A 55,197-nucleotide genomic window follows, 5' to 3' on the forward strand; every position below is an offset into this window, starting at 1 on the left:
CAACACCTGGGCCGACCTCGATGACCTCTCCGGCAACCTCGTGGCCCATTATCTGGGGCGGCTTGATCCTGCTCTGCGCCCACTCGTTCCACTCGTAGATGTGGAGGTCTGTCCCACATATGCTCGTCGCAAGAACCTTGATGAGAACCTCGCCCGGTCCAGGCTTTGGAACTTCTACCTCGACGAGCTCGGCACCGTAAGCGGGCTTTGTCTTCATAATGGCGGGCATCTTCTCAGCCATGGCAATCATCTCCTAAACCTTACAATGCCTATCTGAACGGGGGATGATATAAACCTTTTGCGGCCAAGGGTGGAAGGTGAGATGTTTTCCATGCCCATCGGAAACCTTATATCCTCTTTTGAGTATTTTCCCCTTGGAGAAGGGGGTTTAAAGATGGCACTGATAGTTGTCACGGGGAGAGGGGGCGCTGGAAAGACCACGATGACAGCAAACCTTAGCACTTATCTCGCCATGCGTGAGTATCGTGTATTGGCTATTGACGGTGATCTGTACCTCCCTAACCTTGGCTTTCACTTCTCCCTCGATACTGTCAAGTATACCCTTCACTCCCTTCTAAGAAACCCCGATATTGACCCGGAGTGGGCGATATATAAACACCCCCAGACGGGAGTTCACGTCATGCCGGGGAGTACCCAGCTCCAAGATGTCCTGGGAATCTCGCCGAGGAGGTTGGTGGAGATACTCGAAAAGGTCAAATACAAGTTTGGGGTTGTCTTTGTTGACTCCCCGACGGGAATACCCTTTGATACCCTTCCAACCTTTGAGGTCGCCAACTACCAGCTTATAGTTGTTGAGATAGAACGCTCACCAATATATTCCTTTGAGACAATGGTGAAGAACGAGATTGAGAAGCTCAAGGTTTTGGGCGAAAGGTACGGCCTCAACATCGGCGTCATCTTGAACAAGGTGAGGGAGTCCGCCGACGTCGTTGAGAAGATTGTTGAGGCCGTTGAGAACGATCTTGACGTTCCAGTCATTGGGTGGGTTCCCTTTGACTACAACGTTCCCGAGTCCATAAACGCGGGAATTCCCATAGTCAAGTATCTTCCCGAGAGCGACGCTGCCGTGGCCTTGAGGGAAACGGGGGAGATACTTGAGGAGTGGATATTCGGCTGATTTCTGGAGGTGTTGGTATGAAGGTGGAAGAGCTTGTGGATAAGGTAGCCAGTGGAGAGGTGAAGCTCCACCAGGTTGAGAAATACACGAAGGATAAGCGGCTCGCCACCGAGGTGAGGAGAAGAGCCCTGGAGAAGAAGCTCGGCGTTAGCCTCGAAAACATAGGGCACTACTCGATAGACCCCGAGAAGGTCATCGGAAAGAACATCGAGAACATGATAGGCGTCGTTCAGATACCGATGGGTGTTGCAGGACCTCTCAAAATCAACGGGGAATACGCGAAGGGTGAGTTCTACATTCCCCTGGCCACCACGGAGGGGGCCCTCGTCGCGAGCGTGAACCGCGGATGCTCCGCCCTCACCGCCGCGGGTGGCGTTAGGACGACCATCATAGACGATAAGATGACCCGTGCGCCGCTCCTCAAGTGCCCGGACGCGAGAAAAGCCAGGGAAGTTGCAGAGTGGGTCAAGGCCAACATCGACTACCTCCAGGAGAAAGCGGTCAGCAAGGTTACCCGCCACGGGAAGCTGCGCGACGTCAAGCCATTCATAGTCGGCAACAACCTCTATCTCCGCTTCGAGTTTGAAACGGGCGATGCGATGGGAATGAACATGGTGACAATCTCCAGCGAGGAGATAATGAAGGTCATTGAGGAGGAGTTCCCCGATGTTAAATACCTCGCCCTCTCCGGAAACCTCTGCGTGGACAAGAAGCCCAACGCAATGAACTTCATCAACGGGCGCGGGAAGACGGTGATAGCCGAGGCAGTAATCCCGCGCGAGATAGTCGAGAAGAAGCTGAAGACCACCCCGGAGCTCATTGCCGAGGTGAACTACCGCAAGAACCTCGTCGGCTCCGCCCAGGCAGGCTCCTACGGCTTCAACGCCCACTTCGCCAACATAGTCGGTGCCATCTTCCTCGCCACAGGCCAAGACGAGGCGCAGATTACCGAGGGCTCGCACGGCATAACCCTTGCGGAGGTAACGCCCGAGGGGGACCTTTACATAAGCATCACCATGCCGAGCCTTGAGATTGGAACGGTTGGCGGGGGAACACGCGTTCCGACCCAGAGGGAGGCGCTGAGCATAATGGGCGTTGCCGGCGGCGGAGAACCAGCGGGAACTAACGCCAAGAAGTTCGCCGAGATAATAGCCGGCGCCGTCTTGGCCGGAGAGCTCTCGCTCCTCGCGGCTATAGCTGCCAAGCACCTTGCCAAGGCCCACAAGGAGCTTGGGCGTTAGTTTTTAGTTTTCCCTCTTTTCCCACATCCTATCCCTGAGAACAAAGACCTTCATCGAAGTTTCTTTATTCGATACAACCTCGACGCCCTTGAAATACAAGACGGGAAATGGATAGTCTAATATCAGGAACAGGAGGACTGTTAGAGTCAGCGTTATTATGAGCTGGACCCAATAACTCTTGAAGTTCATCATTGTAGATAGGAACAGGCTTCCAAAGAAACTGGTAAGAAAGTTGATCATGGAACGGTGTTTATGCCTTGCTCCTCCAATCTTTCCCTCGTATATGGCCATTATAAGGGCCATCAGCCCCTCTTTTTTCTTCACTCTAAAGGCTATGGTAAACTCCACCCCGGGAAGCTCTCCAAAATTTACCGGGATATCAGATTCTATTAGGTAGAACGCACGGCTCAACTCATCTCTCAGCTCAATTATACCTAAAAATTTTTCCTGTTCATAAAACGGCTCTGACATTGCGGTTATCATGTGCGGATCGGGATCGATCAGCCGTGAGTAGCGTGCCCCTCTGGAGTTAAGGAATTCCTCAGTCTGTCGTGTGCATTCTGACAAGATTTCACACCTGGCCCGGGCATACTTCAGGAGCTTCTTTGACCCCATCCACTCTCTCATGTATGACCTATATCTCTCCATGATTCCCATGGGACTAAATACTCCTATGAGTTTAAAAGTTTTAATTTTAATTCAGTAATCCGGGTGGAATTTCGTTTAATGAGCCGCCAATGTAACCCTTTTTAGATTTTAAATTTTTAGTTGTTCATTTTGTTAGTTCTTCTGCCTATTTTCCAACATTAGGTCAAAGAAAGGTTAATTTAGGGGGATTTTCCCAATAAATATTGGGGAATCTCCAATGATCCCCGTGGATATAGATGGTCACAAGTGCAAGTCATTGGTACTGAGTTCTACTTCAAGGTTATTTGAACTGCTATTCGAGGACGTGGCCATTCAGTTCCCGCGCTACAAAAGCTTCCTTCTTGATAGGGGCCTTTACATCGTTGATTCCAATGGAACAAAGCTTCTACGAATGGAGTGTCCAAGAGGAAAAGGGGCCCTGTTGGATGAGCTTTATTATTTGGATATAACTCCTGAAGCCGTCATTGAGACGTATCTGTCCGCCCTGTTTAATCTTCTTGAGGTGGTAAAAATCCGCGAAAAGCTGTTTCCAGAGTACTACGTTCTCGACAAAGTTGTCCAGCCTACCAAGATTGAGATTAAGGATCACCCTGCAGGATTCGGAAGGGGAACTTTCACACTAATCGATGAACTAATCACCAGAAACTACAGACGAATTAAGATGGGTTCTCCACGAAAACTCACGCGGGTACGTTATGACCCGCTGGACGCTTTTGGAGCCAGGGTACTCGGCAATACGATCCTTTTGTTCGATAAGAGTGACTTTCGAGAGCTGGCATTTCTCCACTTTAAGGATTATAGGATCGCGAGAACACTCTTTACTCATTCAACAGACTCCTATCTCAACAGCGCGTTTTTTGGTTATCTCAAGTTTAAAGTCCGGAAGTTCCTGGGGGTTTAATAGAAAAGTTAGGGGGGCCTATGAGATGGCCTCCTGAATCTTCTTCCTCACGAGCGAGCTGACGAGCTTTCCGTCGGCCCTTCCGCGGAGCCTCGCCATCGCTCTGCCCATTACCATTCCCATTGCACCCATTCCCTTGGCCCTGATGACCTCGATGTTCTGCTGGATTACCTCGTCGATTATTCCCTCGACCTCCTCCTCGCTGAGGAGCGTCAGACCCCTCTCCTCGGCAACCTGGGCGGCGCTCTTCTCCGGATTCTTCGCAAGCTCCTTGAAAATTTCCTCGAAGGCCTCCTTGGCTATCTTCCCGTTGAGGTATAGCTCGAAGGCCTCCCTGATGTGCTCGTCGGTTATGTTCTCGATTGGAACTTCCTTTTTGAGCCCTTTGAGAACCACCACGAGTATCGAAGCCGCCAGCGAGGGCTTGACGCCCTTCCCGACAAGCTCCTCAAACAGTTCATCGCGCTCGTCGTTGACCAGCGTTTCGGCCAGGCTCCTGTCAATTCCGTACTCCTTAACGTAACGTTCAACGCGCTCCTGCGGAAGTTCGGGCAGGTTTGCGAGTATCTCCTCCTTCATCTCGTCCGTTATCAGTATCGGCGGTATATCCGTCTCAGGATACATCCTGGCCTTACCGGGTAGCGGGCGCATGTACTGGGTGTTGCCGTCCGGCAAAGCCCTCCTCGTCTCCTCGGGGACGCCCTCAATGGCCTCCCTGGCGCGCTGGAGAACCTCGCGCAGGGCCTTCTTGGCCATTTCTTCCTCTGCAGCAACGAGAACGAACGCGTCTTCCTCACCGAGGCCAAGTTTTTCAACAACCGCATTAACCTCTAATTCTGTAATTCCATAGTTCGGCAATTCATCGATGTGGAAGATGCCCCTGACGTACTTCTTGGCCCTGTCGGCCATCTCGGTGCCGAGCCTTCTTCCCGGCTGTATTTCCCTTCCAATGAGCCCGCGGAACTTCGGAAGCTTTACCGCGAGGACTTTGCCCCCCTTCTTTATTGCCCTTGCTATTATCTTCGAACTGGTGTTCTGGAAAATCTCTGTAACGTCGTGGAACTCCTCCTTGATGTCCTCCGGCTTTGCTCCCCTCTCGCGAAGCTCGTCCCTGATTTTGAGCAGGCTGAGCTGCCTCTCCACCTCGCGCTCGATAATGACCGGTATCATGTCCAGCTCCTGGACACCCTTAATCTCGACCCTGGCCCCACCCTTGATGGAGACGTTGAGGTCCTGCCTTATCGTCCCGAGGCCGCGCTTCACCTTCCTCGTTGCCCTGAGCGCGTCGCCTATGTACTTGGCCACGACCTTCGCCTGCTCGGGGTGGTGTATGTCGGGCGTTGTTGCTATCTCGACGAGCGGTATTCCGAGACGATCGAGGCGGTAGATTACCTCCTTGTCCTTCCTCTCGACGATGCGGCACGCGTCCTCCTCAAGGCATATCGTTGGAATGCCAACGCTCCCCCACGGCGTATCGACCCTTCCGTTCATGGCTATTATCGCGGTCCTCTGGAAGCCGGAGACGTTGGAGCCGTCTATGACTATCTTGCGCATGAAGTGAACCTCATCAACGGGAGTGGCATTTAGGAGGTAACTTATCTGGAGGGAGACCTTGAGTGCCTCCTCGTCGGGCATATGGGGCGGTTCTTCGTCCATGTAGACGAGGTCGGTGAGTTCGTAGTTGCCCTCGTAGATGTACGTCCTCCCCTTCTTGAACTCTTCAAGTGCCGCAGGGTCTATCTCGCCCAGCTCGCTTATCGTGGGCCTGAGCCTCCGCCTGAACGTGAAGTCCACCTCGTCGCTGAACTCGCTCGGTACGGGTGAGAACAGCTTCTTGGTGTCGAGCTGCCTGTGGATTTCAAGACCAACCTTGAGGCCGAGCTCCTGGTAGTTGAACCTGTCCGCCATCGTCATCACCTCAGGAAGGTATCGAACCTCGTGTAGGGAGTTATCTCGCCGGCGTAGTTCGTCAGCATCATCTCGCGCACTTCCCTCGGGTCGTCGGTGTGGCCGAGGACCCACATCAGCTTGACGTAGGCCGTCTCCGGTAGCATGTCCTCGCACGGAATGACTCCAGCCTTGAGAAGCCTCCTTCCTGTGGAATAGACGTTCAGGTTCACCCTGCCGTAGAGACACTGGCTCGTCATGCAGACGGTTACTCCCTCCTCAGTGGCGCGCCTTATGGACTCTATGAGGTACGTCGGCACGTGTCCGAGGCCAGTCCCCTCAATGACGAGTCCTTTGTATCCCCTGTCAACGAAGAAGTCTATAACCTCTGGCTGGATTCCCGGGAACGCTTTGACGAGGGCCACGCGTTCCTCCATTTCGTCGTCCACCCAGACCTCACTCTCGGTTCTCTTTCTGTAGTCTTTTCTGAGGAACTCGATCCTGCCATCCGGCCATATCCTTGCGATCGGGATGTCGTTTATGCTCCTGAAGGCGTCCCTCCTGCTCGTGTGCATCTTCCTTGCTTTGGTTCCGCGGTGGGCGAGGCAGTAGGTATCACCCGTCTCACCGTGCATAACGATGGAGACCTCCCCGAAGTCTGCGGTGGCCATTCTGACCGAGCATATGAGGTTCATCGCCGCGTCGCTGCTTGGCCTGTCGGAGCTCCTCTGGGAACCGACGAGGATGACAGGCTTTCCGAGGTCACGGAGCATGAAGCTGAGCGCCGAAGCGGTGTATGCCATCGTGTCGGTTCCGTGGGCTATCACAACGCCGTCTTCACCGTTGTTCAGCATCCGGGCAACCTCGTGGGCTATTCTAATCCAGTACTCCGGGCGCATGTCCTCGCTCATTATGTTGAAGAGAAGCTTCGGTGTTATGTTGGCTATGTCAAATATCTCGGGGACGGCCTTGGCGAGCTCCTCGGCGGTGAAGGCCGCGTGAACGGCGCCGGTTTTGTAGTCAATCCTGCTGGCTATTGTTCCGCCGGTTCCTATTATTGCGACGCTTGGAAGGCCCGGTTTCTTGGGGAATACTTCCTCAAACTTCAGCTCTTCCCTTGGGGCGGCTTTCTCGATGATTTCAACCGACACTATCTGGTCAACCAGTATTCCGATGTTGTACCCGTTGTCGAGCTTCAGCGTGAGGGTTTCGCCGCTGGAGAGCTCGTAGGGGTTCATGACGATGCCCTCATAGACGCTCGTGTTTCCATTTTCCTTTTCAATTATCCGGACGTAATCTCCGACTTCCAGGTTTTTATCCCTCATAAACCTCTCAACTTTGCGCATACCTCTCCCTCCGGGGGATAGTGGGTTCAATCCAATATAAACCTTCGGGCTGGACGGATGACAAAAATCGGCTGTAATTACCGACAAATTCTGTCAGAGTGACAACTACCTGGCTTCAATCTTAAACCTCGGCTCCTCTATCCACTCGGATTTGCACCTGGGACAGCGCGAGGGAACGTGGATTTCCGGCCTGAAGACGAAGCCGCACTTCCTGCACTCGGCGGGTTTTATGAGGAGCACTTTTCCCTCCCGCTTGAGCGTCTTTTGGATGGCCTTCAGATCCTCGATGATGACCTTCCTTGCACCCCTGCCCCTGAGCTCCAGTGCCAGGGCAAGCTCACCCGGCGAGTAGTCCCGCTCCTCCAAAAGCTTTATTATGCGCTGCCTACGAGTCATCATCGCCTGAGGCTTTGCGTGGCGGGATATAAACCTTAGGGTGGGAGCATGATAATCGAGAGGGCGGAGAGGGTTCTGGAGTCCCGGAGGTTATGCGATCACTGCCTTGGGAGGCTCTTCGCGAAGCTCGGAAAGGGCACCAACGAGGAGAGAGGAAGGGCGATAAGGTTCGTTCTCAACATGGAGCGTTGCAGGCGGGGCCTTCCACCGCTTGATGAACCTGAAACGTGCGAGCTGTGCGGCAACGTCTTTGAGAGAATCCCGGAACTCATTGAGAAAATGAAAGAAGTGGCCGGGGATATAGAATTTGAGACGTTCCTCATAGGCTCACGCTTCCCCAAGGAGGTGCGCGAAAAGGAAGAGGCCCTCCGGGAGGAATTTGGAATCGAGACTGCCGAGCCCATCAACAGGGAGTTCAACCGCGAACTTGGAAAGGCCTTTGGCATGGCAACCGGAAAGGACACCGCCAAGAATCCAGACGTGGTTTTTATCGTCGAGCCCTATTCCGGCAGGGTGGAGCTTCAGATAAACCCGCTCTACATCTACGGCCGTTACAGGAAGCTTGTGAGGGGAATTCCCCAGACACCACTCCCGGACTTTGAGGACAGCGTTGCGTCGATAATCTGCCGCCCGTTTTCGAGGACATCCGGCGGAAAGTGCGTTTTCAAAGGCGCCGGCAGGGAGGACGTTGACGTCCGCATGCTGGGCAACGGCAGGCCATTTATCGTGGAAATAAAGCGACCGAAAAAGCGCAAGCTCAACCTTGACGCTATAGCCGCTGAGATAAACGAAAGCGGGAAGGTTGAGGTGCTTGACCTGCGCTTCGTTTCACCGAAGGAAGCGGAGCAGGTACTCACTCAAAATCACCGTAAAGAATATCTGGCCCTCGTCCGTGTCGACGATGGGGTAACTCCTGAAGAGGCAAAGTATGTCGCGGAAAGGCTCGCGGGGCTTAAAATCCATCAGAGGACTCCCTGGCGCGTAAGGAATGCAAGGGCAGACAGGGTCAGGGTCAGAAAGGTTCATGAGGCAGAGGCGAGGTGGCTCGATGAAAAGCACTTCGAGCTCCGTCTCGTCACAGATGGAGGCCTTTACATCAAGGAGCTGGTTTCAGGTGATAGAGGGCGCACGAGGCCCTCTGTGAGTGACCTGCTCGGAAAACCCGCCTGGTGTGAGAGACTCGATGTGCTGAACATCTTTGATGACTGAAAACTTTATAAACGGTTCTCGCCGATTGGATAGCGAAGCCATAACAGGCTTAGTCCATATGCCGAAAAGGCCGGAACTTCCTGAAAACCGGATACGCCTTTGCGTCCGTTGCGTGATGGATAAAAATCCGTGAGGTGATAGGAATGGTCAAAAAGGCCCACAGCTTTAGGAGGAAGACCCGCGGGAAGCTCAGCAAGAGCCCCAGGAGAAGGGGGCTTCCGCCTCTCACGAGGTTCCTTCAGGAGTTTGAGACCGGGCAGAAGGTCCACATAGTTATCGAGCCGAGCTACCACAGGGGCATGCCCGACCCGAGGTTCCACGGAAGAACCGGAACAGTCGTTGGAAAGCGCGGCGATGCCTACGTCGTCCAGATTAAGGACGGCGGGAAGGTTAAGACCTTCTTCATCCACCCGGTTCACCTCAGGGCCCAGAAGGGATGAGCATGATAGGGAGAAAGAAGCTCGAGGAGCGGTACCTCACGATAGCCGAAACCAAGGAGCTCCTCGAGAGGCGCAAGGCAGAGGGGATGGAGGACAACCCGGAGGAGCCGATGTTCTACGAGGCCAGGGTTAGCCTCGAACATGCCGAGCGCTTTGCGAAACTCAAGCCCGAGCAGGCGGTTGAGCTGAAGGAAAAGCTTATGGAGCTCTTTGATTGGATAGACGAAAGGCTCGCCGCGAAGCTCGTTGACCTGATGCCCGAGGATTACTTTGATATACGGGTAATCTTCAGCAAGGAGGACTACATGCCCACCAAAGAGGAGGCCGAGGAGATAGTAAGGCTCCTCGACGACTACAGGGAGTGACCTCTTCTTTTCCTTTTCCTAGACAAAGTATAAAAACTCCGGGAGGGTATAACTTCTGGGGGAGAGACAATGGATAGGTACCGGAGACATTCTTACAGGGAAAGCCTCGAAAAGAAGAGGCGGAACGTTGAGTATGAGGAATACGCCTATGTGCTGGACTATCTTCCCGAGGGCTACACCGATTTGAGGACGGGTAGGCGAACCGGGAAGCCCGTGGCGCAGGTTATAGGTGAAAAGGCATTCACGCTCCTTGAGGTCGCCCCCAAGGAAGACCTCATGCTATACGAGAGGGTTTTCATAGGCAAGGGACAGAGGGATAAGATACTCATGATAAATAAGAAGATTCACTACGATGAGCTGACGGCCACTGCCAAGGCCGAGCTTCCCTACGTTGTGGAGGAGATAGTCAAGAACAACGAGGAGCGCTTCGTGCAGTTCTTCAACATGGCCCCTCCGATAACCAACAGGCTCCACAGCCTGGAGCTCCTGCCGGGAATAGGTAAGAAGCACATGTGGGAGATACTGGACGAGCGCAAGAAGGAGCCCTTCAAAAGCTTCGATGACCTCCGCCACCGCGTCAAGGGTCTCCCCGATCCGGCGAAGATGATAGCCAAGCGCGTCGTTGATGAGCTTGAGGGCAAGGACCGCTACAGGCTCTTCGTTGGCTCCAGGAGGATATTCCGCGTATGAGGGAGCGTCTCTTTTCTATCATTTCCAAATACGGCCTCAAGGCAAATTCTGACCTGGGACAGAACTTTCTGATAGTGCCTGATATAATAGAGAGGAACGTCGAAAGGGCGGAGCTGGATGAAAAAGACGTCGTCCTTGAGGTCGGACCCGGCCTCGGCGTTCTGACGGACGCATTGAGCAGGAGTGCCGGGAAGGTGTACGCCATCGAGAAGGACAGGCGCCTCGTCGAGATACTTAGGAGGGAGTACGACTGGCCCAACGTTGAGATAATCGAGGGCGATGCCCTCAGGGTCGAATTCCCCGAGTTCAACAAGATAGTCTCCAACCTCCCGTATCAAATCTCATCCCCCATAACCTTCCGCTTTTTGAAGTATGAGTTTGAGAAAGCCGTTCTAATCTACCAGCTGGAGTTCGCCCAGAGGATGGTGGCAAAGCCGGGGGATAGAAACTACTCCCGTCTTTCCCTGATGGTTCAGGCTAAGGCCTACGCCGAACTCGTGGAGCGCATCGGCAGGGGAGCCTTCTGGCCGAGGCCGAAGGTTGACTCGGCCGTCGTGGTACTCGAACCCAAGCCGAGGGGGGAGAGAATAGAGCTCGACGAAAACCTCGTGAGAGCGCTCTTCCAGCACAGGAGGAGTACAGTTCTGGCGGCCCTGAGGAAGTCCCACCACATGCTCGGTCTTGACAGAGAGGGATTCAAGAGAGTTAGAAAGAGCCTCTCCGATATGCCTCACGCCGAGAAAAGGGTCTTTCAGCTCACCCCTGTGGAAGTGAAGGACATCGAGGAGTTCCTCGTTGCTGAGGGTATTCTGGACTGATCACTCCCCTGGCTCACTTCCAAACAGGGAAACGTACAGGTTCCTTAATTTCTGGTAGTGGCCGTTTTCTATGTTGGCCAGCCATATCAAGGTTGCCTTGGAGTTTTCATCCTCGGTTCTCTCGGCCAGATACTTGTAAACGTCGTGGGCCAGCTTCTCGGTTCCCATCAGGTACTCGAGGATATCCTTGAGGTGCCCGTGGTAGACCATGTCCCTTAATCTTTCCTCGGAGAGCTCCACCTCCAGGGCGGGTAGGGTGACCTCCGGTGGACTCTCGTTTGGAAACATTTCTTTGAACATCCTAAGCAGGGCTTCGGCATGTCCCAGGCTCTCCTTATAGAGCTGGAAGAACAGCTTGGATACGCGCTCGTCCCAGTTCACATCCTTGCTGAGCTGGTGGAGTTTGTGGTACATCTCAGCCTCTTTAACTTTCTTGATCCATCCAATAGGCCAGTAGTTCCTTGTGGTTCAGTTTGGAGATGGCCTCCAGTATCTCCCTAAATCTGGCCCTTTCCTCTTCTGTCTTGTACCGTGATGCCTTCATATTATCCCCAGCTATGGTACGGGGTTCTTGTGTTTATACTTTTCGCCTCCGATTGATTTTTAAAAGACCCTCACGAACTCCAGACCATGATAATCGCCATCATTGACGGCTATACCGATGAACCCGCCGGGCTGGGTGTTCCGCCCTATCTGGGAATATACCCCCGCTACGCCTACGGGGCCATAAAGAAGGCGAGGAAAGACACCGCGGTTTTCTACCTGACCATAGACGACCTCCGGGCCACTTTTGATGGTGAGAGGGGAATAGCCACCAAGAACAAAACCCCCAACTTCCCGAAAACCCGGGAAATACTCAAGAAGGCGGACGTTATCGTCTACATCGGCGGTCTTCATACGCCGGGCAAGTATCTCTCGGCGGTGCCCTCCCAGGTGGAGGAAGTGGCCAGGTTTCTGAAGCCCCTTAATGGAATCAAAATCCTTGGAGGTCCGGCCTTCATGGGGTCGGCCCATGCGGGGGGCACAAAGATAAGCTCCCGCGAGCTGATGATGGCGGAGGCGGTTTTTGACCACATAGTTTACGGTGACCTTGAGGCGTTTCTCCACGATTTCCTGATAAGTCCCAGGGATGCCGACCCTTTCCGCTTCAGAACCTATGATGAGCTAAGGGATTACTCCCTCCTCGGGGCGGAAGTGGTAAGGCAGTTCCCCGATTATCCGGATTTCGTTATAGTTGAGATTGAGACCCAGAGGGGCTGTCCAAAGGCCATGGGGATTGGGGGTTGCTCCTTCTGCACCGAGCCCGTGCGCTATAAGGTTGTGGAAAACCGGCCTGTGGAAGACATAATCCGGGAAGTTGAGGTGCTCTACAGGCTCGGCGTCAGGCACTTTCGCGTTGGAAGGCAGAGCTGTATCTTCTCCTACATGGCAGAACCGAACGCTCGCGTTCCCGTTCCAAATCCGGAGGCGATAGAGAAGCTCTTCGCCGGAATTCGGTCGGTCGCGCCCGACGTGAAGACGCTTCACGTTGATAACGCCAACCCCGCGGTAATCGCCAACTATCCGGAGGAGAGCATCAGAATCGCGAAGGCACTCATAAAATACGGGACCTCCGGAAACGTCGTGGCCTTTGGGCTTGAAAGTGCCGACCCCAAAGTTGCCAAGCTGAACAATCTGAACGCGACTGCGGAGGAAACCTACGAAGCCGTCAGGCTCTTGAACGAGGTTGGGGGAAAGCGGGGCCCAAACGGCATGCCCTGGCTTCTCCCGGGAATCAACATCATCTTTGGCCTGCCCGGGGAGACCAAAAAGAGCTACGAACTCACGTTCCAGTTCCTTAAGCGGCTTCTCGACGATGGGCTAATGGTTCGCAGGATAAACATCCGTCAGGTTGTCGTGTTCCCCGGAACGCCTCTTTGGCGCATGAGGGACCGGGTCAAGACCGAGAAGCACAAGAGGCTCATCCAGCATTACAAGTACAAGATACGGCACGAGATTGACCTTCCAATGCTGAAGCGTCTCGTCCCAGTGGGAACTGTTCTCAGGGACGTTCGTGCCGAGGTCTTTGAGAACGGCCTCACCTATGGGAGGCAGATAGGCAGCTATCCCCTCATCGTGGGGATTCCAAAGGAGGTCAAACTTAACAGGTTCTACAGCGTCCTCATCGTCGGGCATGGCTTTAGGAGCATTACGGGCGTTCCGGTTCCGATAAACGTGAACACCGAGACGCCCAGGGTTCTTCAGCATCTGCCGGGGATTGGGAGGAAGAACGTTGTGAGAATTCTGGCAAAGCGTCCATTCAGGGATGAGAAAGAGTTCTTCCTGACGGTTGGAGAGGATAAAAGGAAAATCCTGGATGGGCTTATCACCGTGTAGCCGTGCTGTTCTCCGGCCAGGAGAACCCTATGATGTTCTCTATGAGCACAATCTCTGCTCTCAGAGTCTCGTCGGTGGTTCCCTCTATTACCAGAGTGCCCTTACGGGGGGCAAATATTCTGTTCTCCGTTGCCCCCTCAGCTGGTCCCAAGAGGATTATGGCCAGATGATTCTCGTTTCCAAGCTTACCGCGTCCTATGTCAACCTTTGTCCAGAAGTTCAGGTAGACCTTTCTGTATCTGAGCCACGTCTGATTGAAGGCGTACTGTTTGGCGGTGGCGTTATCGTAACCCATCTGGAGCCCCTTTATGTAGTAGTTGGTCGTGAATATGTTGGACACAACGCCCGATATCTCCGAGACGGCCAGCGTCCGATACTTGCAGTCTCCAACGTACAGCTGGGGTGCATCCTTGCAGTTGGTGACCGAGGGATCGCCCATCACTATGGTGAAGTACTCGTAGAAGCTCCTTATCGTTAGGTTTAGATCAACCTCTGGGCTTCCCGTTATGTAGCTGTTTATCGTGATGTTAAAGAGCTTTGAGCCGGAGGGAGGCCTTGTACCCTCTTCAATCAGCTCTTGGTATTGGTCTGCGGTAAGGGCGTAGAACTGTCCCGAAGGTGTGTAAATCATTACGTACTGGGTGGATGCTTTGGGATTCCCCGGATTTATCACGTTGCCAAAGCCATGGTACGAGTAGAGCACGTAGCCGATTGGAGCAACAACCACTAGGAGAACTACAAGAATCACTGCAAGCCTCTTTTGATCCAATGTCAAAACCCCCAGAAAAGGGAATTAAAAGAGAATGAAAGGCCTTCAGAGGCCAGCGAGGTACTCCATAAGGGCCTCAGCGGCAACCTTGGTCTCGTCCCTGGTGGCACCGGCGACGATGACGACGTCGTAGCCGCCAAGGGCGTCCTGGATGTACTCGATGTCGCCTGGGCTGTTGTACCAGTCAACCTTGCTGATGTTCTGCTCGACGAGCCACTTGGTGAGGCTGTTGGCAACCGGACCGCCGATGAGGATGAGGTTCGCTCCGGGGTCTTCCATGCTGACCTCGTAGTCCATGACGGTTATCGGAGCGGTGAGCGGCTTGAGCATGGTGACGTCGCCGTAGATGCCCTCAACCTTGTAGTCAGTGTCGAGGACGTCGTCGCCGACCTTGAGCTCCTTCTCGACGACCTTGCCCTCCTTCTCCTTGAGGCAGATGTAGGCGTAGGCGACGTAGAAGTCCTTGTCCTCGATGGTACCATCGTTGTCAATGTCAGCGTTGGTTGAGTTGTAGCCCTGGTCCTCAAGCCACTTCTCGTTGAGCTTCTTCATCTCGAACTTGTAGAACAGGTTGTAGGTGCCGAAGATGTCAACCGGGTTACCCTGGAGGGTGTCTTTGTTTATGAGGGTTATGTTCTTTATGTATGTGCCGTCGGTCTTAATGGTCATCTCCCACTCCTTGCCGTCGTAGGTTATGGTCTTACCGCTGGACCAGTCAACGACATCGACCCTGGCGGCAATGCTGGCTATGAGGTGGCCGTCGATACCGACGAAGGTGTCCAGCAGGGTGAGGACGACCTTTCCGTCTCCGAAGATGTCAACGTCCTGGCCCTCCTCAAGGATCTTCTGGTCGCTCTCCTGGCCGGTAACGGCGTTCTTCACGACGACGAGGGCCCTCTGGTCGATGATGCTTATGTCGAGGACGGTGACTATCCAGTCAGTACCCTCGATGGCCTGTGGCTGGCCGACCTGGTACCAGGCCTCACCCTTGTCGAGACCGGCAGTGAATGTGTCGTTTCCAACGTTCAGTACGTAGAACGTCTGGCCAAAGACCGTGAAGGTGTCGCCCTCTTTAACACCTGGGCTGTAGACCTCACTGCTGAGGAGGTTCGCGGGGGCATCATCAGCATCGCCGATGACCCACTTGGTAGTGTTCTCGTACTCCTCACCAACGCCCCACTCGGGGTAGGCGTCCCTGACCTTTGAGACCTCCCAGTAGGTGTAGTTGTAGAGGACGTAGTCAACGAAGACTGTGACGTTGCCCGGGGTTATCTTAATCTCAGCGTCCTTGGGCGGGTGGCTCTTGTCCCAGTCGCTCGGGTCCTTGGATACGAGCTCGATGTTCTGGATGGTTATGTACCAGTCGATGAGCTGCTCATCACCGGTCTTGTCCATGTCAGGTATCTCGACTGGGAAGCTGAAGCTGTCGCTCCATCCGCTGTAGGTGGCTGAGTACTCGGCGCCGTTCCACCAGTAGTCGCCCGGCAGGCTGTCGTAGCTGGTGGCCCATGCGGTTATGTTCCTGATCGTGTCGTAGTTGTACTTGTAGATGGTCCACTTCTCAACGGTCTCCGGCGGGTACTCGGCCTTGACCTTCACGTAGCCGTTCTGAATCTCGGCCTGCTCTGTGGTGTAGAGCATGCTGCCAAGGGCAACGGCAATGTCAGCGGCGCTGGCAACGTCCATAGCAGCAGCGGTACTTCCAACGACGATTTTAACGTTCGGGGTTCCATCGGCGTTAACGAAGAAGTCCTTCGGTATGTTCGGAACGGTCGGCTGAGCGCTGGCAAAGCCCATGGTGGCTCCAACCATTGCGGCACCAATTGCAAGGGCCGCGATCTTCTTCACTTTCATTTTCCCAACACCTCCTTAAGCTTGGGCTTACGCCCTGGGATGGTCTAATATGTATTGTCAATGACTTTCTACCCGGTTAGGGTATATATACTTTTCGCTTTCAGACCCTTTCTCCGCTTAAAAGAAGCTCGCTCATTGCCGTAAAAATGAAAGGAAGCTTAATTAAATGCCTATAGGCTTTTCGCCTTTTGCCGATAATATCAAGGGTTTAATTTGAACTCCGTGTTCTTCTTCTCCATGAGTTGCCTCTTCACAGGCCTTGTAACCAGCTCGTTAACGAAGCCTCCGATGTCGGTCAGAGTATTCTGGAGTTCATTGGCGGTTACGTCTATTATCTCCGGTTCCAGGATTGAGATGGCCACTGGGGCATATTTGGCAGTAAGCTGGACCAGAGTCTCGAACGGGGAGAGTAGTTCCGCCGCAAGGAGGCCTTTGAAACTCTCGCCTTCCATTTCCCCCTGGACGACAAGCTTATTTATTCTGCATCCCTCAATGCTGAGAGCCTTCCCCATGGTAGTTTTAATGGCCTCTTCGCTCTCCCCGAAAACCTCTATGACAAAGCGGTACAGGATGTTTCTGTCCTCGACGATAAGCTCCTCTATCTCATCCCTGGAGTAGCCAATCCTGGGCTCGGGAATGTCATCGAGCTTTGGATACACAGCCAGGCCACCAAACTGCTTCATGAGCTTCCCCATAAAGAGAGATACTTCCCCGAGCGTTTTCATAAGGTCCTTGGCCGCTATTTCCAGTTTCCCCGGTTTGAGAACCTCGACCACCGCGGGAGAATACCTGAGGGTCAGGCGAACGATGTCACCAAAACTTCCGGCCACCTGGGCCTCTATGACCCCTGAGTACTTGAGAAGCTCATCTTCCGGACTCTCTATAACATCTTCCAGTTTTACGTACTTGATCTTGACACCCTTCTCATTCCGTAGGTTCTTAGCTGTCTCCTCCAAGGCCCTTTCTAAAACTTTCTTGTCGTTCCCGACACCTTCGATGTAAAAGATAACCTCGATTTCGGCCAATTTCACCACCACATCCACTTATATCGCTTTTTCTTATACGTGCCTACCACGGGGATGGGTTCGCCGCAGTATTTGCACTTCCCATCCTCGATGTTGTACTCGGTGATTTTGAATCCCCAGCGGACTATTAAAGGTTTGCCGCACTTCGGGCAGTATGTGTTCTCCCCCTCGTGTCCCGGCACGTTGCCGATGTAGACGAACTTGAGCCCCTCCTCCCTGGCAACGCGGTAGGCCATCTCAACAGTCTCTATCGGTGTCGGCGGCAGGTGGGAGAGCTTGTAGTGGGGGAAGAAGCGCGAGAAGTGAACGGGAGTATCGTCTCCGAGCTCCTCAACGACCCAGCGCGCGAAGGACCTGATTTCTTCCTCCCCGTCGTTGAGCGTCGGGATTATTAGGTAGGTCAGCTCGACGTGGATTCCAAAATCTTTCTTCGCTATAACAGCAGTCCTCCTGCTCGGCTCGCCGCTCGGAACGCTCGCTATCTTCATGTAGAACTCGTCGCTGAAGGCCTTGATGTCGATGTTCATCGCATCTATGTACGGCGCCAGCTCCCTGAAGGGCTCCTCGTTGATGTAGCCGTTGGTTATGAGGAGGTTGTAAATCCCCTCCCTTTTAGCGAGCTTTGCAGTATCGAGGACGAACTCGTACCAGATGACCGGCTCGTTGTAGGTGTAGGCTATGCTCTCGCAGGAGTAGCGCTTTGCCATCGCCACGACCATCTCGGGCGTCATGTCGTGGAGGTAGGGGAAGCTCTCGTCGGCCTGGCTTATCTCCCAGTTCTGGCAGTGCTTGCAGTGCATGTTGCAGCCGACGGTGCTTATCGAGAGGGCGCACGAACCGGGCCAGAAGTGGAAGAGGGGCTTCTTCTCAACCGGGTCGGCCGCTATGGATGATACCTTCCCGTAGTTGAGGGTATAGAGCTTACCTCCGATGTTTTTCCTTATCCGGCAGGAGCCTCTCTTCCCCTCGTTGATGATGCAGTTGAGAGGGCACAGCCTGCACCTCACCTTTCCGCCATCGAGCGGCTCCCAGTAGGCGGCCTCGCGCATATCTCTCACCGGATTATAGTTGGCTCACTACCGTTTAAGTTTTTGGTACAGTTCGTAGTACTCCCCCATCGTGAGGAACTTTGCTCCCTGCCTCCTGTAGTGATCGATGAGCATTCCGAGGAGCTCTATGGCCTTATTGCCGGTGTTGAACCTGCAGTCCCATCTGATTTTTTCCTTCTGCATCGGGACGAACTCCCACGGGTGGGCGAAGTAAACGCGGGGCTCCCTCAGGCGGGCGTGGATGAGTCTCTGCAGCCCCCAGGGGAGCCTTATGACGGACGAGGTCGTCGAGGCCGGAACCTCAAGAACCTCCCCGAAGAACCTAACTCCCTCGCGGTAGCCCTTGTAGGTTGCCTTGGATGAGTCAACGAGAACCCCGTTTTTTGCCAGTATATCATAATAGTAATTAGGAAACTGCAGGTTGGGGGCGCGGAATGAAACCACCTCTCCGAACTCACGGAGCACCTCAAGGGACTTCACGATGGCCCTCTCTCCCTCGTCTCGGGGGAGCCTGTCAAGCCGCTCGTGGTTGTAGTTGTGGCTTCCGAGCTCGTGTCCCTCGTCGATGACCCTCTTCACGAGCCCCGGGAAGCGCTTCGCCATCTCTGCCGTGAAGAAGAACGTCGCTCTCACGTTTTTTTCAGCCATCAGATCGAGTAGCTTCGGAAGTCCCTCCTCCATCCCCCTTGTTGTCGTAAGATACGGCGGGCAATCGTGTTCAACGTCAAACGTTATTGAAACGAGCATCAACCCAGCCTCCTCATCATTTTGTACATCAGGTACCTCCTGTCAACGTCCCTAGCCATATCCATCGTATGGCGGTACACCCGCATCAGTCTTCTAAGCACAACCTCCCATGAAAACTCCTTCTCCGCCCTCTTCCGCGCTTCAACGCCCATGGCTATCAGTTTTTCCCTGTCCTGGAACACCTCGGCAAGGTTCTCTGCCATTCCCTCCTCACTGACGGCGAGAAGGCCGGTGATTCCGTTGAGCACCATGTCCGAGAGACCGCTCTCGTTCCGACCGATGACGGGATTTCCAGTTGCCATGGCCTCAAGCCCGACAACGGGGAATGCCTCCAGAATGCCGGGCATTAGAACCAGGTCCGCTGCCCAGTACAGCGGGAGAAGTCTTCCCCTCTCCATGAAGTCGTACAGCTCGGTTATCTCGCCTATACCGGTTTCCCTTAGGTTCCTTTCCAGCACCGGGCGCATCGGCCCGTTTCCTATCATCACGAGCTTTACCTTGCTTTTGGGGACCCCACTTCGCTTGAGAGCCTCCCTGACCATCACCGGTATTCTGTGGGCCTGCTTGCGCTCGGTCATCCTGCCCAGGTAGAGCACGACTATCTCATCCCTCACGCCGAGATCCCTTCTGGCCCTTTCCCTCTCCTCCGGCTCCGGCGGGCGCCACTTTCTCACGTCTATCCCGTTTGGAACCACTACAACCGGGCGGCCGTTGAGCTTGTTCCCCAGCAGGTTTCTGGTGTCTTCTGCGACGGGGGTGCTGACGGCGACGAAGGTGTCTATCCTCTTGAGGTGATGCCTGAGGAATGGCCCGATTAGGAAGTCCAGCGGAGGTCTGCCGTAAAATGAGTGGTTGGTGGCGACCACAGGGACGTTCCTTATCCCCCTCGATATCTTCGACACGGCAACTGCCAGGGGGGAGTATATGCTGTGGACGTGGGTTATGTCAAATCCGACCTCCTTGTAGAACTCGTTTATCCTCCAGAACTGTGAGAAACCCACGCTGGAGTGGTATTTACGGAAATAAAGCGTCGCCGGAAACCTCACGACGCGGTATGGGAAGCTGTCAACGTAGGGCTTCATGTACCTGTAATCGTGGGTCAAGACGTAGGGTTCATGCCCCAGGAGGACGAGATTGCGGGCCAGTTCATCGATGTGGGATTCTATCCCCCCTATTTTTGGATAGAACCAGTCACTCGCTATTGCGATCTTAAGGCTTTCCATATCTCGACCCCTCCGGACGTCAGGAGGACCGCTAGTCCCACTAGACTGCTGGCAACGTAGGAGACAAAGCGCTCCAGGAGGGTTATTGACATCGCCAGGGCCATTGGAATTCCAAAGTAAGTGAGGGTTCCAACCAGGCCGCCCTCGATTATTCCCACGCCCCCAGGGGTAAAGGCGACGAGACCGAAGAGGAGGTTTGCGATTGAGATTACCGCTATGAAGCTCCACGCCAGATTGAGACCGAATGCCAGGGCTATGAGCTTCAATCTGACAACGTCGAGGAGCCAGACGGTGGAGCTTAGCAGTACTGCCACCATGTTGAGACTGTGCATGCTCCTGAGTGCCGTTATCTTTCTCATCTCGTCCTCCGTCACGGGGGTTCTAAAGATACGGAGCGAGAGCCTCACGAAGGCGTCCCACTTAATCCATATTAGAATCACCCCGGCTATGCCGAGGACTATGAACGGGAGGGGTTCTCCCGACGAGAAGTACATCATGCCCACAAGAAAGAGGGCGAATATGGGGATGGTCTCCAGTATGCGCTCGTAGATTATGCTGACCGCCGAAACCCCCGTTGGGATGTTCGCCTTTTTGGAAACCCATGCCATCCTAAGCAGTTCTCCACCGCTCCTACTCATGGGGGTGACGTTGTTCATGAAAATCGAGGCGAGTATTGCCTTGACGAGCTCACGAAGGGGAGCGTCCCTGCCGACGCCCTTCAGAACGAGCTTCCAGCGAATGCCGTAGAGAACGACGCTCACGTAGTAGGTGAGGAAAGCCAAGAACAGGTACCTCAGAGAGGCGGTGCTCACCACTGAAAAATACTGCTGCGCTGACGTGGCAAGGCTCTCCAGCATAGTCACAACCTACCTTAAGTCGGCTTAGGGTTTTAAAACGTTATCGGAACATCTCTCTATACGTCCCTTTTACTCCTCTGTTAAGGTGTTCCCAGCCGAGAACGGGCATTTCCTGTCTTTTTTCATCAGTGGTAATATAGACTCCCGTTCCCTTCAGAACCCTTCCTATGACAGTGCACCTCACCCCAAGGCATCTAAGCTTCTCCTCCGGCAGGGTAAAAACGAGTTCGAACTCCTCCCCGCTCGCGAGGGCTATCTCAATCGGGTCCAGCCCCAGAATCCCACCTACTGTCCTGACCTCATCCCTAATCGGAAGTTCCTGGGCCTCAATATCTATCCTTACCCCGCTCATTTCAGCCAGGAGGTGAAGCTCCTTGCTCAGGCCGTCGCTTATATCGATTGCCGCGTTCGCAAGTTCGCTCAGTTCGATTCCCTCCTTAACCCTTGCCCTCGGTTCGAGGAGTTTCTCATATAGAGCCCGCCGCGCGCCCGCTGGAACGTCAAGTTCATGCTTCCAGGCGAGGAGGCCTGCCAAAGCTCTGCCGATATCGCCGGTCACGCAGACTAGGTCGCCCGGCCTTGCCCCGCTCCTTGTGAGGAGTCTCCTGGTCCTTCCGAGGGCAATTCCGTCTATTACCAAATCGTCCGCCTCGTTCGTATCCGCGCTCAGAACAGGGACGCCGTAATGCTCAAGGGCCTTTCCTATCCCCTTCGCGACTCCCTCAAGGTAGTCCATTCCAATGTCCCGCGGAACTCCCAGCGAGAAGAGGAACCCCACCGGTCTGGCCCCCATAGCCGCGACATCGCTCACGTTCATTGTAACAGCCTTGAAACCCACCTGCTCGGGCGTCATTACTCCGGGAACGTCCGTTTTTCTCACGAGCATGTCGTTTGTAGCCACCAGCCATCCGTCACGGAGCCTGAGCGCGCCGGCATCGTCCCCGAGGGGTAGATCTCCCTGGAGCCTGAGGTGTCTCCTGAAGAGTTCGATTATCTCCTTCTCCACCCCTATCCCTCACTCCCAGTTGGGTCATGGGATTTAAAGCCTTCGCCAAGCTTTTATGCCCTTTCACCAATTTGGTGTAGTGGTGGAGATGAGGGAGCTCCGCTATAATCCCCTGACCGGCCAGTGGATCATGGTCTCTTCAACCAGAAAGAAGCGCCCATGGAGACCCAAAGACTTCTGTCCATTCTGTCCCGGAAACGAGGAGACCGGCTATGGCTGGGAGGTTCTGCTGCTTCCGAACAGGTTTCCGATGCTGTCCTTCGATGCCCCCAGACCGGAACGGGATGGATTCTACCGGAGGGCGAGGGCAATCGGCCAGTGCAGTGTGATAGTTGAAACGCCCGAGCACAATATCAGGGACCTTGATGAGCTTTCCCCGAAGGCCATGATTCGGGTTGTTGAATTATGGAAAAACGTAACTGCAGAACTGAAGAAAAATCCCCGCGTTGTCTACGTCTCAATCTTCCGGAACAAGGGTGAGGAGATAGGCGTCAGCCTTACCCACCCTCACGGCCAGCTCTACGCCACCCCCTTCATCCCTCTGAAGGTCCGCCTGAAACTTGAGAACTCAAGGGGATACTTTAAGCGCTACGGGGAGTGCCTGTTCTGCAGGATTCTGCGTGAGGAGCTGGAGAGTGAGAGGGCAGTATACGAGAACGAGGACTTTGTCATCTTTCTGCCCTTCTTCGCGAGCTGGCCCTTTGAGGTTCACATCTATCCAAAGAGGCACGCACAGTGGCTAACCCAGCTGGGCAGGAAAGAGCTCGCTGACCTGGCCGATGCACTTCGCGTTGCGACGGGAACCCTCAACACAGTCCTTGGGAGGGGGATGCCCTACACGATGATGCTCTATCAGGCCCCCTTCAGGGGAACCTACGACTTTTACCACCTCCACGTCGAGTTCTACCCAATCCTGCGGGAGAACGGCAAAATCAAGTACGCCGCCGGAATTGAGATGGGAACCTGGGACTTTACCTACGATGGCGTTCCGGAGGAGAACGCGGAGAAGCTGAGGAGAGCCTGCGGGGAGGTGGTAAAAAGGATTGACGCGAGGGGGAAGTGCTTTACCTAGCCCCTCCAAGGAACTTCATAAGGCTCGTCTGCTTCGGCCGGTACTCCTCCCTTGGAACCTCGACCTCAAGGGCTTCGAGCTCTTCTATCCCTGCCCTCCTTATCTCCTCCGGCAGCTTTATCTCGCCGTACTTTCCGCCGCCGCCTGGAATGACCACCAGCTTGCCCTTCCGGTACGCCCAGACGGCCTTTGCAACCTCCTCATGAACTTCCGCCAGACCCTCCAGCGGAACGTCAACGAGAACCCTTATCTCGCTCCCGAATTCCCTCAAAAATCGCTCCCATATCAGTCTCACAGCCTTCGTCCCCACGCCTTTGCCTATCACCATCGCTATTATCTCCGCCAGCGGGGCAAGCCTCAGGTAGGGCGGCCTGTCTTTTGGTCTCTCCTCGGTATCGGCAAGCTCAAGGATTCTGTCATAAACGCCCTTCTTTATCCTGCCGCCGCACCTGGGACACTTCCATCTGAAGGCTCTGGCATCGCTGAGGGAGTACTTCGTATAGCAGCGGGAGCAGGCGGTGAGGTGGTACTTTCCTAAGCGGGGGTCGAGGCCCGCGTTGAGGACTATCTGTCTTCCCCCTCTCCTGAGGATGGCCTTCCGCACCTCTTCGAAGGTGACCTCTTTAATCTCGAAGCGGTTGAACTCCCTCCCGAGGCGGTGGGGCATCGGCGAGTGCGCGTCGCTGTTGCTGAGGTATGTTAGGGAGTGATGGGCCTTTATCCTGTCGGCCATCTCGCTGTCGGCAGAGAGGCCAAGCTCAAGGAACTGGATTTTTGCCCCGTCATAGGCCTCCTTAAGGCTGTTGTACTCCTTGTAGAGGCTCGTCCAGGGGGTGAAGGCGTGGGCAGGGCCTATTAAAACGTCCAGCTCGTTCGCCAGGTCGGCTATTTCTGAAGCGGAAAGGCCCAGGTGCGGCCTGCCCTCCCTGTCTATGTCCTGGGAGTACGGCCTTAGCCTCTCGCGAATTTCCCTCACGGTCTCTATGCTCGGGAAGATCAGCACGTGGTGAACCCTTCTGTCGTCCTCGACCTCGGCTGTCAGGAGGAACCTGACCCCTTTCCTCTCGTAGGTTCCCTCCTCCACTTTTTCCGCGTACCTCAGGAGCTCGCCCTCCCACAGGGGGTTGAGTATGTCCCCCGTTCCAACCAGGCCGAGGCCCTTAAATCTCGCGTTCTCGGCGAGATTGGGAATGGTCATGGCTTTTGAGACTGCCTTGGAGTAGCGTGAGTGAATGTGAAGGTCGGCATCAACCTGCATGGGACCACCTCAGTCTATGTACATTCCTTCCAGACCGCGGTAGTAGGCGCGGTATATGTCCCTTTTGGTCACGACCCCGATGAGCCTCCTGTTCTCAGGACTTTCCAGGACGGGCAGAAGGTTCTGGTCGTAGGCCATGAGCTTCTCAAAGGCATCCTCGGCTGTCTCTGTCGGGTACGTTACCCCGTAGGGCCGGCGGATGAATCGCTTCACCGGCATTCTCTTGATGCCCGAGGGTTTTTTCAGGATGTCCTTTATGCCGATTATGCCCACTACCTCCATTTTCCCGTTGACAACGGGGAAGCAGTCGTGGCCGGTTTCGCCTATCAGATGCTCCACGTCAAAGAGGGTCTGCTCCTCCGTGACGTAAACCGGCTCCCGCGTCATTATCTCGCCGACTGAGATGGTTTCAAGGATGACGGGCTTTCCTGTCTTGACGTGGTAGCCCTTTCTGATGAGCTTGAGGGTGTAGATGGACTCTCCCCCGAGGAAGAACCTGGCTGTCAGGAATCCTATCGTGGCCGATGTCATCACCGCAGGCAGAACGGCGTAACTCCTCGTCAGTTCTGTCACCATGAGTATCTGGGTGAGCGGGGCCTGCGTCATGCCGCTGAAGAAGGCCGCCATTCCCGCCAGGGCATAGACTGCGGGGTTCGGGTGAAGTGAGGGCAGAAGAATCTTCACCGTCTGTCCGAAAGCCGCGCCGAACATAGTCCCTATGTACAGACTCGGTGCGAAGACGCCGCCGCTCTGACCCGAGCCGAGGGTGAGGGCCGTGGCGAGCATCTTGACGAGTCCAAGGATTATGAGCAGGCCTATTGCCAGCTCGCCGTAGAAGGCCATTTTCATACCCTCGTAGCCGATTCCGAATATGCCATAGGCGGGGAACAGCATTCCGAGAACGCCCACACCAAAGCCGCCTATGGCCGGTTTCAGGGTTTCGGGAATCCGGGACTCGGAAAGGCCGTCAACCACGCGGTAGAGGAACCGCGCGTAGAACGCCGCCAGAAGGCCGAGACCAAGGCCGAGGAGGAAGAACATGGGCAGTTCGGGGAGCGTGTGCCCGATGTCCCCTGGGATGTCTATCTCCACCGCCCTGTTGAGGACGGCGAGAGTTAGGGCGTTGCCGGTGACGGCGGCGATGAAGATGGGCACGAGGTTTATCGAAAAGGCTCCCATGTAGACTACCTCAAGCGCGAACATTGCCCCGGCGAGCGGGGTGTTGAAGGTTCCCGCTATTCCCGCTGCCAGACCACAGGTCACGAGGAGCTTTTTCATCTCCCTTGAGAGGTTGAACCATCTCGCTAGGATTGATGTCAGCGACGCTCCGATGAACCCTATCGGCCCTTCCCTGCCAACACTGCCACCGGAGCCTATCGTTATGGCGGTGGCTATCGTCTTCAGAACCGCAAACCTGCCGGGGATGTTTCCTCCTTTGAATATGACCGCCTCTATGACCTCGGGGATGCCGTTTCCCTTGATCTCGGGGCATTCGATTACGAAGAGCGTGACAACCAGCGCACCGAGCGTCGGCAGGAGTACGTAGCCGAGGTTAACACCACCAACCTCATAGGAAACGTTTGGGAGGAGCCATCCGAAAAAGAACCCGTGAACCAGGCCTATTGCCAGCCTGAACACTATCGCACCGATTCCCCCGACTATGCCGGCCAGGATTGAAAAAGCTATGACAACTCCCCACTTTCTGAGGTACTGCCTTTTCGTTGCCATCAAGGTTGATTTGGTGTCCCCAATTAAAAGCTTAAGCTTTTATAGTGTCTCACGGTAACTGCTTCTGGTGAGACCATGAAAGTTGAAGGATTCGTTGCCTCTCTTAGAAACGCCGAGACAATCGGCGAGCTCTTTAAGATACTCCAGGAGAAGGGCTCACCGATAGTCGAGCTCGACGGCCAGAGGTTCCTGATAGTGGTGGAGGGCGACTTCGAGGGGAGGAAGTTCTGGACAGAGATAAACGGGGAGAAGGCCAACCAGGCTTTGGGCGATGCCATGCTCAACTCCTCAAGCTTTCCCTTCAAGTGCAAGAGGCCTTACACCGGCGGAAACGTGATATTCGTGAACTTCGACGACATCGAGGTGGAGAAGTTCCTCGTTGCCTACCGCGACCCCGACTACGGGGTCTTCTACCTCGTCGAGAACGGCGAGGCCAGGGAGATAACCAAGGAGGACTACGAGAGACTTGTCCCAGAGATGCCGGAGTTCAAAATAAAGTCCATGAGCGAAGAACAGATGGATATGATGGGGGCATTTTTTGGCTGATGTGGAAAAGGAAAGGGCTTATCCAGAGCCCTTCAGCTCCTTTATCTTCCTCTTTGTGCTCTCTATTCTCTCGACCTTTGCACTGGCCTTCTGGGCCTTTGCGGTTTCTATCTCCTCCCTGAACGCCCACTTGAGGAGCGGAGGAGTTATCAGCACGGAGACCGTTATGAATATCAGCGTGGCCGCTATGAACTCCGGGGCGTGCTCGGGGCTTATCGCACCGCCGTGTATCGCGACCATCAGGTCAACGAGCGCAACCTCGGTCCTCGGAACGGAACCTATGCCCATCTGGAGCGACATCCAGAAATTCTTTTTCGTGAAGAGGAATGCCCTTCCTCGCCCCCAGGCGGTTATCCAGGCCCCAAATCCCCTTCCGAGAACCTTCCCAAAGACAGCAACGGCCGTGAGAACCGCGGCCAGGATCAGGGCGTTGGCGTTTTCAAAGACCGTGAGGTTCAGCATAGCACCGGTATGGACGAAGAAGAAGGGTATCAGCAGGCCGTAACCGATGGCCTTCACGTCCTCCATGAGGCGCTTTCCTTCGGGGAGCTTTGAGAGGACGAGGCCCATCATGAAGGCCCCCTCTATGGCCGCCGCGAACCAGCCTTCAGCCAATGCCGCGAAGAGGAACATCATCCCGAGAACCGCTCCGAGGATGCCCTTCTCAACGTGAAGCCTCTCCGCGAACTTTATGTAGTAATCGACAAGGAACCACCAGATGACACCGGTCAGAATGAAGAACGCCACGATTTTAACAGAGAGCTCCAGAAGGCCGCCGCTCCCGACGGCAAAGATGACGAGGGCTATGCCCAGGAAATCGTCCATAACGCTCGCACTGAGTGATGCGGCTCCAACCTCGCTTTTGAGAACCCCCAGGTCCATCATCACCCTGACGGTCAGGCCGATGCTCGTTGCGGTGAGAAGCACACCGCCGGCGAATGCCTCCCGGCTCGGATAGCCCATCTCCATGAGGGCGAACCAGCCAACGACAAGGGGAACGAAAACGCCCATAACCGTCGAAACAGTGGCGGTAAGCCCGGTCTTCTTGAGCTGTTCAAGGTCGGCATCGAGGGCTCCGAGGAACAGGAGGAATATTATGCCCAGCTTGGCGAGGAAGTTGGCCACCACCGTCATATCGGTGGTGAACGCCTCCCCGCTGACTATAGGGAGGTACTGGGGAGCCACTATCCCGAAGTACACCAGGTTCCCGAGTATCATTCCCATGAGCAGCTCTCCCAGAACGCCGGGAAGCTCGTAGCGTTCGATTATGCTGTCCCCTATCTTCGCCAGTATGAGCGACAGTCCAAGGGCGAAGAGCAGCCACGTCACGTTTTCCATTGGGCACCACCCACCCTCAGCAGTCTCAGCAGTTCGTCTATCAGGATGCGGAGGCTTACCTCTCCCACCAGTCTGCCGTCCTTTACGACGGCCAGCACCTGAATCCTGTATTTGCGCATCTTCATCAGCGCTTCGAGGACCGTCGCGTCTTCATCCACCGTTAGCACGTGCCTCTCAGCCACATCCTCGGCCTTTGTGGCACCGCCGAGCATCGAGCGCATGGTTTTGCTCGTCATCCCCAGCTTGAACCTGTGGGCCTCAGGTGGTAGAAGGACGTCTATGACGTCTATGTACCTGATAACCCCCACGAGCTTCATGTTTTCCCTGCTATCAACAACCCAGACGTGGTGCCTGGTTCTGAGTATCTTGAGGACACTGAGGATGTCGGAATCGGCCGTTACCACGGGCATTGTTTCCAGCTTGGGTATTATGTCGCCCAATTTAAGTGAGTGGAAGCTCTCAAGGGCGGACTCGACTTCCACTGCCATCACCAATTCTGATTGATGAAAAAAGTTCTATTTAAGGCTTTGTGGGGCAAACCCGACACCGGGGCAACGTTTAGAACATTGTACCAATAAGGATAACAAAAGAAACCCTCGGCATGCTTATTAACCTTGAGGGCAAGATTAGCTGGAGGAATGCCGATGTCTGTAACAGGCGCATCGAACGTTTTGGTTCCAACTGTTGACCTGATGGTCTATGTTTTCTTCGTAGTCCTGGCAGTAGGACTGGTTTCACTCATTATGAGCAAGAAGTTCAATGTCTCGTACATTCCCCTCTTCATGTTCCTCGGCATACTTGTCGGTCCGGTTCTCGGTCTTCTTAACAGGGGGCTCGCCAACGAGCTGTTCAACTACGTCCGTGTTTTCGGCCTCGTGATGATACTCTTCACCGAGGGGCACACTCTGAGCTGGAAAATGCTAAAAAGAAACCTTAAGACGATACTTACCCTTGATACCGTTGGGCTCCTTCTCACCGCTTTCATCATCGGGGGAATCTTCTCGTGGCTCTTTCGTGTCCCGTTCATCGTCGGGTTCCTCTTCGGGGCGATCATAGCCGCCACTGATCCTGCAACCCTCATCCCGCTGTTCAGACAGTACCGCGTCCGCGAGGACATAGAGACTGTCATCGTTACCGAGTCGATATTCAACGATCCGATGGGTATAGTCCTTGCCTCCGTGGCCGTTGCAATGCTGGTTCCGGAGGCGTCCAGTGCAAGGTTCCTTGAGGCCATAGCCAGCTATATCGGCCTTTACCCGGCGGCCATCGTTTTCTTTCTGTATCAGATGACGGCCTCTATACTGATAGGTATCCTCCTGGGCATCGTGGGATACGGCATCCTGAAGCGGGCCGAGGTTGATGATTTCCCGGAGATAGTTATATTTTCCCTCGTGATGGCCTTCGGGGGATTCCTTCTTGGGGAACTGGTTCAGGCCTCGGGCTATCTTGTGGTGACGGTTACCGGCATAGTTCTCGGCAACCATAAGGTTTTCTTCAAAGACGATATCCCCGTGGTCAAGAGGGTTATGCGAGCCGTTGAGAGGGAGGTCCATTTCAACGAGAGCCTCTCGGCGATATTCACGATATTCATCTTCACCCTCCTGGGAGCGAGCCTGAACCCGGAGATAATAAAGGGGCACATCCTTCAGGGGGTCATTATAGCGTTTTTCCTGATGCTTGTTGCCAGACCGCTGGCGTCGCTTCCGATACTGCGGTGGCGGCCCTTCAAAGAGTACCTCTTCATATCGCTTGAGGGCCCGAGGGGTGTTGTTCCGGCCGCACTTGCGAGCCTTCCGCTGACTCTCGGAATAACGTACAACAACCCCGACTTGGTGCAGTGGGGGGAGATAATCCTGAGCGTCACCATAATCACAGTTCTCGTTACGGTACTGGTTGAGACCCTGTGGGTTCCCATCCTCAGGAGGAAGCTGCTCGAGGTAAGGAGTATCGAGAGGGAGATGAAGAGGGCAGGTTACAGCCCCCGCTCCTAATGTTTCCCTTCGGCGCCTAACACAAGATGGTTTTTCCTTCACTCGTTTCGGTTTGAATATTGTCCATTTTTGGCCGGTAGGTATATAAAGTTGATGGATTATGGAATCATATGGAAGAGGCTTGGGTGGTCTGAATGAAAGCGTGGGAGAAAGGGGTGATAATGGGCGCCAGAGCTATCGTTTTTCTGGGCCTTATCAGTGCCCTCATGTATGGGAAGATTGATCAAATCTATGCCGCCGCTGCGGGCTTTGTATCGCTCTTCGTTCCCAGCTTCGTCCGGTGGATTTATCCCAAGCCGAGCAGAAGAATCTGGCCGTGGGTAAGCCCCTTCTACAACGACAGCATTTACGCTCTCTTCTCGATATTCATGGCGGCCCACATAACCTTTCTCAACGTCCCCTTCATCCACCTTGACCTCTACAACCAGGTATGGAAGGGCGCGGATATACCAAGCCATTACCTCGGCGGCCTGGTCACGTGGGTCATATTCAACGAGGTTGTTCTGGAGTCATCGAGGACTTACAACCTCCACTGGAGCCCGCTGAAGATAGTCTCCATAAGCCTCTTTGCCCTGGTTCTCGTGGGAGTCACATGGGAGTTCTTTGAGGTCGCCATGCAGCCCGCGATGCCATGGCTCCATGAGAGCATGAGAAACAAGGCCCAGGACGTCATCATGGAGGTACTCGGCTTTGGGACGGGAATTCTCATGGTTCTCAGGTGGGAGTATCCTTACTCCATGAAGAAGCCCCTCGAAAACGCTCCTGTACGCTTTGGGCCAACGTCCGTTGACATACTTCCCCAGCCGGACCACGCGAAGGAATAAAATGTTTACAATCTATCTTTTCCCATTGCACCTATGAAATGGAACAGCAACTTTGCCGCTGTTAGTGCAGTCACGTCGCCGAGTCCGCTTCCTGCCACCTCCATTATATCAAAACCGGCTATTCTCTTGTTCTCTACGAGCCATTCCATGGCCTCAACGACGTCCCAGAATCTCAGACCTCCAGCCTCGGGAGTTCCCGTTGATGGAACCAGGGACAGATCGAATACATCTATGTCAACTGACAGGTAAACCGGTTCCGGCAGGGGCTTCACCAGCTCGACGAAGGCCTCGAAGTCGTAGTCCCTCGCGTGGACCCACGCTATCTCCTCCTGCTCGGCGTACTCCACCTCCTCCCTCGTACCGCTCCTTATCCCGAACATCGCCTCCCTTACCCCGAGTTCCGATATTCTCCTTGCCACGCAGGCGTGGTTGTAGGGGTTGTCCTCGTAGCTCTCGCGGAGATCCAGGTGGGCGTCGAAGACGACGTAGCTGGCAGGTTTCAATGCCTCAACGGCACCGAGGCTTTGGGAGTGCTCGCCGCCCAGGAGAATCGGGAGGGCATTGGGATTTATGCGCTTGAGTTCAGTTATTATCTCCCTAACCCTGTCCGCCGTTTTCCTGGGGTCGCCGGCAACGATCGCCACGTCTCCAATGTCAGCTATCGGGAGCTCGGCTATATCAACGTCGTAGTCTATGATGTAACTCTCGAGGTTGAGGGTGGCGTGTCTGACGAGGGTCGGTCCGAAGCGCGCACCGGGCTTGAAGCTGGTGGTCCCATCGAAGGGAACACCGAGGATAACGAACTTTGCTCTCTCCGGCTCAACGAGTGGGAACTCCAGCTTAAGCGTCTCGTAAGTGTAAAGGAACTCCATGACCGCACCTCCGATGAGAACTAGAGGGGTTTCCTTAAAAGGTTGCGGGAAATAGAAGAGCAGGAAGGGCTCACTCGCCCTTGAGCTTCATTATCTTTATCCTACCGAGGGTCTCCCAGTACTCGACGTTGATGCCTTCCCTGAGCTGGTCCTTGATCTCGTCGGCGACGCCGGTTTCGATCGGGACGTCGTAGAGCTCGTAGGTCTCCATGTCCATAATCTGGACGGTGTCGGGGGTCATGGCGATGATCTGGGCGGTTCTCTTGTCTATGATCGGAACGTCAACCTCGGCGCTGGTGGGCTTGACGATGCTCCTAACCTTGCCGTCGAAGATTCCAACGGCTTCAATTCTGGCCTTGGCGGAGCCGTGCTTTCCGGGCGAGGAAACGGTTATGTTGGCTATCCTGCAGGGCTCACCGTCGATAAGGATGTACCTTCCCGGCTTGAGCTTGCTAACCTGAACCTTGGTCTTGTCTCCCATCTTTCAGACCTCCTATAAGCGTTCTAAAACCGATTGGGAAGGGTCTTTAAAAAATTTTTGAAAATGAAAGAGCTCAGCGGCGGGTCTTCATCAGCATGCTGTTCATGAGCACGGGCACGAAGAGGACGAGACCGAGCAGTGCCCCTATCTTGACCGGCGTTCCAGGGGCCCTGAAGGCGAAGTATAGGCTCACAATGCCGCTGATGAAAAGCAGAAGGATGACGCCTCCAATGGCTCCTCGATTGTGTGCAAGTTCGCTCGAGAGCAGGGGGTACGCCTCCACGGCCGCTACCAGAGCGCCGACACTGAAGGGCACGACAACGAACATTGTTCTGATGTCACTTACCACCATCGTTGCAGAGAGCACGAGGCCCAAGATTGCCACCAGCGTCAGGCTCCTGCTCCTTCCAAGCTGCATGACCTCGGAGAGTATCTGGCTGCCCATCTCGATGAGGACTATGATTGTGGTCAGCCCGGCGAAGTAGAGGGACAGCATGAGGAGGTATATCAAACGGTCAGCGTTGGCGATGTTGCCCTTGAGCACGTATGGAATAGAGTAAAACACCTCGATTGACGCCATGGGACTCTTTTCACTGTTGGTGGCGTACTCCTTGAGGTTCTGGAAGCCAAGGTAGAGCTTCATTGACTCCTCTGCAGGGATGTTGGGGTTGTGGAACGCCTTTCCGAATCCCTGGTAGGCGGCACCGAGGGAATACGCAACGGTGAAGGCAGCGGCGAAGCTGAGGAGTATCTGGAGCACGAAAACCGCCGCGAGGACCTTCTTGAGGTCAAGCTCCTCCGGAGTGAAGCTGCCGACCACGTAGTAAACTCCAGCACCGAGTCCGAAGGAAACGAGAACGGATATGAGCATGTAGAGAACTCCTTTAAGGGAGAGTGGCTGGTCGAAGGAAGTTATCGCTGAAACTGCGTTGTTCATGTAGTGGACGGCCTGGGGTGCTGTGACGGCACTGATGGCCTGATTCCTGATTATGATAGCCGAGAGGATTGCAAAGAGCACGAAGAGCACCGAGAGCACGGAGATAACTTCGAGGGTCTTGCCCTTGGCGAGCAGGAGGAGGATAACCGAGAGGAGTATCGTTCCGAGGGCGATTACTGGGACGTATTTGGCCCCGATTCCGAAGATGTATATAAGGCTGTACGAGGAGTAGTACGTAGTTATTCCGAGGATCACGAGGAGGAACATTATGAGGACGAATATCAGCGCCGGGGTGCGCGATATCTTGAAAAACAGCTCGTATATCAGGTACCTAGTGCGTTTGGTGCTCTCCGCCTCGCTGTATATCAGGAAAAGGGCTATGAGCATAGGTATCAGGGATATCAGGAATCCCTTCAGCCCGAAGTTTATGTAGTACTTCGGCAGGACAAGGAAGTTCCAGATTCCAAGGATGTAGCCGGTTATCAAAAACGCCATCAGGAAGCTTATTTTTCTCATCGATTCACACCCCCGTGGAATGTTTCCAGCCGTTATTCAAGGAAGCTTACGGGGGATTAAAAAGGAGGTAATATAAAAACGTTATGTCCCTACGGACGTTTTCAAAAAATCCAGTGCTCAAAGCTGATGATTACCTCGTTCACAACTGCCCAGGCCATCAACGGGGCATCGTAAAGGCTTATTCTCTCCCAGGGTGTTTCGCTCCTGAAATCGCCGTGTGGGAAACCGCCCACTATCACCACAGGATTCCGGAGTCCTGAAAGGATTTTTCCGAATTCGGAAGGTTTCATTGCCTTTCCATCCTCATGCATCACGAAGATTCCATCCGGGTTTATCTCCTCCACGAGCTCGACGAGGGACTTCTCCTCCATGCGGAGGAGCTCAAGGTTTTTGGGAACCGCCAGGTCCCTGAAGAGGCTCTCCATCAGCCCCACGAAGCGGTTGTAGTTCCTCGGGATTCTGGTCTCTGGCTTTATGTATATCACTTCGTCGTTCCTCGTGTGGACATAGACCCGCAGTTTGCCCTCTTTGTTGGCTATACTCTCCAGGGCGTTCAGCAGGCAGATGTGGACGATGTCCGGCCTTCCGCGCCTCTCTCCGTCCGGGAGCTTTTTGAGGGCCGCATGGTGGTAGGTGCTATCGAGGAGCACCTCCTCGGGTTTCTTGCCCCTTCTTTTGGCGTGGTTGACGACGGCCGGGTGGTCTCTTATTGGCCTCGGAACAAGCTCAAGCTCGGCATCAGCTATCACCAGGTGGAGCATTCTCCCACCTCTCCAGCCTTATGCCCCTGTCCGCCAGCTCTTCGGTTATGCGGGTGAAGGTGTCTATCCTCATTCCCAGTATCTCTGGAGGGATAACGCCGAATATGCAGCTCTTCTCGGCCACGAGCCTCGCTATTATCGCCGCCGTGAAGCCCGTGACGCGGGCCATCGAGGTGAAGCCGCCCCTCTCCTCATCGTACAGGAGGTAGCCTATCTCCTTCTCCTCGCCGTCCAGCGTTCCCCTTCCGATCACCTGCATTATCGAGAAGTCGGGGCTGTCGTAGCTCATCAGGGGTGTTATGACCTCAAGCGTCTTATCGACGTGCTCCGGCCTGAAGAAGCCCAGCTCCCTCAGGACTTTCATCTTCTCCAGGTGTCCGGGCCAGCGGAGCGTCCACTCCTCCAGCCTTTCCGCCCTCACGCTCTCCAGTAAACTCCTCAGGCCATCGCTGACGAAGGCCTCGAACTCGAAGTCGCCAACGCTCACCCTCTCGATCCTCTCGAAGGGGTCAACCGCCTTGACCTCGCCGTCCCGTATCACCCTCGCCGGCCTCGTGTACTCCTCTATCAGGTCCTTCGGCGACCAGGTGATGCGGTAGTAGAGCGGTGGCCTCGGCTCCTTCGGCAGGCCGCCCACGTAGATGTAGCCCTCCCTCATCTCATCCAGCTCGTTCCATATCCTGCCCATCAGGATGTGGCTTAAACCGGGTGCAAAGCCCGCATCGAACAGAACCGTCACTTGGGCCTTCTCGGCCTCCTCGCGGAGCTCAAGCGGGTTCTCCGGCATGAAAGAGACGTCAACCATGTCAACGCCGGCCTTTATCGCGGCCTTGACCGATTGATACCCAAACCTTCCGGGAAGTGCCCCGACGACGAGCTCAAAGCCCCTCATCGCTTCGACCAGCTCATCGAAGTCTGCCGCGTTCACCTTCACGGGAGTGGCAAACTCTGAAACCGCCCTCAGCCTCTCCTCGCTCACGTCCCCGACGTGAACGTCAAACTCATCCCTCAGATCCCAGGCTATGGCCCTTCCAACGTTTCCGGCACCGAGAACGAGAACCTTCATACCAACACCCCTTGGAAGTTGTGGGAAGGTATATATAAGCCCTGCTCCTAGTCTTTTCAATGCCGTTTAAGCTGCCCATCTTCCGGAAAAAGGTACTCGACCTGCTGGCATCCTCGGACGAGACAAAAGTTATGCACGTGAGCGATACCCCCGAGAGCGTCTACCGGTTCATAGGCGAGCTAATGGAGAAAACGGACCCGGATTATGTCATCCACACCGGCGACCTGGCCGACAACGTGAAGCTGGAGAGGCGACCCGAGCTGAGGCCCCTGTACAAGGGCGCGATAAGGAAGCTTGCCCACGTCCTTAAAGGTTACGGGGTGGAGCTTTACATCGTTCCGGGAAACGAGGACGACCCCGAACTGGTCAGGGAGTTCTTCGGGAAGGCGGTGGTGGAGCCGGGAACGGTCATCGAGATAGAGGGGGTGAAGTTCGCCCTCGGCCACACGTGGAAGGACGTGGTGAACCTCGATGCCGACTTCAGGCTCTACGGCCACAACTTCAAGCTCATTGAGAGGGGTCTGAACGGCGTTCTCGGCGTCAACTTCGTCCTCCTGCCGAGCAGACAGACCTACCGCGTTAAGTATCCCGGGGGAACGGATTTTGATAGGGGTTACAAGATGTGGAGGGGTATGTGATGAAGGTTCTCCGCTTTGGGCCGTCCATAATCTTTCTGAGAACCAAAGACTCTGAATCCGTGAAAAAAGCCGTTTCTGAGGCCTTCGGTGTCAAGGAACTTCCGACCGACGAGGCCATTAAGCTCAGCAGTGAGTTTGAGACCGTCCTGTTCGTGACGGAGGAATGGGAGAAGGAAACCATACCGCCAGAGACGGCTTTCCTCATAGGCTCCCACGCTCCCGTCGTCCTGAGCGAGATAATCAACCGGAACCTCCCGGTGGAAAAGGTGCACGTTGAGAGCACCCTGATCCTCCTGAGGATACCGACCAACGTTGAGGAAGGGCTGAGGCTCCTGGCCGAGAAGTACGGCGGCGAGATTATGGACATCCGAACGGCCTTCGATGAGGGTGAGGCGGGGGACACGATAATCGGCGTGACGACGAAGAAGCTGAGCGCTCCAATAGGGCCGGAGGAAATCGAGGGTGCGGTACTGATACGCAGGGACTTCCTGAGCGTCTACCGCGAGCTGACCATAGATGTCCCCGTGCTCCTCCTCAAGCTCCTCCCGGAGTGGAAGGAGATAACCATCAAGATATACGACACCGACAAGCGCTACGACGAGAACATAGAGAGGCTGATGATGGTCATAGAAGATTTGGACCTTGGCTTCGTCGTCGGCGAGGGCTGGGACTGGGACTATCCGAGACCATTCATGCGCGTCCCGGTTTACAAGCTCAAGCTCCTGACGTGGGAAGACCCGGTGCGCGTCAAGTTCCTGCTGAAGGGCATCGAGTACGTCGGCTACAAGCGCCTCTGCGACATCGACGTCTTCCTTGAGGGCAAGAAGATTCACTGGACGTCCCTTGGAAAGTACGACTCGAAGTTCGAGCTGGCCAAGGCCGCCCGTGAGGAGCTGGAGAAGAACCTCAGCGGGGACGTCCTGGAGAGGTTGCACAGGATAGAGGAAGTCCTGGTAAGAGAATCCAGGGATTAGAGCTTCTTAATCTTCGCCACGAAGAAGCCGCTGGTTCCGTGTCTGTCTGGATAGAAACGCCTTGCCTTTGCTATTTCATCATTCAGCTCAACGCCGAAAGGATTCGTTAAAGCCGGCTCGCCATGGCGGAGGGGCAGGAGCTCAACGTCGAAGTTATCAAGAACCCACTGGATAACGAACTCATTCTCCTCCGGCTCGAGGGAGCAGGTGGAGTAGACGAGTATACCGCCCGGTTTGAGGTTCTCGAGGGCGACCTCAATCATCTGCATCTGGAGATTCTGACAGAACTTAACATCATCCATAGTCCTGTTGGACTTACGCTCCGGGTTTTTGTGGATTGTACCGGAGCCGGTGCAGGGGGCATCGAGTAGGATTCTGTCGAACTCCACTCCAAGCTCCCCCATGTGGAGCGAGGACCTGTGGATGAGTACCGTGTTGGTCACCCCGAGGCGGGAGAGGTTCAGGCGGGTTTCTTTCAGCCTTTCCTCACCGACGTCGAAGGCGTAAATGATGCCCTCATTCTCCATAAGCTGTGCCATGTGGCTCGTCTTTCCCCCTGGGGCGGCGGCCATGTCGGCAACCACCTCGCCGGGCTTCGGCTCAAGGGCGACGGGGGGGTACATCGAGCTTGCCTCCTGGATGTAGAGGAGACCGCTCAAGTATTCGGGGGTTGAGGTTATCGAGAACGGCTCCCTCGTCAGGCAGAAGCCCTCCCTCGCCCAGGGGACGCGCCTAAACTGAAAGCCCTTCTTGTTGAGGAGCTTGGTGAGCCTTGGAACCTCGATGCGGAGCGTGTTTACGCGGAAGCACCTCGGAAGGGGTTTCTCCATCGCCTCCGCTATTGCCAAGGCACGCTCGCCCCATAGCTCGTAATACCTTTCCGCGAAGATCTTGGAGTAGCCGAGGGAAAACAACCTTTCAAGCATGATGGGGAGTTGGGGAAGGGGTTTAAAAGGTTCTTCGTTGTGAAAGCCGGCTTTCACAAAGGGCAGGTTTTATGAAAACGCACTTTCACAAATCACGCCATCTGTGAAAGTGGAGTTTATAAATTGATGCAAAATAACCGCAACCCGAAATGCAGAACCGCACTGAAATTTCAAAATGGAAGAAAAGAGAGCTCAGACCTTTATCCCGCCCATGACGAGGGCCATGACGGCCTTCTGGGCGTGCAAGCGGTTCTCGGCCTCGTCGAAGACGACGCTGTTCGGGGAATCAACGACGTCGTCGGTAACCTCCTCGCCCCTGTGGGCCGGGAGGCAGTGCATGAAGATGTAGTCCGGCTTCGCGTGCTTGACGAGCTCTTTGTTCACCTGGAACGGCTGGAATATCTTCCTCCTCTCCTCGGCCTCGGCCTCCTGCCCCATGCTGGCCCAGACGTCGGTGTAGATGACGTCTGCATCTTTAACGGCCTTGACCGGGTCGTGGAGGAGCTCGAAGCTGCCGCCGCTCTCGGCCGCGTTCTGCTCGGCCCACTTGATGACGCGCTTGTCCGGCTCGTAGCCTTCCGGAGTCGCGACGACAACGTTGGCACCAAGCTTGGTTCCGGCTATCATGAGGGAGTGGGCAACGTTGTTCCCATCGCCGACGTAGACTATCTTAAGGCCGGCTATGCGGCCCTTCTTCTCAAGGATGGTCTGGTAATCAGCGAGGGCCTGGCACGGGTGGGAGAAGTCCGAGAGGCCGTTGATGACCGGGACGCTAGCGTACTTGGCGAGGTCTTCAACGTCCTTGTGGGCGTAAACCCTTGCCATTATCCCGTCGACGTACCTGCTGAGAACCCTCGCGGTATCGGCTATCGTCTCACCTCTCCTCAGTTGGAGGTCCTGAGCGTTTAGGTAGAGGCCGTAGCCTCCGAGCTGGTAGATTCCAACTTCAAACGAAATCCTCGTCCTCGTCGAGGGCTTCTGGAATATCATGGCGAGGGTTTTTCCCTCAAGAACGCGGTGCGGCTTGCCGATTTTGTTCCATATCTTCATCATTTCGGCCGTCTTGAGAATAGTCTCAAGCTCCTCCCTCGTGAAGTCCTGAAGGCAGAGAACATCCCTTCCTGCAAGGCTAACCACCATGTGCATCACCGAAAAACCTTCGCAGGACGTTTTAATAACCCTTTCGTCGGATAAACCTGCTCCCGGCTGAAACCTTTTGAGCATTAACGCCCAAGAGCTTTCCAAACGTAATGGACACTGATGCATCTCTTTCTCCATCGGTGCAATTCCGATGGGATCGTGTCTCAAATTTTATGGGTGGAAGTGAAAAGTCTTTTATAAACCACACTCCAACATTATCTGGGTGATGCAAAATGAGTGAATTGAAGAACGCCAAGCTCCTGGGAGGTGTGGGGGCGATCCTGACCCTCGTGGGGCTTGGCTTTGTGGGCTTCATACTGAAGCTCTTTGCGGTGAAGGATATCGCTGAGGCCACGGGCAGGGGCGAGATATTCAGCAAGTACCTCTGGGCTGCGATACTGAACATTGTGGCCGCCTTAATCCTCGTGGCGTCACTATGGGGCGTTATGTTTGCCATGGGTTCTTCCGAATCTCCAGAGGCTATCATTGGGGCTATGGGCATAGGCGGCATCATAGCGGCGATCATAATGTTCGTTGGAGTGTGGTTCATGAAGCAGAGCTACGACATGATCTCCGAGGAGACCGGTGTTGGAACCTTCCACACCACAGCACTCTTGTACCTTGCAGGCGCCATCTTGATTCCCATCGGCCTTGGCCTGGTTATCCTCCTCGTGGCGGCCATCCTTGAGATAGTGGCCTTCTTCTCCCTGCCTGAGGAGCTTGCCAAGCCGGATGAAGGACCGGTTCCCGTTTCATTGGAGGAATGATATTTCAGCTTCCTCCCCTTTTTGTTATGAATTCAACGTTTCTCATTTCGCTGGAAAACACTTTTATATGCGGAAATCGCACCTTATCTGGGTGATAACATGGGAAGTTTGAAAACCGCACGAACCTGGGGTGGCATCGGTGCCATCTTTAGCCTGTTCTACGTGACGTATTTTGTTGGCTTCATCATGAAGCTCTTTGCAGTGAAGGAGATAGCAGAGGCCACCAAAAAGGAGAAGATATTCAAGGACTACATATGGGCCGCGATGATGAACATCGCCGCCAGCTTCGTGCTCTCGTGGGCTTTCTACGATATGTGGGACAAGATGGCGGACGTTATTCATGACCCCGGGAAAGTGGCCGAGTTGATGTCCGCCTTTGGCATGTGGAGCTTCATTGCTGTGGTGCTCATGATAGTGGGCGTCTGGTTTATGAAGAAGAGCTACGACACGATAGCCCAGGAAACCGGCGTCGCGACATTCCACACGGCGGCGCTCTTCTACCTCATAGGCTCGATACTCATGCTCCTCATGGTGGGGTACTTCTTCATTCTGGTCGGTGCCATCCTAGAGGTAATGGCGTTCTTCGCCCTCCCGGAGGAGCTTCCTGGCGCGGTGAGCGGGACACCGACACCAGAACCAGTGCCAGAAAAAGCTGAGGGCACCGTGGATGTCGAGGCCACTGGGAACGTCCCAGAGGAAACCCAGCAAGAGTAAACTCCTTTTGAGAGTTCAGTTCTCTCCATTCAATTTTTTAGTCCCAAGGTAAACCTAATAAACCCCGGGCTCTTCTATCTCCGGTGGCGCGTATGGGGGATGGGATCAAGGTCACGCTTGTCAATTATACAAAAAAACCCCTTGAAACTGTCACCTGGGCGGCGCTCATAAGCTACTGGGATGAATGGGAGACCGAGGCTTTCGGGCGCATGGGCGAGGACGACGTTCGGATGCATCTTCCCAGGGTTCTCGGCTACGGTCACGAGTCGATTCTTGAACATGCGGTTCTGACGTTTGCGATTGAAGGTTGCTCCCGCGTTTGCAGTCACCAGCTCGTTCGTCACAGGCTCGCGAGCTACACCCAGCAGAGCCAGCGCTATATCGTGCTGAACCCCGAAGACGTCGAAGAGACCTTCGTAATCCCGGAGAGCGTGAAGAAAAGGTCTGAAATCTACGAGAAGTGGAAGGAGCTGATGAGAAATGCGATAGAGCTCTACGAGGAAAGCTATAAGGCGGGCGTTCATCAGGAGGACGCGCGCTTCATCCTTCCCCAGGCGGTAAGGACCAAGCTTGTCGTGACGATGAACCTCCGTGAACTCAAGCATTTCTTCGGCCTCCGTGCCTGCGAGAGGGCCCAGTGGGAGATAAGGGAAGTCGCCTGGAAGATGCTGGAGGAGATTGCGAAGAACGAGGAGCTCAGGCCGGTGATAAAGTGGGCAAAGCTCGGACCCCGCTGCGTACAGCTCGGCTACTGCCCTGAGGGCGAGCTCATGCCACCGGGATGCTGGAAGAGAACGAGGGAAAGATGGAGAGCTCTGGCGGGTTCCAAGCCAATGGTTTAGAAAACTTTTTACGTGGATTTTTTTTACAGATTCTCGGTGAGTAATGGTGAAAACCAGAAGCTACGAGGTAGAACTGCCCCATTCTTGGGATAGCCTTCAGGTAATTCTCAGTGAGCCTGAAAAGACCCTTCCGTTCTTCCCGTATTTTGAAAACCTACACAATGATACGGTCAGGTTTAGAGTTCCCAGATTCATATTTGACTTCGGTTACGAGTTCACGCTGGCTCTGGGATTTAGAAAGAACGCCGCTGTGTACACTTTTACCGGAGAAAAGGGAGTGCTCACAGTGACGTTTGAAATGCATGGAAAGAAACTCAGAGTAACTGCCAGCTGGTCGGGATTTGGTGAGCTTCTCATGGGCAAACCACTGGAAAACTTTGCCCGTGGAATAGCTGAGGCCATTAGGGACTTCTGCAGTGCCCAAGCAACCTGTCCAGCGCTAGAACTGGAGTCTGATGAGGGAGTTGTGCACCACGTAACTCCCGAAAGCGCCCCCGCTCTCATAAAGAGAATCGTTTGGGAGCTCAGAGGTGACGATTTCATCCTGGAAGGGGTGTCTAACCGGGGGGTTAGAATTTCCGCAACTGTAAGGGGAGGACGGCTTGTAAGGCTTACGGTCAAAGACCCGCTGAACAAAGAAACAGTGATAGAGGCGGACCTGCCGGTTCTGGAGATAGGTCCTGAGCTCTTTGAGGACCTTCCACTGGATGACACGTTCAGAATAAAAGTCAGGAGGATTTAGCAGTTTCTTCCACTATCTCTTCTATCGCCCTTTTGAGCTCGTCGTAGGCCTCCTCCAGCGATTCCGGAATGACCTTGGTGTCCGCTATCACCGGCATAAAGTTGGTGTCTCCGTTCCACCTCGGAACTATGTGAAGGTGCACGTGGTCATCTATGCCCGCCCCCGCAACGCGGCCGAGGTTCACGCCGAGGTTGAAGCCGTGTGGGTTCATTGCCCTCTTCAGCGCCTTTATCATGAGCTGGGAAAGCTGCATCATCTCAAGAAGCTCGTGGTCGGTTAAATCCTCCCACCTTCCCACGTGCCTGTAGGGGGCTATCATGACATGACCGGGGTTGTAGGGGTAGTTGTTCATGATTACAAAGCAGTGCTTCCCGCGGTAGAGTATGAGCCTCTCTCTATCGCGGTTTTCCTTCGGGAAGTCACAGAATATGCATCCATCGTACTTGGGTGAGCGTATGTACTCTATGCGCCACGGTGCCCACATTATCTTCATTCCCTCACCTCCAGTGGGAGAGAGGGGGAGGGGTTAAAAGCTTTTTTGGAACTCCGGATGATGAAGCCGTTCAAATCCGGCCAACAAAGCTTTTAACTCCAGGTCGCTACTCACTCCAGGTGATAGGTATGAAGCAGAGGAAAGGACTTCTCATAATCCTCGACGGTCTCGGCGACAGGCCGATAAAGGAGTTCGGGGGAAAAACTCCGCTTGAGTATGCAAACACCCCCAACATGGATGGACTCGCGAGATGGGGGCTTCTCGGCCAGCAGGACCCGATAAAGCCCGGCCAGCCGGCCGGAAGCGATACGGCCCATCTCAGCATCTTCGGCTACGACCCGTACAAAGTCTACCGCGGCAGGGGCTTCCTTGAGGCCCTCGGTGTTGGTCTCGACCTCGACGAGGACGACCTGGCCTTCCGCGTGAACTTCGCAACCATAGAGAACGGAGTCATCACTGACAGGAGGGCCGGCAGGATAAGTACCGAGGAGGCCCACGAGCTTGCGAAGGCCATCCAGGAAAACGTTAAGCTTTCCGTTGATTTCATATTCGTTGGGGCGACGGGACACAGGGCCGTTCTGGTTCTCAAGGGCATGGCTTCCGGTTATCGCGTCGGCGAGAACGACCCCCACGAGGCCGGAAAGCCACCCCATGAGTTCACGTGGGAGGACGAGGCGAGCAAGAAGGTCGCCGAGATTCTCAACGACTTCGTGAGACAGGCCCACGAGGTTCTTGAGAGGCACCCCGTCAACGAGAAGCGCAGGAAGGAGGGCAAGCCAGTGGCTAACTACCTCCTCGTCCGCGGTGCCGGAACCTATCCGGACATACCGATGAAGTTCACCGAGCAGTGGAAGGTCAAGGCGGCGGCCGTTGTGGCGGTTTCCCTCGTCAAGGGTGTTGCAAGGGCGATAGGGTTCGACATATACACACCGGAGGGGGCGACCGGAGAGTACAACACCGACGAGATGGCGAAGGCGAGGAAAGTCGTCGAGCTGCTCAAAGAGTACGACTTCGTGTTCCTCCACTTCAAGCCGACCGATGCAGCGGGCCACGACAACAATCCAAGGCTGAAGGCCGAGATGATAGAGAAGGCCGACAGGATGATAGGCTACATAGTCGAGCACGTAGACCTTGAAAACGTCGTGATAGCGATAACTGGCGACCACAGCACTCCATGCGAGGCGATGAACCACAGCGGCGATCCGGTTCCGGTCCTCATCGCGGGCGGCGGTGTGAGGCCCGACTACACCGAGAGCTTTGGTGAACGAGAATGCATGCGCGGCGGCCTCGGAAGGATAAAGGGCCACGATATAGTGCCCATCATGATGGACCTGATGAACAGGAGCGAGAAGTTCGGGGCTTAAGCACTCGCCCTTGTTCCCCTTTTTGCCATCATATATAGGGCCATCGGTATCAACGCCAGGGTGAAGGCCCATATCATCGCGGCATATATCGTTGAGCTGATTCTACCCTCCCTAACGAGGATCGAGAAAAGTCCGAGCGTTATCAGGTAGGCGCCCATTCCCGCCGTGAAAAGCATCGAAAGCCTGCCAGCATTCTTCTTCCCCTTGGCCCGGAGGTTGAGGGCGATGTAGAGAGCGCCGAGGGCCATGGCGAGATACGAGGCGATTTGCCATGTCTCCACCTCACCCACCGGTTTAGTGTATGCTCATCGGCTTAAAAGGATTTCAGCCGAAAGCTTTATAAAGTCGGTGTGCATATGTAATATTAAACTTACACATGGAGGAGGATGAGACCATGAGAAAGATGTGGTTTGGAATTGGGCTGATCGCCCTGTTGATAGGAATGAGCCTGGGGGCAGTCTCGGCGTGGCGCGGACAGCCGGAGCCAAACCCCTACGCCCAGCTGGGAGCCGTTCAGGAGGCACCAATGCTCAACGGCACGCTCACGGACTACTACGCCGACCTGAGCCAGGAGGAGATAGACGGCCTGCTCTACATGGTCGAGGAGGAGAAGCTCGCAAGGGACGTTTACCTGACACTCTATGAACAGTGGGGACTTCCAGTCTTCAGCAACATAGCCAAAAGCGAGCAGACCCACATGGACTCGGTACTCGGCCTGATAGAGAAGTACAACCTCACCGCTCCCGATACTCTGGACCAGGTGGGCGTCTTCACCAACCCGGAGCTCCAGGAGCTCTACAACCAGCTGGTTGAGATGGGAAGCCAGAGCGAGGTTGATGCACTCAATGTTGGTGCGCTCATAGAGGAAACCGACATCAAGGACCTTGAGGACTGGATGGTCCAGACCGACAACGAGGACATAAAGCAGGTCTACAGCAACCTCATGGCCGGCAGTGAGAACCACCTCAGGGCCTTCGTGAGCCAGCTTGAGGGCATGGGCGTTGACTACATGGCCCAGGTGCTTCCCCAGGAGCAGGTTGACGAGATACTTGTCTCAACCCCGGGCCACAGAATGATGGGACACGGAAGCATGAACGCCATGAACGGCCAGAGTGCCCAGCCCGGGTTCTGGGACTCGGTGGAGAACGCCTTCAGGCACGCCTGGGGCTGGATGAACAGGTTCGCCCACGGGCTCGGGATGCCCCTTTGAACTTTCTTCCCTTTTCTTGATTCGGGGTGATTGTCATGGATTGGAGCTGCAGGTTTAAGTGCCCACCGGAGGTGAGAGGATGAGAGCCTCGGCCCTCGTCAGGGGTGTCATCGACCTCCTGCTGACGCTCGTGTTCGCTGTTGTGCTGGTGACCGGAATAGGGCTGTACATCGCACCCAGCGGCAGAATCGCGGAGAGCATCGGCTGGACCTTCATGGGCATGGACAAGGACACCCTCACCGACGTCCACACCTACTTCGGCTTCGTGATGGCTGGCCTGGTGTCGATACACCTGGCGATAGGCCTGAAGAGCATGTGGGTGATGCTGAAATCTGCCTTCAGGGGCTCGAGGCTCAAGGTGGCTGCTTCCTTCATCGTCCCGCTGCTCCTGATCGCGGCTGGCTACCAGGCGTTCTCGGCCTACACGGTGGAAGAGGAGCACATCACGACCTCGTACGAGGAATATACGGACTCAGGGGTCTACATCACGGGGACCATGATGAAGTACTACACCGTCGAGCAGCTCGCCCAGGAGTTCAACGTTCCAACCTCCGGACTGCTGGAAAAGCTGAGGGAGAAGGGCATAGACGCGGGTCCGGACGATACGCTGGCGGAGATTGAGTACAAGTACGGCCTTGAGCGGGAGGAGTTCAAGGCGATGCTCGAGGAGATAATAACCGAGCTGAGGGGTGAGGATGGATGAAGAGGACCGGTGTTGTTATCGTTGGTCTGTTACTGCTCGCGGTACTGGGCGCAGGCTGCGTAACGAGTGACTCGACGGCAGGAACTACGACCCTCTCGCAGGGGGAAGGCCCTCCCGAGGACAGGGGTTACGGCGGGCCCCCTGACGGGGGTTACTCCGACGTCCCCAACGTCTCGGCGATGCCCTACCAGGAGCTGAGTCAGGACGAAATTGACGTTATACTCTACATGCGCGAGGAGGAGAAGCTCGCGCGCGACGTCTACCTCGTGCTCTACAACGAGACCGGACTCCCCGTGTTCCAGAACATAGCGAGGAGTGAGCAAACCCACATGGACATGGTGCTGAGCCTCATCGAGAAGTACAACCTGAGCGACCCCGTTGATGGTATGACCGTCGGGGAGTTCAACAGCACCGAGATGCAGGAGCTCTACGAGGAGCTGGTCTCGAAGGGGAGCGAAAGCGAGCTCGAGGCCCTCAAAGTCGGGGCGCTGATAGAGGAGATAGACATCAAGGATCTCAAGGAGTGGCTCAAGAGAACCGACAACGAGGACGTGAAGGCGGTCTTCGAGAGCCTAATGGCGGGCAGCGAGAACCACCTGAGGGCGTTCACAAGGCTGATGGAGAACAGGTACGACGTGACGTACTCTCCCCAGGTTCTGAGCCTGGAGGAGTACATTAACATAGTGGGCCGCTGAGGCTGGGGATACTATCCCTTTCCACACTTTTGTACCTTCCATTTTAGCGTTCAGACCGAAACCTTAAAAGAGATTAAACGCTTCTATTTTATTAGGTGATAGCGTGAGCGCTTTTAGGGACTTGAAGGTTGTCGGCGGGGATAAGGTAACCGCCATCGGTCTGGGGACGTGGGGCATAGGCGGCTACGAGAGCCCAGACTACTCCAGAGACGATGAGAGCGTCGAGGTTCTGAGGCACGGCCTTGAGCTCGGAATCAACCTCATCGACACGGCCGAGTTCTACGGGGCAGGCCATTCCGAGGAGCTCGTCGGGAGGGCAATCAGGGGCTTCGACAGGGAGGAGCTCTTCATAGTCAGCAAGGTCTGGCCGAGCCACTTCGGTCACAGTCAAGCCAAAAGGGCAGCTAAAGCCAGCGCAAAGAGGCTCGGCACCTACATTGACCTCTACCTCCTCCACTGGCCCGGCGATAGCTGGAGGAAGATAGAGGAGACGCTCCAGGCGCTGGAGGAGCTGGTCGATAAGGGGCTGATAAGGTACATCGGTGTGAGCAACTTCGACCTTGAGTTACTCAGACGCTCCCAAGAGGCGATGAGGAGGTACGAGATAGTCGCCAACGAGGTGAAGTACTCCCTAAAAGACCGCTGGCCCGAGACGAGCGGCCTGCTCGACTACATGAAGCGGGAGAAGATTGCACTCATAGCTTACACGCCCCTTGAAAAGGGCTCCCTCGCAAGGAACCCCTGCCTGGCGGAGATAGGGAGGAAGTACGGTAAAACGGCTTCTCAGGTTGCGCTCAACTACCTCATCTGGGAGGAGAACGTTATCGCGATTCCCAAGGCGGGGAGGAAGGAGCACGTCGAGGAAAACGCCGGGGCGATGGGCTGGAGGCTGAGTAAGGAAGACAGGGAGAAAGCTAGGGGGTGTGTCTGATGTTTGCCTACAACAACAAAATAGCGCGGGTAAATCTGACAACTGGAAAGGTTACCTACGAGAAGCTACCCGACGAGGTCATAAGGAAGTTCATCGGCGGGAAGGGCCTCGGCTACTACCTGATCTACCGCGAGGTTCCGCCGGGGACCGACCCGCTGAGCGAGGCGAACAAGTTCATCTTCGCCCCCGGTGGATTGACCGGCCTGATTCCGGGTTCGAGCAAGGTCATAGCGGTGAGCAAGAGCCCCGAAACGCGCCTGATAAGCGACTCCAGCGGCGGGGACGCCTTCGGGCCCAAGCTCAAGGGCCACTTCGATGCGCTGATCATAGAGGGAAAGGCCGAGGAGCCGGTTTACCTCTACGTGAGCGATGGCGAAGTCGAAATCAGGGACGCGAAGCATCTCTGGGGGAAAGGGAACTACGAGGTTGCCGGGGAGCTGTGGAAAGAATATCCTAAGGCGAGCATAGCCTCAATCGGGCCAGCCGGTGAAAAGCTGAGCAGGATAGCCAACGTCATCTACGACACGGAGAGGGCCAGCGGCAGGGGCGGCCTCGGTGCAGTCCTCGGGAGCAAGAAGGTCAAAGCCGTTGTCGTCGAGCCGGGTGAAAAACCCGGGGTTGCGGAGCCGGAGGAGTTCCAGAGGCTCTGGCGGGAGTTCTACGACCACTTCGCCACCGACCCCAAGTACGAACACAGCAGGAACTACGGCACGAGCGATGGGTTAAGGAGCTCAGCTTCCCTCGGCATGAGCCCGGCCTACAACTTCTCAAGGCCCCACATACCTGACGAGCTGGCGAGCAAGCTGGCCGGAGACGAGGTGAAGAAGTACGAGGTTGAGCCGGAGTGGTTCGTCCACGGCAAGAGCTGTCCGATAAAGTGCGCCCGCTACGTCGAGGTGGAATACAGGGGGAGAAAAATCCGCGTCAAGCCCGAGTACGAGAGCATAGCCATGCTCGGCGCTGCCACAGGGGTCTTCAACTTTCCGGCCGTTGCGTACTTTAACTGGCTGGTGAACGACCTCGGGCTGGACAGCATAGCTACCGGCAACACAATCGGCTGGCTCTTCGAGATGGTAGAGCGCGGTCTCGTCGGGAAGAAGGAGATAGGCTTCCCCGTTAAAGGCTGGGGCGACGAGGAGGCCGAGGAGAGGCTCATAAGGCTGATGGCCGAGAGACGAGGCTTTGGAGTAATCCTTGCCGATGGTGTAAAGCGCGCCTGCGAGCGCCTGGGTAGAGGCTGTGAACTGGCTGTCCACGTCAAGGGCATGGAGGCCCCCGCCTGGGACCCGCGCGGAAGGAGAACCTACGCTTTAAGCTACGCCACAGCAGACGTTGGAGCGAGCCACCTCCGTGGCTGGCCGAGGCCCCACCAGCTCCCCAACCAGGGGCCTGCGAAGGAGCTGGTGCCCTCGCTCATCGAGGCGAGGGACGAGAGCTACATCACCGACATGCTCGGAACCTGCAAGTTCGTGTCATACAGGATGGAAGACCTGGCCAGTTTCTACTCCCTCGCGACGGGCGAGGAATGGACAGTGGAGGAGCTTAGAAAAAGGGCCTGGGCGGTTGAGAGCATCGCGCGCATACACGACGCCCTCGACTGGGTCACGCCGCCGCTCGACGATGTAATTCCACTGCGCTGGTGGGAGTCGGAGCCGGACGGGCCGGCGGAGGGCAACAAAGCTTTCATTGACCACAACGACTTCCTTGAGGCCAGGAGGGAGTTCTACAGGCTCAGGGGCTGGCACGAGGAGCTTGGCGTTCCCCTGCCCGAGACGATGGAGGAGCTCGGCTACGGGGAGTTCAGGGGAGATGCGGAGAGGGCGCTGGAGGTTGTAAAGAGGAGAATGGGGCTTTGACGCCCCCCAATCCTTTTAATCTTTAACCATCTCAAGAACAGTCTTCTCATCTGGGATCGTGGCGTAGTGATAAGTCTCAGCCGGCATTACTCGGGTTTCTTCTCCCACCCGGTAGATGATGAGCGGCCTGATTACATACAGGTCGCCCAGCTCTGTTGTGTTCGCGATGGTTACCGTGATATTGACTGTCTTTCCCGCGGGAATCTCCCTGGGTTCAAAATTGGAAATCTGGAGGCCAGGGATATCAAACGTCACGTTTAATATCTCAACGGACTCATTGAATGGATTTAAGAGGCTATACATGAGGGTTGGAACCGATGGTTCTGGGCCAACGGAACTACCTATGTAGGATTTTATCTTCAGGCTTTTTCCTTCCATGGGCTCCAAGATGTTGAACTCGACCCTTCCCAACGGCACTCGCTTGGTGAAGTTGTCCTGCTGGATTTCCAGATATGCATTCCTCATGACACAGCGGCCGGGCTTCTTGAGGGTTAGCCGAACGCTTACAACCATCTCCTTTATCCCTGAGTCAGCGTACCCATCATCTCCGGTGAGACTCACTCCACCCGCGTCGAGACAGGGAGGAAGCCCTCCAACTCCAATTGTGGCACTGAAATCTGTGTCTCCAACCTTTATCCAGTAAACGTTCAGGCTGATGGTTTCGTTCAAGTATCCAGCGACGTAGCCGGTGATGTTGGATATGAAGAGCTCTCCCCTCGGGAGTTCCTGGGATTCGTGAGCGTTTGTGGTGTAGTAGTATATAAATAACACAGCCAAAAGCGTCACAACTATCACAATGACGGCATTTTTACCCCTCATTGTACACTACCATCCCTTTGAAACAAGAGCGTTTCCATCGTAAGGCATATACGGTAGCAGTCTCCCCTGCATAAGGCTTGGCCTCGATGTCAATCCTCAACAGTCTGAAAAGGACTGCCAACAGAGGATTCCATTGCATATATTTGCCCCCAGCGAGTTCCCATGACAAATTTGAACATTTTGCTATATAAATTTTTTCCTTTTGATATAAATAAATTTTCTTTCTTTTTTGGTGTGAATTTATTCAAAATAGTTTCACGATGGAAGCGAACCAAAAGAAAGGAGAGCAATTGTGGAAGTGTGAGGGTGCCAACGCCACCTTGAGCCCCCCTCACCCAACCCGAACAATCGCCGGAACAACGCGCGTTCCATTGACATCTCTTGCGGTCCAGTTTTCGTTATAGGCGCTTTTCACGACTGAATTACAGTCAGAGACTTTCCCGCCGTGCTCCATAAAGAAGTGAATATAGCTCTCCCTCACGCTTTCGTTCGCCAGAATCAGTCTCACGCTTCCGTTTTCTAAATCAACGGATACCAAATAAGTTTCGTTCGAGCGGTTTACCAGACCTTCCGCCTTCACCACCGTGCAGTTTGGACATTCGCCTCTTACCCAGAGGGTGGTGTATAGTGGAACAATCTCCACGTGGGTTCCATACTCTTCCTCCAGCAGTCCCTGAATCTGAAAGTACGCGGAGAGAATCGGAGAAACCCTCTCCGGTTCGGAGTCTCCTTTCGAATGAAGTGCCCAGGGGAGGGATAGCGCCATCACCAGTACGAGCATGGACGAGATGAATTTTCTCACATTTACCACGTTACTATCCCAAGCCAAAAAGTTAAAAATTTTTTGATTGCGTAAAAAATCACCCCTTCAAAAACGCCTCCACGAGGTTCCTCGTCTCGTTGAAGGCCTCCAGCGGGACACCCTTCGGCAGTCCGCCGACTTCTCCCTTCACGTCCTTGAGAACTCCCTCTCCCGCTCCCAGAAACATGCCCTCACTCACTATTCCGCGGAAGTTGGCCGGTGGAAGCAACGCTACCGCCACGCGGTTGCCCTCCTTGACGGTCAGGTCGTTCGTAACAACGGTAATGGCTCTGTCTCCGATGTTCACGTTGGTGACGAGAAGCCTGTCAGCGTTCGGGTGCTTGCCGACGCTCATGACCTCACCTACCTTGATGTCCACCGCTATGACCGGGTCGTTTATCTTCCCGAGGGCGAGGCGCTTGTCAAGGCCGAGGATGGTGTTCAGGAAGAAGCGGACCTTTGCAACCTGCTCCTCGACCTTCTCGCGCTCGCTTTTATCGGCTAGGCTGATGAACTTGTGGTGCCAGTCCTCCCCGCCAAGGGCCTCGATTATACCGCTGGCCTTCTCCTTCAGTGCCTTCATCTGCGGTGTTTCAATCAGCTCCTTCGGCCCCACGTAGCTGTACCTCATCGCCTGTATCTCCGGAATCATCTCCTTCGCCAGCTGAATCGCTCCCTTCTTGTTCCACTTCCCCTTGAACTTCGCGTGCTCCACTGTCTTCAGGAACAGTTCCACCGCCTTCTCCGCCACCAGTAAGCGGTAATCCTTGCTCGTGTCCCACATAGCTCTCACCATCCAGTGCCTCTAAAACGCGGTTCTTAACGCTTTCGTCCCTTATTCCCTCGGCTATCGAGCGTGCCCTGGCTTTGTCGCCCCAGCGGGCGTACGCCAAAGCCACCTCACCGAGAAGTTCCGACGCGATTTTATCGTCCTTGATAACGCCTGCCAGAATCAGCGGCTCCTCTAAGAAGCCTATGCGCAGGAAGCGCCTTGCTATTCCCCCCAGCTCCCTGTCGGTCGGCCTGAACTTTCCGACGAAGACTATCTCCAGGGCATCGTCAAAGACCCTCCTACCGAGCCTGGGCTGCTCATGCAGGTAGAGCCAGTAGGCCAGCTCAAGCATGGTTATGGCCCTCCCCTCCAGAGGGAGGAAGCGCATCATAGAGATGGCCAGTTCGACTTCTCCCCTTTCAAGGAGCTCCTCCACCGCTGCCTTGCCCCTCTTGAGAACGTCTTTGATGAGGTCCATTTTGTCTTCTATGTATCTCGCCTGAAGTTTGAAGAATATGGAGGCGTAAACGTCCCTGGCCAGTTCGTAGAACTCCAGTGCAATCTCGTTGGGTATCTCGTCGGCGCTTTTCTCAATTAGCCGGGCGACCTTTATGAGCGATGACGTTGCCGCCGATGACAGTCCCCGAGAAGCCTGAAGCAGCTCAACGGCCTCCCTGAACAGCTTCAGTCCGTCCTTGTAACGGTCGGAAAGGACGAGGTTCCTAGCTATTCCCGCCAGAACCTCTCCACGGACCCTCGGCGAGTCTATGTCCCTCGCCAGCACTACGGCGTTTTCAAAGTATGCCTCCGCATCCCTGTCCCGGTCGAGTGTGTACAGGGCCCTGCCAAGGATGGAGTAAGCCAAAGCCTTCTCAGGTGTTCCGGCTACCGATTCAAGCGTCTCCAGCATGTGGCTCAAAACTTCGTCCCGCGGAAAGGCCGTCAGGACTTCGGTCAGGGCTATCAGGCGTTTTATCTCATCCTCAATATCCAGCGCGTTCCTCAATGCGTTCTTATAGTCTCCCTTTGATAGGTAAAGCTCCACGGCCTCCACGAGAACCACCAGCCGGTGAAAATAGAGGACGAAAGTAAAAAAGGCTATCGCTAACCCTTGACCTTTCTGTCCCAGTTCTCAAGCATCGTGTCGAGCGCCAGAAGGCTGTTGAGCCTTAGGCGAACCTTCCGGTTTTCCCAGTCTATAGAGCCCTTGAACTCGTTGAGGAGCTCGAACACCTTCTCCGCTTCTCTCGCCGGCAGATTTTTCCCGTAGAACTCCTCGCCACAGTGGGGGCACCTGAAGACAAAGGACTCGAAGGTCGCCATGAACCGTTCACGGTCCTTGAAAAGTCCCTCGGCGTCCTCAAGGACGAGCATCTGCTCGATCAGCTCCCCCCAGTCAAGGGCCGTTCCGCAGAGCGGGCACTTCGCCATCAGTCCACCTCCCTCAAAAACCTCTCTATCTCCTTCAGGATTAATTTGATTCCTTCATCAAGGTTCCCCTTTCCGTTCGCCCCGGCGGCACCGGCGTGCCCCCCGCCCGAGCCATCTATGACCGGCCCGACCTTTTCCATGATTTTACCGAGATGGAGGCCCTTCTTGACGAGGCTCTCTTTTGCCCTCGCGGAAATCCTCACTCCCTTCTTCTCGCTCCCCACAACCGCTATATCGGCCCCGAGCTGGAGGAAGATCTTGCAGGCGAGCGACTCGTAGGCGGAGACCTTCGAGACGGCTATGACGTACCTTCTGAACTTCCTTATCTCCATTCTCTGGCAGGCCTTTAGGATCGCCATGCGCTTTGCCTGGTCGATGTTCTCGTCGCTGACAGGGGCTACAAGCTGGAAAATCTCACTCATCTGAACCGGGAAGCGCTCCAGCATCTCGCTTACCGCTTTGAACGTCTTTGCGTTGGCGAAGCGGAAGTTGGCGGTGTCGGTGACTATTCCTGCCAGGAGGGCTTTAACGGCCCTCTCGTCGTAGAAGCCCAAGTATTTGAACAGCTCCCAGACTATCTCGGCAGTTGATGTGCGTGATGAATCAACGACAGCTATGTCAGCTCTAATCGGTCTCTCCTTCTCGATGTGATGGTCAATGAGAACGACGAACTTCCCGCGAGGAATTTCAATAGGTTCGAGCTGTTCGAGGGAGGCGGTGTCGAAGATTACAACCACATCTTCTTTAACCGCCGGGTCTTTTTCAACGGGAACGGGAGAGAACGCTAAAAGCCGCTTGGCGTAGGAGGAGACGCTCTGGGCGACGCCTATTCTAATCCTCTCGATCCCGATTGATTTGAGGTAGAGGGCGAAGGCTATCGCCGAGCCGAGGGAGTCGGGGTCGGCGTTGTGGTGGCAGAGAAGCAGGAAGGACCTGTTTCCTGAGCGCTCAAGGAAGCGTTTAAGCTTCAGTTTTCCCTTCATTGGCAATCTCCCTCAGCTTCCTCTCAACTGCCTCGTAGGCCCTCTCGACGGCCTCCTCTATCAGCCCATCGACGTCCACCCTGACGAAAACCGGAACCTCCAGGTAAACCTCTATCTCAAGGTCGAGGGTCTCGTCGCGGTTTAGCCTCATCGTCACCTCAATGTCCTTCACGTCGCTCCGGTTGAGGGTGTCGAAGACGTGCTTTATCACAGTTTCCTGGGCGATCTCGCCTATCTCCATCAGCTGCTCCTCGCTCAGCTCCGGCAGACCGATGTGGATAACCCTCCTTCCGCTGCTTCCCTCGTCCATCTCTCTCACCCCGAAGGAAAAGAGAAGAGGTCAGCCCGCGGTGGGTCTGAGGGCGGACTGTATCTGGGCGGTAAGTTCCTTGAGCTTCTCGTTGAGCTTCTTCTCCTGCCTCTCGAGGGCGTTGAGCCTGACCTCCAGCGTCTCGACCTTCTCCTTCAGCTCCTCGACGGCTTTGGCCTTTTCGGTCTTGACGATGAGCGTTCCGACGGTCTTGTATATGGTAGTTCCATCATCGACCTTCTCGATTTCTTCGAGGGCCTTCTTTGCCTCGGTGAGCTCGAGCTGGACCTTCTGCTTCTGCTGAATGACGAGCTGGAGCTGCTGCTGGTAGCTCTCAAGCTGACCGAGCATGGCCTGAACCTGGGGCGGAATGTTCTGCATTAACAACACCTCCGTAATCGTGATGCCGGGTTAGAATAAGGGGCTGGCTTTAAATAGTTTCGGATTGGAGAAAACAGAAAAACTTTAAAATTCATAATAAAATCCATATACGGGCTCTTCGCCCAGGTGATATCCAAACCTTCTGTAATACAAACGAATATTGCGACGAGTAAAAGCCAATAATTCATTCGCAGCCTCTTCTAAGCGTGTAGTTCTGAGATCCACCATCGTAAGCACTCTCTCCTCTGGCCTTGTCCAAAGTTTAAATGCCTCCATCAAAACCCATTGAACTCCGTTTGTTAGAATACCTAATGCCACACCCTCTCCGA

General features: G+C 55.0%; 60 protein-coding genes (2 of these 60 running past the window's edge). 25 read left to right on the plus strand and 35 right to left on the minus strand.

Features of this window, described 5'->3' with window-relative positions; all coding sequences use genetic code 11:
• A protein-coding gene (tdh, locus tag E3E37_RS01795; RefSeq protein ID WP_167715262.1) for an L-threonine 3-dehydrogenase crosses the window boundary here: on the minus strand, nt 1–241 show its beginning. The gene continues 812 nt to the left of window position 1, outside the view; 241 of the gene's 1,053 nt are visible here — the first part of the coding sequence; its start codon is at nt 239–241; its stop codon lies off the left edge, out of view.
• Nucleotides 242–394: 153 nt separating this feature from the next.
• Here tdh and E3E37_RS01800 point away from each other — a divergent pair, with 153 nt between their 5' ends.
• Both E3E37_RS01800 and hmgA read left to right on the plus strand, forming a co-directional pair.
• The gene (locus E3E37_RS01800) at nt 395–1,138 is read left to right on the plus strand and encodes a MinD/ParA family protein (protein ID WP_088865757.1); all 744 of its coding nucleotides are present in this window, start codon (nt 395–397) and stop codon (nt 1,136–1,138) included.
• Between the two features lie 17 nt (nt 1,139–1,155).
• Nucleotides 1,156–2,379: a hydroxymethylglutaryl-CoA reductase (NADPH) gene (gene hmgA / locus E3E37_RS01805; RefSeq protein WP_167714532.1), complete on the plus strand. Its 1,224-nt coding sequence runs from the start codon at nt 1,156–1,158 to the stop codon at nt 2,377–2,379.
• Between the two features lie 3 nt (nt 2,380–2,382).
• Here the strand turns inward: hmgA and E3E37_RS01810 are convergent, their stop codons facing one another.
• Nucleotides 2,383–3,036, minus strand: coding sequence for a hypothetical protein (locus E3E37_RS01810; RefSeq protein ID WP_167714533.1), 654 nt, complete (start codon nt 3,034–3,036; stop codon nt 2,383–2,385).
• A gap of 208 nt (nt 3,037–3,244) precedes the next feature.
• Between E3E37_RS01810 and E3E37_RS01815 the strand changes: the two genes are divergently transcribed.
• Complete coding sequence (locus E3E37_RS01815) at nt 3,245–3,928, plus strand: hypothetical protein (protein WP_088864351.1); 684 nt, start codon at nt 3,245–3,247, stop codon at nt 3,926–3,928.
• 18 nt (nt 3,929–3,946) lie between these two features.
• Here the strand turns inward: E3E37_RS01815 and gatE are convergent, their stop codons facing one another.
• The 3 genes from gatE to E3E37_RS01830 all read right to left on the minus strand — a co-directional run bounded on the left by gatE (nt 3,947) and on the right by E3E37_RS01830 (nt 7,560).
• Nucleotides 3,947–5,836: a Glu-tRNA(Gln) amidotransferase subunit GatE gene (gene gatE, locus E3E37_RS01820; protein ID WP_167715264.1), complete on the minus strand. Its 1,890-nt coding sequence runs from the start codon at nt 5,834–5,836 to the stop codon at nt 3,947–3,949.
• Nucleotides 5,837–5,841: 5 nt separating this feature from the next.
• A complete protein-coding gene (gatD, locus tag E3E37_RS01825; protein WP_167714534.1) occupies nt 5,842–7,161 on the minus strand; it encodes a Glu-tRNA(Gln) amidotransferase subunit GatD in 1,320 nt (439 codons plus the stop codon).
• A gap of 105 nt (nt 7,162–7,266) precedes the next feature.
• On the minus strand, nt 7,267–7,560 hold the full coding sequence (locus tag E3E37_RS01830; RefSeq protein ID WP_167714535.1) for a transcriptional regulator: 294 nt from the start codon (nt 7,558–7,560) through the stop codon (nt 7,267–7,269).
• A gap of 45 nt (nt 7,561–7,605) precedes the next feature.
• Here E3E37_RS01830 and E3E37_RS01835 point away from each other — a divergent pair, with 45 nt between their 5' ends.
• The 5 genes from E3E37_RS01835 (at nt 7,606) to rsmA (ending at nt 11,079) form a co-directional block, all read left to right on the plus strand.
• Nucleotides 7,606–8,766: a tRNA pseudouridine(54/55) synthase Pus10 gene (locus tag E3E37_RS01835; RefSeq protein WP_167714536.1), complete on the plus strand. Its 1,161-nt coding sequence runs from the start codon at nt 7,606–7,608 to the stop codon at nt 8,764–8,766.
• A 143-nt stretch (nt 8,767–8,909) separates the two neighbouring features.
• A complete protein-coding gene (locus E3E37_RS01840) occupies nt 8,910–9,206 on the plus strand; it encodes a 50S ribosomal protein L21e (RefSeq protein ID WP_088180131.1) in 297 nt (98 codons plus the stop codon).
• A gap of 2 nt (nt 9,207–9,208) precedes the next feature.
• On the plus strand, nt 9,209–9,571 hold the full coding sequence (locus tag E3E37_RS01845; protein WP_088864356.1) for an RNA polymerase Rpb4 family protein: 363 nt from the start codon (nt 9,209–9,211) through the stop codon (nt 9,569–9,571).
• A gap of 69 nt (nt 9,572–9,640) precedes the next feature.
• Complete coding sequence (locus tag E3E37_RS01850; RefSeq protein WP_088180133.1) at nt 9,641–10,261, plus strand: DUF655 domain-containing protein; 621 nt, start codon at nt 9,641–9,643, stop codon at nt 10,259–10,261.
• Nucleotides 10,258–11,079: a 16S rRNA (adenine(1518)-N(6)/adenine(1519)-N(6))-dimethyltransferase RsmA gene (gene rsmA, locus E3E37_RS01855; protein WP_167714537.1), complete on the plus strand. Its 822-nt coding sequence runs from the start codon at nt 10,258–10,260 to the stop codon at nt 11,077–11,079. The genes E3E37_RS01850 and rsmA overlap by 4 nt, the downstream gene beginning before the upstream one ends.
• On the opposite strand, the gene E3E37_RS01860 is transcribed toward rsmA, so the two are convergent.
• Nucleotides 11,080–11,493 (minus strand): ferritin family protein, encoded by a 414-nt coding sequence (locus E3E37_RS01860; protein ID WP_240921884.1) that lies wholly within the window; start codon nt 11,491–11,493, stop codon nt 11,080–11,082.
• A gap of 216 nt (nt 11,494–11,709) precedes the next feature.
• Between E3E37_RS01860 and E3E37_RS01865 the strand changes: the two genes are divergently transcribed.
• A complete protein-coding gene (locus E3E37_RS01865; RefSeq protein WP_167714538.1) occupies nt 11,710–13,455 on the plus strand; it encodes a radical SAM protein in 1,746 nt (581 codons plus the stop codon).
• Here E3E37_RS01865 and E3E37_RS01870 read toward each other — a convergent pair.
• From E3E37_RS01870 to E3E37_RS01905, 8 genes are all read right to left on the minus strand, one after another.
• Nucleotides 13,445–14,224: a hypothetical protein gene (locus E3E37_RS01870; protein ID WP_167714539.1), complete on the minus strand. Its 780-nt coding sequence runs from the start codon at nt 14,222–14,224 to the stop codon at nt 13,445–13,447. The genes E3E37_RS01865 and E3E37_RS01870 overlap by 11 nt on opposite strands.
• 45 nt (nt 14,225–14,269) lie before the next feature.
• On the minus strand, nt 14,270–16,078 hold the full coding sequence (locus E3E37_RS01875) for an S-layer protein (RefSeq protein WP_167714540.1): 1,809 nt from the start codon (nt 16,076–16,078) through the stop codon (nt 14,270–14,272).
• A gap of 200 nt (nt 16,079–16,278) precedes the next feature.
• A complete protein-coding gene (locus E3E37_RS01880) occupies nt 16,279–17,103 on the minus strand; it encodes a hypothetical protein (protein WP_167715266.1) in 825 nt (274 codons plus the stop codon).
• 2 nt (nt 17,104–17,105) lie between these two features.
• Nucleotides 17,106–18,152, minus strand: coding sequence for an AmmeMemoRadiSam system radical SAM enzyme (gene amrS, locus E3E37_RS01885; protein WP_167715267.1), 1,047 nt, complete (start codon nt 18,150–18,152; stop codon nt 17,106–17,108).
• Between the two features lie 27 nt (nt 18,153–18,179).
• On the minus strand, nt 18,180–18,899 hold the full coding sequence (locus E3E37_RS01890) for a polysaccharide deacetylase family protein (RefSeq protein ID WP_167715269.1): 720 nt from the start codon (nt 18,897–18,899) through the stop codon (nt 18,180–18,182).
• Entirely contained in the window at nt 18,899–20,122 is a 1,224-nt protein-coding gene (locus tag E3E37_RS01895; RefSeq protein WP_167714541.1) for a glycosyltransferase family 4 protein, read from the minus strand. The genes E3E37_RS01890 and E3E37_RS01895 overlap by 1 nt, the downstream gene beginning before the upstream one ends.
• Complete coding sequence (locus E3E37_RS01900; RefSeq protein WP_167715271.1) at nt 20,098–20,979, minus strand: flippase-like domain-containing protein; 882 nt, start codon at nt 20,977–20,979, stop codon at nt 20,098–20,100. The genes E3E37_RS01895 and E3E37_RS01900 overlap by 25 nt, the downstream gene beginning before the upstream one ends.
• Before the next feature lie 40 nt (nt 20,980–21,019).
• Complete coding sequence (locus E3E37_RS01905) at nt 21,020–21,985, minus strand: thiamine-phosphate kinase (RefSeq protein WP_167714542.1); 966 nt, start codon at nt 21,983–21,985, stop codon at nt 21,020–21,022.
• Nucleotides 21,986–22,073: 88 nt separating this feature from the next.
• Between E3E37_RS01905 and galT the strand changes: the two genes are divergently transcribed.
• Nucleotides 22,074–23,057 carry a galactose-1-phosphate uridylyltransferase gene (gene galT / locus E3E37_RS01910; protein ID WP_167715273.1) on the plus strand — a complete coding sequence of 328 codons (984 nt, stop codon included), beginning with the start codon at nt 22,074–22,076 and terminating at the stop codon, nt 23,055–23,057.
• On the opposite strand, the gene E3E37_RS01915 is transcribed toward galT, so the two are convergent.
• Together E3E37_RS01915 and E3E37_RS01920 are read right to left on the minus strand one after the other, a co-directional pair.
• Nucleotides 23,050–24,315: a TIGR00375 family protein gene (locus E3E37_RS01915; protein WP_167714543.1), complete on the minus strand. Its 1,266-nt coding sequence runs from the start codon at nt 24,313–24,315 to the stop codon at nt 23,050–23,052. The genes galT and E3E37_RS01915 overlap by 8 nt on opposite strands.
• Before the next feature lie 9 nt (nt 24,316–24,324).
• Nucleotides 24,325–26,043: a chloride channel protein gene (locus tag E3E37_RS01920; protein WP_167714544.1), complete on the minus strand. Its 1,719-nt coding sequence runs from the start codon at nt 26,041–26,043 to the stop codon at nt 24,325–24,327.
• 75 nt (nt 26,044–26,118) lie between these two features.
• Between E3E37_RS01920 and E3E37_RS01925 the strand changes: the two genes are divergently transcribed.
• Nucleotides 26,119–26,589, plus strand: coding sequence for a hypothetical protein (locus E3E37_RS01925; RefSeq protein ID WP_167714545.1), 471 nt, complete (start codon nt 26,119–26,121; stop codon nt 26,587–26,589).
• 18 nt (nt 26,590–26,607) lie between these two features.
• Here the strand turns inward: E3E37_RS01925 and E3E37_RS01930 are convergent, their stop codons facing one another.
• Both E3E37_RS01930 and E3E37_RS01935 read right to left on the minus strand, forming a co-directional pair.
• Nucleotides 26,608–27,927: a cation:proton antiporter gene (locus E3E37_RS01930; RefSeq protein ID WP_167714546.1), complete on the minus strand. Its 1,320-nt coding sequence runs from the start codon at nt 27,925–27,927 to the stop codon at nt 26,608–26,610.
• Nucleotides 27,915–28,409, minus strand: coding sequence for a CBS domain-containing protein (locus E3E37_RS01935; RefSeq protein WP_167715275.1), 495 nt, complete (start codon nt 28,407–28,409; stop codon nt 27,915–27,917). Before E3E37_RS01935 ends, E3E37_RS01930 begins: the two co-directional genes overlap by 13 nt.
• A gap of 156 nt (nt 28,410–28,565) precedes the next feature.
• On the opposite strand from E3E37_RS01935, the gene E3E37_RS01940 reads away from it, so the two are divergent.
• Entirely contained in the window at nt 28,566–29,918 is a 1,353-nt protein-coding gene (locus tag E3E37_RS01940) for a sodium:proton antiporter (RefSeq protein ID WP_167714547.1), read from the plus strand.
• A gap of 134 nt (nt 29,919–30,052) precedes the next feature.
• Nucleotides 30,053–30,742 (plus strand): hypothetical protein, encoded by a 690-nt coding sequence (locus E3E37_RS01945; protein ID WP_167714548.1) that lies wholly within the window; start codon nt 30,053–30,055, stop codon nt 30,740–30,742.
• Nucleotides 30,743–30,747: 5 nt separating this feature from the next.
• Here the strand turns inward: E3E37_RS01945 and speB are convergent, their stop codons facing one another.
• From speB to E3E37_RS01970, 5 genes are all read right to left on the minus strand, one after another.
• Nucleotides 30,748–31,614: an agmatinase gene (speB, locus tag E3E37_RS01950; protein WP_167714549.1), complete on the minus strand. Its 867-nt coding sequence runs from the start codon at nt 31,612–31,614 to the stop codon at nt 30,748–30,750.
• Nucleotides 31,615–31,684: 70 nt separating this feature from the next.
• Nucleotides 31,685–32,095, minus strand: a complete 411-nt coding sequence (locus E3E37_RS01955) for a translation initiation factor IF-5A (protein WP_088864375.1) — start codon at nt 32,093–32,095, stop codon at nt 31,685–31,687.
• A gap of 73 nt (nt 32,096–32,168) precedes the next feature.
• Complete coding sequence (locus E3E37_RS01960) at nt 32,169–33,548, minus strand: sodium-dependent transporter (protein WP_088864376.1); 1,380 nt, start codon at nt 33,546–33,548, stop codon at nt 32,169–32,171.
• Between the two features lie 101 nt (nt 33,549–33,649).
• A complete protein-coding gene (locus E3E37_RS01965; RefSeq protein ID WP_167714550.1) occupies nt 33,650–34,309 on the minus strand; it encodes a 16S rRNA methyltransferase in 660 nt (219 codons plus the stop codon).
• Entirely contained in the window at nt 34,287–35,375 is a 1,089-nt protein-coding gene (locus tag E3E37_RS01970; RefSeq protein WP_167714551.1) for a saccharopine dehydrogenase family protein, read from the minus strand. Before E3E37_RS01970 ends, E3E37_RS01965 begins: the two co-directional genes overlap by 23 nt.
• A 59-nt stretch (nt 35,376–35,434) precedes the next feature.
• On the opposite strand from E3E37_RS01970, the gene E3E37_RS01975 reads away from it, so the two are divergent.
• Nucleotides 35,435–36,013, plus strand: coding sequence for a metallophosphoesterase (locus E3E37_RS01975; protein ID WP_167714552.1), 579 nt, complete (start codon nt 35,435–35,437; stop codon nt 36,011–36,013).
• Nucleotides 36,013–36,987, plus strand: coding sequence for a hypothetical protein (locus tag E3E37_RS01980; protein WP_167714553.1), 975 nt, complete (start codon nt 36,013–36,015; stop codon nt 36,985–36,987). Before E3E37_RS01975 ends, E3E37_RS01980 begins: the two co-directional genes overlap by 1 nt.
• On the opposite strand, the gene E3E37_RS01985 is transcribed toward E3E37_RS01980, so the two are convergent.
• Together E3E37_RS01985 and argF are read right to left on the minus strand one after the other, a co-directional pair.
• The gene (locus E3E37_RS01985) at nt 36,984–37,913 is read right to left on the minus strand and encodes an RsmB/NOP family class I SAM-dependent RNA methyltransferase (protein ID WP_088864381.1); all 930 of its coding nucleotides are present in this window, start codon (nt 37,911–37,913) and stop codon (nt 36,984–36,986) included. The two genes, E3E37_RS01980 and E3E37_RS01985, sit on opposite strands and share 4 nt — an antisense overlap.
• Nucleotides 37,914–38,105: 192 nt before the next feature.
• A complete protein-coding gene (gene argF, locus E3E37_RS01990) occupies nt 38,106–39,053 on the minus strand; it encodes an ornithine carbamoyltransferase (RefSeq protein ID WP_167715277.1) in 948 nt (315 codons plus the stop codon).
• A gap of 233 nt (nt 39,054–39,286) precedes the next feature.
• On the opposite strand from argF, the gene E3E37_RS01995 reads away from it, so the two are divergent.
• The 4 genes from E3E37_RS01995 to E3E37_RS02010 all read left to right on the plus strand — a co-directional run bounded on the left by E3E37_RS01995 (nt 39,287) and on the right by E3E37_RS02010 (nt 42,118).
• Nucleotides 39,287–39,820 (plus strand): DUF996 domain-containing protein, encoded by a 534-nt coding sequence (locus E3E37_RS01995; RefSeq protein ID WP_167714554.1) that lies wholly within the window; start codon nt 39,287–39,289, stop codon nt 39,818–39,820.
• Nucleotides 39,821–39,919: 99 nt separating this feature from the next.
• Complete coding sequence (locus tag E3E37_RS02000) at nt 39,920–40,534, plus strand: DUF996 domain-containing protein (RefSeq protein WP_167714555.1); 615 nt, start codon at nt 39,920–39,922, stop codon at nt 40,532–40,534.
• A 92-nt stretch (nt 40,535–40,626) separates the two neighbouring features.
• A complete protein-coding gene (gene thyX, locus E3E37_RS02005; RefSeq protein ID WP_167715279.1) occupies nt 40,627–41,376 on the plus strand; it encodes an FAD-dependent thymidylate synthase in 750 nt (249 codons plus the stop codon).
• Nucleotides 41,377–41,419: 43 nt separating this feature from the next.
• On the plus strand, nt 41,420–42,118 hold the full coding sequence (locus E3E37_RS02010; RefSeq protein WP_206203996.1) for a hypothetical protein: 699 nt from the start codon (nt 41,420–41,422) through the stop codon (nt 42,116–42,118).
• Here the strand turns inward: E3E37_RS02010 and E3E37_RS02015 are convergent.
• On the minus strand, nt 42,105–42,611 hold the full coding sequence (locus E3E37_RS02015; protein WP_167714557.1) for an HIT domain-containing protein: 507 nt from the start codon (nt 42,609–42,611) through the stop codon (nt 42,105–42,107). The two genes, E3E37_RS02010 and E3E37_RS02015, sit on opposite strands and share 14 nt — an antisense overlap.
• A 128-nt stretch (nt 42,612–42,739) precedes the next feature.
• Here E3E37_RS02015 and E3E37_RS02020 point away from each other — a divergent pair, with 128 nt between their 5' ends.
• Nucleotides 42,740–43,975 carry a 2,3-bisphosphoglycerate-independent phosphoglycerate mutase gene (locus E3E37_RS02020; protein WP_167715281.1) on the plus strand — a complete coding sequence of 412 codons (1,236 nt, stop codon included), beginning with the start codon at nt 42,740–42,742 and terminating at the stop codon, nt 43,973–43,975.
• On the opposite strand, the gene E3E37_RS02025 is transcribed toward E3E37_RS02020, so the two are convergent.
• A complete protein-coding gene (locus E3E37_RS02025; protein ID WP_371731663.1) occupies nt 43,972–44,265 on the minus strand; it encodes a hypothetical protein in 294 nt (97 codons plus the stop codon). The two genes, E3E37_RS02020 and E3E37_RS02025, sit on opposite strands and share 4 nt — an antisense overlap.
• 104 nt (nt 44,266–44,369) lie before the next feature.
• Between E3E37_RS02025 and E3E37_RS02030 the strand changes: the two genes are divergently transcribed.
• The 5 genes from E3E37_RS02030 (at nt 44,370) to E3E37_RS02050 (ending at nt 49,370) form a co-directional block, all read left to right on the plus strand.
• Nucleotides 44,370–45,185: a DUF2202 domain-containing protein gene (locus E3E37_RS02030; RefSeq protein WP_167714558.1), complete on the plus strand. Its 816-nt coding sequence runs from the start codon at nt 44,370–44,372 to the stop codon at nt 45,183–45,185.
• Nucleotides 45,186–45,264: 79 nt separating this feature from the next.
• Nucleotides 45,265–45,888 (plus strand): DUF4405 domain-containing protein, encoded by a 624-nt coding sequence (locus E3E37_RS02035; RefSeq protein WP_167714559.1) that lies wholly within the window; start codon nt 45,265–45,267, stop codon nt 45,886–45,888.
• Nucleotides 45,885–46,583: a DUF2202 domain-containing protein gene (locus E3E37_RS02040; protein WP_167714560.1), complete on the plus strand. Its 699-nt coding sequence runs from the start codon at nt 45,885–45,887 to the stop codon at nt 46,581–46,583. The genes E3E37_RS02035 and E3E37_RS02040 overlap by 4 nt, the downstream gene beginning before the upstream one ends.
• A 103-nt stretch (nt 46,584–46,686) precedes the next feature.
• A complete protein-coding gene (locus E3E37_RS02045; protein ID WP_167714561.1) occupies nt 46,687–47,514 on the plus strand; it encodes an aldo/keto reductase in 828 nt (275 codons plus the stop codon).
• Nucleotides 47,514–49,370: an aldehyde ferredoxin oxidoreductase family protein gene (locus E3E37_RS02050; RefSeq protein WP_167714562.1), complete on the plus strand. Its 1,857-nt coding sequence runs from the start codon at nt 47,514–47,516 to the stop codon at nt 49,368–49,370. The genes E3E37_RS02045 and E3E37_RS02050 overlap by 1 nt, the downstream gene beginning before the upstream one ends.
• A 15-nt stretch (nt 49,371–49,385) precedes the next feature.
• Here the strand turns inward: E3E37_RS02050 and E3E37_RS02055 are convergent, their stop codons facing one another.
• The 8 genes from E3E37_RS02055 to E3E37_RS02095 form a co-directional block, all read right to left on the minus strand.
• Nucleotides 49,386–50,165 carry a hypothetical protein gene (locus tag E3E37_RS02055; RefSeq protein ID WP_371731664.1) on the minus strand — a complete coding sequence of 260 codons (780 nt, stop codon included), beginning with the start codon at nt 50,163–50,165 and terminating at the stop codon, nt 49,386–49,388.
• Nucleotides 50,166–50,520: 355 nt separating this feature from the next.
• The gene (locus E3E37_RS02060) at nt 50,521–51,000 is read right to left on the minus strand and encodes a hypothetical protein (RefSeq protein WP_167714564.1); all 480 of its coding nucleotides are present in this window, start codon (nt 50,998–51,000) and stop codon (nt 50,521–50,523) included.
• 49 nt (nt 51,001–51,049) lie between these two features.
• Nucleotides 51,050–51,775: a tRNA-binding protein gene (locus tag E3E37_RS02065; protein ID WP_167715284.1), complete on the minus strand. Its 726-nt coding sequence runs from the start codon at nt 51,773–51,775 to the stop codon at nt 51,050–51,052.
• A 1,092-nt stretch (nt 51,776–52,867) separates the two neighbouring features.
• The gene (locus tag E3E37_RS02075) at nt 52,868–53,194 is read right to left on the minus strand and encodes a hypothetical protein (protein ID WP_167714565.1); all 327 of its coding nucleotides are present in this window, start codon (nt 53,192–53,194) and stop codon (nt 52,868–52,870) included.
• Nucleotides 53,194–54,177 (minus strand): bifunctional oligoribonuclease/PAP phosphatase NrnA, encoded by a 984-nt coding sequence (locus tag E3E37_RS02080; protein WP_167714566.1) that lies wholly within the window; start codon nt 54,175–54,177, stop codon nt 53,194–53,196. Before E3E37_RS02080 ends, E3E37_RS02075 begins: the two co-directional genes overlap by 1 nt.
• Nucleotides 54,155–54,487, minus strand: coding sequence for a DUF3194 domain-containing protein (locus tag E3E37_RS02085; protein ID WP_167714567.1), 333 nt, complete (start codon nt 54,485–54,487; stop codon nt 54,155–54,157). The genes E3E37_RS02080 and E3E37_RS02085 overlap by 23 nt, the downstream gene beginning before the upstream one ends.
• A gap of 30 nt (nt 54,488–54,517) precedes the next feature.
• Nucleotides 54,518–54,868, minus strand: a complete 351-nt coding sequence (locus tag E3E37_RS02090; protein WP_167714568.1) for a prefoldin subunit beta — start codon at nt 54,866–54,868, stop codon at nt 54,518–54,520.
• Nucleotides 54,869–54,952: 84 nt separating this feature from the next.
• Nucleotides 54,953–55,197, minus strand: partial view of a type I restriction endonuclease gene (locus tag E3E37_RS02095; protein ID WP_240921913.1) — the end only. The gene runs 313 nt beyond the window's last position; only the last 245 of its 558 coding nucleotides appear in the window; its start codon lies beyond the right edge, outside the window; it ends in the stop codon at nt 54,953–54,955.

Source organism: Thermococcus sp. ES12, assembly GCF_012027515.1.
GTDB lineage: Archaea > Methanobacteriota_B > Thermococci > Thermococcales > Thermococcaceae > Thermococcus > Thermococcus barossii.

Coding starts and splice junctions, on each gene's coding strand:
- E3E37_RS01960 (WP_088864376.1), bottom strand. CDS start 33,548: ATGAGAAAAATAAGCTTCCTGATGGCGTTTTTGATAACCGGCTACATC.
- E3E37_RS01985 (WP_088864381.1), bottom strand. CDS start 37,913: ATGCTTGAAAGGTTGTTTTCCCTCGGCTACTCCAAGATCTTCGCGGAA.
- E3E37_RS01925 (WP_167714545.1), top strand. CDS start 26,119: ATGAAAGTTGAAGGATTCGTTGCCTCTCTTAGAAACGCCGAGACAATC.
- E3E37_RS01980 (WP_167714553.1), top strand. CDS start 36,013: ATGAAGGTTCTCCGCTTTGGGCCGTCCATAATCTTTCTGAGAACCAAA.
- E3E37_RS02085 (WP_167714567.1), bottom strand. CDS start 54,487: ATGGACGAGGGAAGCAGCGGAAGGAGGGTTATCCACATCGGTCTGCCG.
- E3E37_RS02080 (WP_167714566.1), bottom strand. CDS start 54,177: ATGAAGGGAAAACTGAAGCTTAAACGCTTCCTTGAGCGCTCAGGAAAC.
- E3E37_RS01815 (WP_088864351.1), top strand. CDS start 3,245: ATGATCCCCGTGGATATAGATGGTCACAAGTGCAAGTCATTGGTACTG.
- E3E37_RS01875 (WP_167714540.1), bottom strand. CDS start 16,078: ATGAAAGTGAAGAAGATCGCGGCCCTTGCAATTGGTGCCGCAATGGTT.
- E3E37_RS01975 (WP_167714552.1), top strand. CDS start 35,435: ATGCCGTTTAAGCTGCCCATCTTCCGGAAAAAGGTACTCGACCTGCTG.
- E3E37_RS01945 (WP_167714548.1), top strand. CDS start 30,053: ATGAAAGCGTGGGAGAAAGGGGTGATAATGGGCGCCAGAGCTATCGTT.
- E3E37_RS01895 (WP_167714541.1), bottom strand. CDS start 20,122: ATGGAAAGCCTTAAGATCGCAATAGCGAGTGACTGGTTCTATCCAAAA.
- E3E37_RS01955 (WP_088864375.1), bottom strand. CDS start 32,095: ATGGGAGACAAGACCAAGGTTCAGGTTAGCAAGCTCAAGCCGGGAAGG.
- argF (WP_167715277.1), bottom strand. CDS start 39,053: ATGGTGGTTAGCCTTGCAGGAAGGGATGTTCTCTGCCTTCAGGACTTC.
- E3E37_RS01835 (WP_167714536.1), top strand. CDS start 7,606: ATGATAATCGAGAGGGCGGAGAGGGTTCTGGAGTCCCGGAGGTTATGC.
- hmgA (WP_167714532.1), top strand. CDS start 1,156: ATGAAGGTGGAAGAGCTTGTGGATAAGGTAGCCAGTGGAGAGGTGAAG.
- E3E37_RS01850 (WP_088180133.1), top strand. CDS start 9,641: ATGGATAGGTACCGGAGACATTCTTACAGGGAAAGCCTCGAAAAGAAG.
- E3E37_RS01920 (WP_167714544.1), bottom strand. CDS start 26,043: ATGGCAACGAAAAGGCAGTACCTCAGAAAGTGGGGAGTTGTCATAGCT.
- E3E37_RS01965 (WP_167714550.1), bottom strand. CDS start 34,309: ATGCTCCACCTGGTGATAGCTGATGCCGAGCTTGAGCTTGTTCCGAGG.
- E3E37_RS02035 (WP_167714559.1), top strand. CDS start 45,265: ATGAGAGCCTCGGCCCTCGTCAGGGGTGTCATCGACCTCCTGCTGACG.
- E3E37_RS01840 (WP_088180131.1), top strand. CDS start 8,910: ATGGTCAAAAAGGCCCACAGCTTTAGGAGGAAGACCCGCGGGAAGCTC.
- E3E37_RS01995 (WP_167714554.1), top strand. CDS start 39,287: ATGAGTGAATTGAAGAACGCCAAGCTCCTGGGAGGTGTGGGGGCGATC.
- E3E37_RS01810 (WP_167714533.1), bottom strand. CDS start 3,036: ATGGGAATCATGGAGAGATATAGGTCATACATGAGAGAGTGGATGGGG.
- E3E37_RS01930 (WP_167714546.1), bottom strand. CDS start 27,927: ATGGAAAACGTGACGTGGCTGCTCTTCGCCCTTGGACTGTCGCTCATA.
- E3E37_RS02000 (WP_167714555.1), top strand. CDS start 39,920: ATGGGAAGTTTGAAAACCGCACGAACCTGGGGTGGCATCGGTGCCATC.
- E3E37_RS02015 (WP_167714557.1), bottom strand. CDS start 42,611: ATGAAGATAATGTGGGCACCGTGGCGCATAGAGTACATACGCTCACCC.
- E3E37_RS01800 (WP_088865757.1), top strand. CDS start 395: ATGGCACTGATAGTTGTCACGGGGAGAGGGGGCGCTGGAAAGACCACG.
- galT (WP_167715273.1), top strand. CDS start 22,074: ATGAGGGAGCTCCGCTATAATCCCCTGACCGGCCAGTGGATCATGGTC.
- E3E37_RS02040 (WP_167714560.1), top strand. CDS start 45,885: ATGAAGAGGACCGGTGTTGTTATCGTTGGTCTGTTACTGCTCGCGGTA.
- E3E37_RS02010 (WP_206203996.1), top strand. CDS start 41,420: ATGGTGAAAACCAGAAGCTACGAGGTAGAACTGCCCCATTCTTGGGAT.
- E3E37_RS02050 (WP_167714562.1), top strand. CDS start 47,514: ATGTTTGCCTACAACAACAAAATAGCGCGGGTAAATCTGACAACTGGA.
- E3E37_RS02090 (WP_167714568.1), bottom strand. CDS start 54,868: ATGCAGAACATTCCGCCCCAGGTTCAGGCCATGCTCGGTCAGCTTGAG.
- E3E37_RS01830 (WP_167714535.1), bottom strand. CDS start 7,560: ATGATGACTCGTAGGCAGCGCATAATAAAGCTTTTGGAGGAGCGGGAC.
- rsmA (WP_167714537.1), top strand. CDS start 10,258: ATGAGGGAGCGTCTCTTTTCTATCATTTCCAAATACGGCCTCAAGGCA.
- amrS (WP_167715267.1), bottom strand. CDS start 18,152: ATGCGCGAGGCCGCCTACTGGGAGCCGCTCGATGGCGGAAAGGTGAGG.
- thyX (WP_167715279.1), top strand. CDS start 40,627: ATGGGGGATGGGATCAAGGTCACGCTTGTCAATTATACAAAAAAACCC.
- E3E37_RS01915 (WP_167714543.1), bottom strand. CDS start 24,315: ATGCAGGTTGATGCCGACCTTCACATTCACTCACGCTACTCCAAGGCA.
- speB (WP_167714549.1), bottom strand. CDS start 31,614: ATGGAGTTCCTTTACACTTACGAGACGCTTAAGCTGGAGTTCCCACTC.
- E3E37_RS01860 (WP_240921884.1), bottom strand. CDS start 11,493: ATGTACCACAAACTCCACCAGCTCAGCAAGGATGTGAACTGGGACGAG.
- E3E37_RS01865 (WP_167714538.1), top strand. CDS start 11,710: ATGATAATCGCCATCATTGACGGCTATACCGATGAACCCGCCGGGCTG.
- E3E37_RS02075 (WP_167714565.1), bottom strand. CDS start 53,194: ATGGCGAAGTGCCCGCTCTGCGGAACGGCCCTTGACTGGGGGGAGCTG.
- gatD (WP_167714534.1), bottom strand. CDS start 7,161: ATGCGCAAAGTTGAGAGGTTTATGAGGGATAAAAACCTGGAAGTCGGA.
- E3E37_RS01890 (WP_167715269.1), bottom strand. CDS start 18,899: ATGCTCGTTTCAATAACGTTTGACGTTGAACACGATTGCCCGCCGTAT.
- E3E37_RS01845 (WP_088864356.1), top strand. CDS start 9,209: ATGATAGGGAGAAAGAAGCTCGAGGAGCGGTACCTCACGATAGCCGAA.
- E3E37_RS02065 (WP_167715284.1), bottom strand. CDS start 51,775: ATGTGGGACACGAGCAAGGATTACCGCTTACTGGTGGCGGAGAAGGCG.
- E3E37_RS01940 (WP_167714547.1), top strand. CDS start 28,566: ATGCCGATGTCTGTAACAGGCGCATCGAACGTTTTGGTTCCAACTGTT.
- gatE (WP_167715264.1), bottom strand. CDS start 5,836: ATGGCGGACAGGTTCAACTACCAGGAGCTCGGCCTCAAGGTTGGTCTT.
- E3E37_RS02030 (WP_167714558.1), top strand. CDS start 44,370: ATGAGAAAGATGTGGTTTGGAATTGGGCTGATCGCCCTGTTGATAGGA.
- E3E37_RS02020 (WP_167715281.1), top strand. CDS start 42,740: ATGAAGCAGAGGAAAGGACTTCTCATAATCCTCGACGGTCTCGGCGAC.
- E3E37_RS01970 (WP_167714551.1), bottom strand. CDS start 35,375: ATGAAGGTTCTCGTTCTCGGTGCCGGAAACGTTGGAAGGGCCATAGCC.
- E3E37_RS01900 (WP_167715271.1), bottom strand. CDS start 20,979: ATGCTGGAGAGCCTTGCCACGTCAGCGCAGCAGTATTTTTCAGTGGTG.